Below are 55044 nucleotides of genomic sequence, written 5' to 3'. Positions count from 1 at the left end.
CCAGGACCTGCGCTACAACCTGCGGGTTTCGCTGGACGAGGCCTATGCCGGGGCGCAGAAGACCATCACCGTGCCCGGCTCGGTCGCCTGCGACGCCTGCAACGGCACCGGCGCCGAAGGTGCGGTCGAGCCCGCGACCTGTCCGACCTGTTCGGGCATGGGCAAGGTGCGGGCGACGCAGGGCTTCTTCACCGTCGAGCGCACCTGCCCGACCTGCAACGGCCAGGGCCAGATCGTCAAGAATCCCTGCCAGGAATGCCGCGGCGCCGGCCGGATCGAGAAAGAGCGCACGCTGTCGGTGAACATCCCCGCCGGGGTCGAGACCGGCACCCGCATCCGCCTGGCCGGCGAGGGCGAGGCCGGGATGCGCGGCGGTCCGGCGGGCGATCTTTACATCTTCATCGAGGTCAAGGAGCACCCGATCTTCCTGCGCGACGGCAAGATGCTGGCCTGCCAGGTCCCGGTCAGCATGGCCACCGCGGCCCTGGGCGGCGAGATCGAGGTGCCGACCATCGACGGCGGCCGCTCGCGCGTGAAGGTGCCGGCCGGCACCCAGTCGGGCAAACAGCTGCGCCTGCGCGGCAAGGGCATGCCGCCCCTGCGCCACGGCCCCGGCATGAACGGCGAATCGGGCGACATGCTGATCGAGCTGGTCGTGGAAACCCCGGTCAATCTGACCGCCCGGCAGCGCGAGCTGCTGCGCGAGTTCGAGACCATCAAGGCCGACAACAATCCGCAGACCCAGGGGTTCTTCCAGAAGATCAAGGGTTTCTGGGACGAGATGAAGGGTTGAAGCGGCCAGGGCGCCGCGACCGGCAGCCTTGGCGTTTTGAGTATTTCGAGAACGAAGAAATGGCCGGGTCGGACGCGTGATCGCGCGTTAACCCGGCCTTTACCCCTGTCGTGGCAAGATGCCCGCCATGGACAAGAATCGTGCCTTTCAGGAAGCGCCGCTGCCGCTGTTCACCTCGGCCCATCCCGCCGGCGATGAGGCGCCGGTATCTGCCACGCTCGCGACCGGGAGCCGGTTGCCGAGCTATCTTTCGGACCATCGCGCGCGGTTGCGCGAGCGCTTCATGCAGGGCGGGGCCGAAGCGATGCCGGACTACGAATTGCTGGAACTGCTGCTGTTTCGTGCCATTCCGCGCCAGGACGTGAAGCCGCTGGCCCGGCGGCTGCTGGACCGGTTCGGCGATTTCAACCGGGTGATCTCGGCCCCGCCGGCGCGGCTGTCCGAAGTGGCCGGCGTCGGCCCCGCGGTGGTGCAGGAGTTGAAGATCGTGGCGGCAACGGCGCAGCGCCTCGCCCGCTCGCGCGTCATGCACCGCCCGGTGCTGACCAGTTGGGACGCGCTGCTGGACTATTGCCACACCGCCATGGCGCATCGCGAGATCGAAGAGTTCCGGATCCTGTACCTGGACCGCAAGAACGTATTGATCGCGGATGAGGAACAGGCCCGCGGCACCGTCGATCATGTCCCGGTCTATCCGCGCGAGATCATGCGCCGGGCGCTGGAACTGACCGCCTCGGCGCTGATTCTGGTGCACAACCATCCTTCGGGCGACCCGACCCCTTCGCAGGCGGACATCGCCATGACCGGCCGCATCGTGGCGGCGGCCGAGGTGATGGGAATCGCCGTCCACGACCATCTCATCATCGGAAAATCGCGCGAGCTGAGCTTTCGCGGCGAAGGGCTGCTTTAGCGCAAACAGCCTGCGGCCCCGATATTCCCCCGCAACCAAAATGCGACACTTACGACTTTTTGCCGCGCGCGCACACACTTGCCCCGCTGGACTGACAGGATTTTGATCGCTAGAACCGCCCATGCGAGGGCTGTGCGCTGCACGGCCCGTTCCGTCGTATCGCCCCGGTTTCGGGGCATAAATGGAGATCAAACCCGTGTCCCACGCAGACGAACACGCAGGTGACCACGGCACCCGGAGGGACTTCCTCTATTTCGCGACCGCCGGCGCCGGCGCCGTCGCGGCCGGGGCTGCCGCCTGGACCCTTGTCAACCAGATGAACCCATCGGCGGATGTGCAGGCGCTTGCCTCGATCCAGGTCGATGTCAGCGGCGTCGAGACCGGCACCCAGCTGACGGTGAAATGGCTCGGCAAGCCCGTGTTCATCCGCCGCCGCACCGAGGAAGAGATCCAGATGGGCCGCGAGGTGCCGCTGGGCGACCTGATCGACCAGAGCGCCGAGAACCCGAACAAGCCCAACGAACCGGCCACCGACCAGAACCGCACGCTGGACGAGGCCGGCGAATGGCTGGTGATGATCGGCGTCTGCACCCATCTGGGCTGCGTGCCGATCGGCGACGGCGCGGGCGATTTCGGCGGCTGGTTCTGCCCCTGCCACGGGTCCCATTACGATACGGCGGGCCGCATCCGCAAAGGCCCGGCTCCGCAGAACCTGCATATTCCCGTTGCCGAATTCGTCAACGAAACCACGATCAAGCTGGGCTGAGGAGGCGAGCATGGCCGGAATTCCCCACGACCATTACGAGCCCAAGACGGGTTTCGAGCGCTGGCTGCACCGCCGTCTTCCGGTGGTCGGGCTGGTTTACGACACCATCATGATCCCCACCCCCAAGAACCTGAACTGGTGGTGGATCTGGGGCATCGTGCTGGCCTTCTGCCTGGCGCTGCAGATCGCCACCGGCATCGTGCTGGTGATGCATTACACCCCGCATGTGGACCTGGCCTTCGCCAGCGTCGAGCACATCATGCGCGACGTGAACGGCGGCTACATGCTGCGCTATCTGCATGCGAACGGCGCCTCGCTGTTCTTCTTCGCGGTCTACATCCACATCTTCCGCGGCCTCTACTACGGCAGCTACAAGGCCCCGCGCGAGGTGACCTGGATCGTCGGCATGCTGATCTACCTGTGCATGATGGGCACTGCCTTCATGGGCTACGTGCTGCCCTGGGGCCAGATGTCCTTCTGGGGCGCGACGGTGATCACCGGCCTCTTCGGCGCCATTCCCGGGATCGGCGAGTCGATCCAGACCTGGCTGCTGGGCGGCCCGGCGGTCGACAACGCCACGCTGAACCGCTTCTTCTCGCTGCACTACCTGCTGCCCTTCGTGATCGCGGCGCTGGTGATCGTCCACATCTGGGCCTTCCACACCACCGGCAACAACAACCCCACCGGGGTCGAGGTCCGTCGCGGCTCCAAGGAAGAGGCGCAGAAGGATACCCTGCCCTTCTGGCCCTATTTCGTGATCAAGGACCTGCTGGCGCTGGTCATCGTGCTGGTCGTGTTCTTCGCGGTGGTGGGCTTCATGCCGAACTACCTCGGCCACCCCGACAACTATACCGAGGCGAACCCGCTGGCGACGCCCGCGCATATCGTGCCGGAATGGTATTTCCTGCCCTTCTACGCCATCCTGCGCGCCTTCACGGCGGATGTCTGGGCGGTGCAGCTGGTCAGCTTCCTGACCTTCGGCATCGTTGACGCCAAGTTCTTCGGCGTCATCGCCATGTTTGGCGCGATCCTGGTCATGGCGCTGGTGCCCTGGCTTGATACCTCGCGCGTGCGTTCGGGCCAGTATCGCCCGCAATTCAAGTGGTGGTTCTGGATCCTGGCCGTGGACTTCGTGGTCCTGATGTGGGGGGGCGCCATGCCGGCCGAGGGGATCTATCCCTATATCTCGCTGGCCGGCGCCGCCTATTGGTTCGCCTATTTCCTCATCATCCTGCCGCTTCTGGGCATCATCGAGAAGCCCCTGCCCATGCCGCAGACGATCGAGGACGACTTCAACGCCCATTACGGGCCCGCAACCCATCCTGCCGAGTAAGGAGAGGCATCAATGACCCTGAGAAATGCATCGCTCACGGCCGTTGCGGCCCTGACGGTTGCCTTGGCAGGCGGCGCGGTGGCCCAGGACACCAGCACCGCGCCCGGCACCACCGCCCCGGCCGGATCGAGCTACCAGACCGACACCCCGGCCGCCTCGGCGGCCGAGGCCCCGCAGCCCGCGGCGGAAGCCGCGGCCGAGCCGGCCGCCGAACCCGAAGCCGCTCCGGAACCCGCCGAGCAACCGGCGGCGGAAGCCGGCGCGCAGCCGGCAGCCGACGCTGCGGCTGAACCGGCACAGGCCGAGCAGCCCGCCACGGCGACGGAAGAGGCCAAGCCCGAAGCCGCCGAACAGCCGGCCCAGGAAGCGCCGGCGGCGGCCGAACAGGAAGCGCCTGCCGCCGAGGCTCCGGCAGCGGAAGCGGCGGAAGAGCCTGCCGCCGCAGAGCCGGCTGCAGAAGCCCCTGCCGAGGCGCCCGAAGCCGCCGCCGAAGGCGAGACCCAGCCCGAGGGCACTGCGGCCGAGGCCGCGCCGGTCGAGGACCACGCCGCCGCCGAAGCGCCCGCCGCCAGCCACGAGGCCGCGCATATCGAGGACATCTCGTTCAGCTTCGAGGGCCCCTTCGGCAAGTACGACCAGTTCCAGCTGCAGCGCGGCTTGCAGGTCTATACCGAGGTCTGCGCCGCCTGCCACGGGCTGCGCTACGTGCCGCTGCGCACCCTGGGCGACGAGGGCGGCCCGCAGCTGCCCGAGGACCAGGTCCGTGCCTATGCCGCCAATTTCGACATCACCGATGCGGAAACCGGCGAGGATCGACCGCGCGAGCCGACCGACCATTTCCCGACCGTCCACGGCGACGGCATGGGTCCGGACCTGTCGCTGATGGCCAAGGCGCGGGCGGGTTTCCACGGGCCCTACGGCACCGGCATCTCGCAGCTGTTCAACGGCATCGGCGGCCCGGAATACATCCACGCCATCCTCACCGGCTTCAACGGCGAGGAGAAGGAAGAGGCGGGCAGCACCTTCTATCACAACGCCGCCTTCGCCGGGAACTGGATCAAGATGCCGCCGCCGCTCAGCGACGGCCAGGTCACCTATGAGGACGGCACCGAGGCCACGGTGGACCAGATGTCGCGCGACGTCTCGGCCTTCCTGATGTGGACCGCCGAGCCGAAGATGATGGACCGCAAGCAGGTCGGCTTCGTCTCGGTGATCTTCCTGGTCGTGCTGGCGGCGCTGCTGTATCTGACCAACAAGAAGCTCTGGGCGCCGATCAAGCACCCGCGCCGGCCCGAGTGACCGCATCCGCCGATCCTGAAGCGCGCCCTCCGGGGCGCGTTTCGCATTTCCGGGACCCGCGCACGCTCTGGACAAGCCCGACGGGCCGCGGTCAGATGGGCCGCGCATCCGGGGACAGGCCATGACGATCTTCAATCTCGGCTCGATCAACATCGACCATGTCTATCGGCTGTCCGCCCTGCCCCGGGCCGGCGAGACCCTTCACGCGCAGTCCTATGCCCAGGGGCTGGGCGGCAAGGGCGCCAACCAGTCCGTCGCCGCCGCCCGCGCCGGGGCCCGGGTGCGGCATCTGGGCGCCATGGGCCTGGCCGAGGACTGGGTGCTGGACCGGCTCGCCGCCGCCGGGGTCGAGACCGCGGGCATCGCCCGCCTGCCCGAGGTGGCGACGGGCCATGCCATCATCCTGGTCGACGCCGCGGGCGAGAATTCCATCGTGCTGCACGGCGGCGCGAATCTGGCCCTGCCCGCGGACCTGCCGCGGCGCGCCGGCTTCGCCGCCGGCGACATGCTGCTGATGCAGAACGAGACCAGCCTGCAGGCCGAAACCGCCGCCCGCGCCCGGGCCGCCGGGGTGCGGGTGCTCTATTCCGCCGCGCCCTTCCGGATCGAGGCGCTGGCCGCGGTGCTGCCGCATGTCTCGATCCTGGCGGTGAACGCGATCGAGGCGCGCGAGACCTTCGCCGCCTTCGGCGAGGACCTGCCGGTCGAGGCGCTGCTGATCACCCGCGGCGCCGAGGGCGCCGAGTATCGCGACCTACGGCGCGGACAGGTCTGGCACCAGCCCGCCTTTGCGGTGCGGGCGGTGGACACCACCGGCGCCGGCGACTGCTTTGCCGGCTGGTTCGCCGCCGGCCTGTCGCGGGGCGAGGACCCGCCGACCGCCCTGCGCCACGCCGCCGCCGCCGCGGCGCTGCAGGTGACCCGCCCGGGCGCCGGCGACGCCATGCCCGACCGGGCCGAGGTGCTGGAATTCCTGAAAGCGCAAGGCTGACCGCTTGCCGCCCCGCCCCCGCAACCTTATCTGAAGGCTCATGCGAATCCCATTCCTGAACCGCCCGGCGACCGTCGCCGTCCTGCGCCTGCAAGGCGCCATCGGAATCGCCGGACGCGGCGGGCCCGGCCTTTCCGACACCGCACTCGCGCCCCTGCTGGAACGCGCCTTCAAGCGCCGCAAGCCGGCGGCGGTGGCGCTGGCGGTGAACTCGCCCGGCGGCTCGCCGGTGCAGTCCAGCCTGATCGGCGCCCGCATCCGCCGGCTGGCGCAGGAACATGACGTGCCGGTGCATGCCTTCGTCGAGGACGTGGCCGCCTCGGGCGGCTACTGGCTGGCCAGCGCGGCGGATTACATCTGGGCCGACGACAGTTCGGTGCTGGGCTCGATCGGGGTGATCTCCTCGGGCTTCGGTTTCGCCGAGCTGATCCAGCGCCACGGCATCGAGCGGCGGGTGCATACCGCCGGGCGCTCGAAATCCATGCTGGACCCGTTCCGCCCGGAAACGCCCGAGGACGTCGCCCGGCTGGAGCGCCTGCTGGGCCCGATCCACGACGCCTTCAAGGAACAGGTCCGCGCCCGCCGCGGCAGCCGCCTGCCCGCCGACCGCGACCTTTTCACCGGCGAGATCTGGACCGGCCGCGAGGCGGTCGAACTGGGCCTCGCCGACGGCATCGCCCATCTGGTGCCCAAGATGCGCGAGTTGTACGGCGCCAAGGTGCGCTTCCTGGTCTATGGCCAGCGCGTGCCCCTGCTGCGCCGATTCGGCCTGTCTGCCGAGGACATCCTGGGTGCGGTCGAGGAACGCGCCGCCTTCTCGCGCTTCGGGACGCGCGGATGATCAAAACCGTCATCCTGTGCCTGCTCATCATCATCGCGCTGGCGCTGGCCGCCGGACCCGGCGTGCGGCGCATCATCGCCCGGATCCTGGGGATCAGGCTGAAATGACCGGGCTGGTGACAGGGGGCGGCCGGCGCCTGGGCCGCGACATCGCGCTGTATCTGGCCCGGCGCGGCCACAACCTGGCGATCCATTACAATGCCTCGGCTGAGGGCGCGCAGGCCACTGCCGCCGAGGCCCGCGCGCTCGGCGTGCAGGCCGAGGTGTTCTACGCCGACCTGCTGGACCCCGACCAGGCCGAGGCACTGGTGCCCCGTGCCGCCGAGGCGCTGGGGCCGCTGACCCTGCTGGTCAACAACGCCTCGGTTTTCGAATACGACAATATCCGGACCGCGACGCGGGACAGCTGGGACCGGCACCTGGGCTCGAACCTGCGGGCGCCGCTGATGCTGACCCAGGCCTTTGCCCGCCAGGCCCCCGCCGCCGACCGCAGCGGGCCCGAGCCGGCGGCGCGGGCGCTGATCGTCAACATGGTCGACCAGCGCGTGCTGAAACCCACGCCCGAGTTCCTGACCTATTCGCTGGCCAAGGCCGGGCTGTGGTGGCTGACCCGGACCACGGCGCAGGCCCTGGCCCCCGACATCCGCGTCAATGCCGTCGGCCCCGGCCCCACCGTCCAGGGCATCCGGCAATCCGACAGCCATTTCGCCAACCAGCGCGCCGCCACCATCCTGGGCCGCGGCGCCGGGCCCGAGGATGTCTGCGCCGCCATCGGCTATTTCATCGACGCGCCCTCGGTCACCGGGCAGCTGATCTGCGTCGACGGCGGCCAGCATCTGGGCTGGCGCACCCCCGACGTCCTTGGCGTCGAATAGCCGAAACGCCTGCCGATGCGTCAAGTTGTCCACCTTGCGCAGCACGTTCATCTGACCTTCACGATTCTGGCAAGAAATTCAGGGGATTGCGGAAGAGAGAAAAAATTTCTCATGAAAACAATCGCTTATATAAGTGCCCGAAATTTGTGCAGATCAAGGAATAGTCAACAAACGCTTGCGGAAGCCGCACTGCTCCCAAGCTGATTCACAGAGTTATCCACAGATTCCGTGGACAGGATTCTTCTTGAACTTCCCCGCCGGAACTTGCAGCCGAGACCGAGAATCATTTCGTTAACAGCATGACCGATTCCACCCCAGAAAAGCGGCCGGAAAAGACCGGCCAGGCACTGATCCAGGACTATCTGAAGACGCTCGACGGCTCGCCGGGCGTCTATCGGATGCTGGACCAGCAGGGGGCGGTGCTCTATGTCGGCAAGGCGCGCAACCTGCGGGCGCGGGTGTCCAGCTATGCGCGCGGCACCGGGCATTCGGCGCGCATCGCCCGGATGATCCGCGAAACCTGCTCGATGATGTTCCTGACCACGCGCACGGAAACCGAGGCGTTGCTTCTGGAGCAGAACCTCATCAAGCAGCTGAAGCCGCGCTACAACGTGCTCTTGCGCGACGACAAGTCCTTCCCGAACATCCTGGTCGCCAAGGCGCATCCCTTTGCCCAGATCAAGAAGCATCGCGGCGCCAAGTCGGAAAAGGGCGATTATTACGGCCCCTTCGCCAGCGCCGGGGCGGTGAACCGGACGCTGAACCAGCTGCAGCGAGTGTTCCTGCTGCGCAGTTGCACCGATGCGACCTTTTCCAGCCGCACCCGGCCCTGCCTGCTCTACCAGATCAAGCGCTGCTCGGCGCCCTGCGTCGGCCGCATCGAGCCGGCGGATTACGCCGCGCTGGTGCTGGACGCCGAACGCTTCCTGCAAGGCAAGTCCACCGCCGTGCAGGCGAACCTGGCGCGCGAGATGGCCGAGGCGGCCGAAGCGATGGAATACGAACGCGCCGCCGCGCTCCGCGACCGCATCAAGGCACTGACCGCGGTGCAATCGGTGCAGGCGATCAACCCGCGCGGCGTGCCCGAGGCCGACGTGATCGCGCTGCATATGGAGGGCGGCCAGGCCTGCGTGCAGGTCTTCTTCATCCGCGGCAACCAGAGCTGGGGCAACCGCGATTTCTATCCCCGGCTCAACGGCGTCGAATCCGCCGACGAGGTGATGCAGGCCTTCATCGCGCAATTCTACGACGGCAAGGTGCCGCCGCGCATGGTCCTGCTGTCGCATGGCATCGAGGACCCCGACCTGATGGCCGAGATCCTGACCGAGAAGGCCGGCCGCAAGGTGGTGCTGGGCGTGCCCCAGCGCGGCGAAAAGGCCGAGCTGGTGGACAACGCCCTGCGCAATGCGCGCGAAAGCCTGGCCCGCCGCATGTCCGAAAGCGCGGCCCAGGCGCGGCTCTTGGAGGGGCTGGCCGAGGCCTTCGACCTGCCCGCCGTGCCGCAGCGCATCGAGGTCTATGACAACAGCCATATCCAGGGCACCAATGCCGTCGGCGGCATGGTGGTCGCCGGCCCCGAGGGCTGGATCAAGAGCCAGTATCGCAAGTTCAACATCAAGGGCACCGAGATCACCCCCGGCGACGATTTCGGCATGATGAAAGAGGTGCTGACCCGGCGCTTCTCGCGCCTGCTGAAAGAGGACCCCGACCGCCAGACCGACGCCTGGCCCGACCTCTTGCTGATCGACGGCGGCGCCGGGCAGGTCTCGGCGGTGCATCAGATCATGGCGGACATGGGGGTCGAGGACATCCCCATGGTCGGCGTCGCCAAGGGCCTCGACCGCGACCACGGCAAGGAGGAATTCCACCGCTTCGGCCAGCGCCCCTTTGCCCTGCGCATGAACGATCCGGTGCTGTATTTCGTGCAGCGCCTGCGCGACGAGGCGCATCGCTGGGCCATCGGCACGCATCGCGCCAAGCGCGCCAAGGCGGTGATGGCGAATCCGCTGGACGAGATCGCCGGCGTCGGCGCCAGCCGCAAACGCGCGCTGCTGCAGCATTTCGGCAGCGCCAAGGCGGTCAGCCGCGCCGGCCTCGCCGACCTGGTCGCGGTCGAGGGCATCAGCGAATCGCTGGCGCAGAAGATCGTCGATCACTTCCAGAAGGGTTAGGGCATGAAGGCCGTCTTGGGAATCGACGCCGCCTGGACAGCCCATAACCCCAGCGGCCTGGCCCTGGCCACGCAATATCGAGGCAAGTGGTCCCTTCACTCCGTCTGGCCCAGCTACGCCGATTTCCTGGACGCCCCGATGCACAGCGCCGCCGATCTGCCGGACAGGGCGGCAAAGCTTTGCGGCCGGTTTCCCGATCTTGTCGCGGTGGACATGCCGCTGTCGGACCTGCCCATCACCGGGCGCCGCACAGCGGATCGCGCGGTCAGCCGCGCCTATGGCGGACGGGCTGCTGCCACACATTCACCCTCGGCCTTGCGGCCCGGACCGATTGCCGACCGGATGCGGCAGGAACTCGGCAGCAGGGGCTATGGGCTGCGACATTCGGGCCGGCCCGACGGTCGGCTGGCCGAGGTCTATCCCCACCCCGCACTGATAGAGCTGCTGCAGGCCCCCAGAAGGCTTCCTTACAAGATCCAGCGCGCGGGCAACTACTGGCCCGGCCTTCCGCCTTCGGTCCGGCGGGCGAAGCTGCGCGTCGAATGGGCCCGCATCCTGGACGCTCTGGAGAATCTGCTGCCCGGCACCCGGGATGCCCTGGCAATGCCACCGGCCGATGCCAGCATTGCATTGCTGAAATCCTTCGAGGATCAGTTGGATGCCGTCATCTGCGCGGCTGTCGCGGTCGAGATCGTCGAAGGGCGCGCCACAGCATACGGCGATGCGACGGCTGCGGTATGGATCCCGACGCCGCGCCCCTGCACGGATGCCTCGTCCGTCTCGCTGCAATCGGGGTAGCCCGCGGCTCAGTCCCGGTTGCGCGAAGTCTCGGCCGCGACGGTGAAATGCCGCATCAGCTGCTGCGCCAGGTCGGGGGCGATGCCGCATTTGTCGATGGCCTTGACCATGCAGGCCAGCCACAGGTCGCGCATCTCGGGGCCGATGGCGACATGTTCGTGGATTTCGCGCAGCCGGGAATGGCCGTGGCGCATGACGTAATGCTGCGGGCCGCCGAAGAAGCCGCAGAGAAAGTTGAACTGCTCGACCCGGGAATGCGCGACGCCCGAGCCCTGCAGGTGCAGGTCGTGCAGCGCCCGCGCCTCCTCGTCCTGCTCGATCACGTCGTAGAAGGTCTCGACCAGGGCGCGGACCCCCTCCTCTCCGCCCAGGCGGGTGAAAAGCGAGTCCTTCTTCTGTCCGGCGAAATACATGGGCTGCCCCCTCTTGCGGCGTCGCGCGCCGGTCCAGCCTAGCAGCGGCAGATGATTCGGGAAAAGCAATCTTCTTTATGAGAAATAATATTTCTTTCATAGAAACATGTCGGCGGCGCTTCGACGCGACTGGCCCCTTCCCCCCGCCCCGCCGAGCGCCTAGATTGCGATCATGCGCTGGACCCTGCCCAATCTCCTGACCGTTCTGCGACTTGCGGCCGCGCCGCTGGTGCCGCTGATGTTCTTCTTTCTCAGCCGGCCCTTCGCGGATTTCGCGGCGCTGGCGCTGTTCCTGGTCGCCGCCGTGACCGACTGGTTCGACGGCTACCTGGCCCGCGCCTGGGGCCAGGAAAGCCGCTTCGGCGCCGCCATGGACCCGATCGCCGACAAGGCCATGGTCATCATCGCCGTGGTGGTCATCACCGGCTATTCCGGCATGAACCCCTGGCTGATCCTGCCCTCGACCGTGATCCTGTTCCGCGAGGTCTTCGTCTCGGGCCTGCGCGAATTCCTGGGCGACCAGTCGCGGCTCCTCAAGGTCACCAAGCTGGCGAAATGGAAGACCACGGCGCAGATGGTCGCCATCGCCGTGCTGTTCTTGGGCACCGGGCTGAACTATTACGAGGTCGGCCACCCGCCGCTGGTGGGCGAAACCAGCCTGCCCTGGTCGGACAGCTGGTCGGACCTGGCGACGCAGGCGGGGCTTTTGCTGATCTGGATCGCCGCGGTGCTGACCGCGATCACCGGCTGGGACTATTTCGACAAGGCCCGGCCTTTCCTGAGAGACGGCCATGGCGCTTGACGTGCTCTATTTCGCCTGGCTGCGCGAACGCATCGGCCAGCCCCGCGAACGGATCCAGACCGACGCCGCCACCGTGCGCGACCTGGTCAGGGAACTGGCGGCTCTCGACGAATGGCACGCGGCGGCGCTGTCCGACCTCTCGGCCGTGCGCGTCGCCGTGGACCAGGAGCTGGCCGACCTGGATGCGCCGCTGGCCGGCGCGCGCGAGGTGGCCTTCTTCCCGCCGATGACCGGGGGCTGACATGGCGGCGCGGGTCCAGGCCGAGCCCTTCGACCTTGCCGCCGAGCTTTCCGGCTTCGGCACCGGCGCCGGGGCGGTCGTGACCTTCACCGGGCTGGTCCGGGACGAAGGCGGGCGGCTGCTGGCGCTGGAAATCGAGCATTACCCCGGCATGACCGAAAAGGCGCTGCAGGCTTACGGCACGGCGGCGGCGGAACGCTTCGGCCTGGACGACTGGCTGGTGATCCACCGCCACGGCCGGCTTGCGGCGGGCCAGCCGATCATGATGGTCGCCACCGCCGCCCGCCACCGGCAGGCCGCCTTCCAGGCGGCGGAATACCTGATGGACTGGCTGAAATCCCGCGCCCCGTTCTGGAAGCGCGAGATCGGCCCCGACGGCCCCGGCGCCTGGGTGGATGCCCGCACCGAGGACGAGGACGCGCTGTCGCGCTGGTGACGGCGCAAGTTGCAATCCCGGCCCCGGGCAAGCATATAGTCCGGCAGACGGATCGGATCACCATGCGGAGCGCCCCGAATGACCTATCTCGAGTTCGAAAAACCTCTGGCTGACCTGGAAGGCAAGGCCGAGGAACTGCGCGCCCTGGCCCGCAAGGGCGAAGGCGTCGATCTCGAAAAAGAGGCGGCGGCGCTGGACAGGAAGGCCGACGACATGCTGCGCGACCTCTATCGCCAGCTCGATCCCTGGCGCAAGACCCAGGTCGCCCGCCACCCCGAACGCCCGCATTGCCGCGATTACGTCGAGGCGCTGTTCACCGAATACACCCCGCTGGCCGGCGACCGAGCCTTCGGCGAGGATCACGCCGTCATGGGCGGCCTCGCCCGCTTCCGCGACAAGCCCTGCGTGGTGATCGGCCATGAAAAGGGCAACGACACCAAGACCCGCATCACCCATAATTTCGGCATGGCCCGGCCCGAGGGCTATCGCAAGGCGATCCGGCTGATGGACATGGCCGACCGCTTCCGCCTGCCGGTGATCACCCTGGTCGACACGCCCGGCGCCTATCCCGGCAAGGGCGCCGAGGAACGCGGCCAGTCCGAGGCCATCGCCCGCTCGACCGAGAAATGCCTGCAGATCGGCGTGCCGCTGGTCTCGGTCATCATCGGCGAGGGCGGCTCGGGCGGCGCCGTGGCCTTCGCCACCGCGAACCGCATCGCCATGCTGGAGCATTCGATCTATTCGGTGATCTCGCCCGAAGGCTGTGCCTCGATCCTGTGGAAGGATGCCGAAAAGATGCGCGACGCCGCCACCGCGCTGAAGCTGACCGCGCAGGACCTGAAGAAGCTGGGCGTGATCGACCAGATCATCCCCGAGCCGCTGGGCGGCGCCCAGCGCGCCCCCACAGAAGCCATCGCCGCGGTGGGCGAGGCCATCCTGTCCATGCTGGCCGAACTCGACGGCAAGAAGCCGGCCGAACTGGTCAAGGACCGGCGGCAGAAATTCCTGGCCATGGGGTCCAAGGCGCTGGCCTGACCCCGCCGCCCGCGCGTCGGGAGTATCTGAACGGTGCAACCCGTGCGTCCGGCAGCGGGCGACCGCTTTCTCTGTTGTCCCAATACTCCAAGGATAGCCCTCATCGGCGCGGCCGCTTGAGTATTTGAGGAACGAAGAAGCCGCAGCCTCTCGCCCTTGGGCGCCGTCCTGGGTCTGCTTTCCGTTTTTCAAATACCCGACCGGCCGCGAACCGGGGCGCGGGCGGCGCCAGTTGAACCCGTATCGGTTCAGCCGCGGGCGGCGCGAATCGAGGCTTCGATCATGTCCAGCGCCTCGTCGAAGACCACGTCCGGGATGGTCAGCGGTGCGAGGAAGCGGATCACATTGGCGTGGACGCCGCAAGTCAGCAGGATCAGGCCGCGCTTCAGCGCCTCCTCGCGGACACGGTTGGCGAATTCGGGGTTGGGCTTGTCGCTGCCGGCGGCGTTGAACTCCACTGCGTTCATGAAGCCGGGGCCGCGGATGTCGACGATCTCGGGCACCTCCTCGGCAAGGCCGGCCAGGCGCTGCTTCAGCCGTTGGCCGAGCCGGGTGGCGCGGTCGCAGAGGCCTTCATCCTCGATCACGTCCAGAACCGCGTGGGCCGCGGCGACCGCCAGCGGGTTGCCGGCATAGGTGCCGCCCAGCCCGCCGGGTGCCGGGCTGTCCATCACCTCGGCCCGGCCGGTGACGGCACTGATCGGCAGCCCGCCGCCCAGCCCCTTGGCCATGGTGGTGATGTCGGCCGCGGTGCCGTGGTGCTCCATCGCGAAAAGCTTGCCGGTGCGGGCGAAGCCGGTCTGCACCTCGTCGGCGATCAGCAGGATCGAATATTGGTCGCAGATCTGCCGCAGGCGGGGAATGAAGCCCGCAGGCGCCTCGTAGAAGCCGCCCTCGCCCTGCACCGGCTCGATGATGATCGCGGCGACGCGCGAGGGATCGATATCGGCCTTGAACAGCCGGTCCAGCGCCGCCAGCGCGTCCTCGGCCGTGACGCCATACAGGACGTTGGGGAAGGGCAGGTGCCAGATGTCGTTCATCATCGGCCCGAAGCCGGCCTTGTAGGGCTGGACCTTGCCAGTCAGCGACATGCCCATGAAGGTGCGGCCGTGGAAGCCGCCGGCAAAGGCCACCACCCCGGCGCGGCCGGTATGATGGCGGGCGATCTTGACCGCGTTTTCCACCGCCTCGGCGCCGGTGGTGTAGAAGGCGGTCTTCTTGGGTCCCTTGCCGGGCACCAGCGCATTCAGCCGCTCGGCCAGGGCGACGTAGTTTTCATAGGGCACGACCTGGTGGCAGGTATGGGTGAAGCGGTCGAGCTGGGCCTTGACCGCCTCGATCACCCGCGGGTGGCGGTGGCCGGTATTCACCACGGCGATGCCGGCGGCGAAGTCGATGTAGCGGTTGCCGTCCTTGTCCCAGATCTCTGCATTCTCGGCGCGGTCGGCATAGACCTGGGTCGTCATCCCCACCCCGCGCGAGATGGCGGCGTTCTTGCGGTCGGTCAGGCTGGTCATCGGCCCCTCCTCGATGCGATTCGGGGCCGATGCTATACGCCGCCCGGCACGGCGAACAGGGCCGCTTGCGCGCGTCCCGGCGATGCTTCAGGCTGGATCCATGTTCCCGATCCGCGACCACAATCCCTCCGAGCGCACGCCCTATGTGACCCATGGGCTGATCCTGCTGAACCTGGCCATGTTCCTGCTCACCATGCCCTGGGCGGGCGGGCAGGTCGCGCTGTGGGACCGGCTGGCGCTGTATCCGGTCGCGATCATGCACGGCCAGTGGCTGTGGGGGCTGGTCACGCATATGTTCCTGCATGCCGGCATCATGCATATCGCCGGCAACATGCTGTTCCTGTGGGTCTTCGGCGACAATCTCGAGGATCAGATGGGCCATGCCGGCTTCCTGGTCTTCTACCTCGCCTGCGGGCTGGCGGCGGCGGCGGGGCAGATCGCCGCCGACCCGATGAGCGGCATCCCGATGGTCGGCGCCTCGGGCGCCATCGCCGGGGTGATGGGCGGCTATCTGCTGATGTTCCCGCGCGCCCGGGTCGACGTGATCGCCATCATCATCGTCGTCATCCGCCGCTTCACCATTCCCGCCTGGGTGCTGCTGCTGGCCTGGTTCGGGCTGCAGCTGCTGTCCTCGGCCATCATGGCCGATGACGGCGTGGCCTATGTCGCCCATGCGGCGGGCTTCGTCGCCGGGATCGTGCTGGCCGTGCCGCTGTTCCTGCGCCGCGGCGGCCCCGCCTTCTGGAGCCGCACCCGCGGCCGGCCGCCGCACGCGCCGGTCGATTATGCCCCCAGCCGCATCCCGCAAGTCCGGCGCTAGCAGACTGCCGAAAAGCCCGGGCGACGACACGGGCCGGGCCGGGCCAGCGATCGGAAATCCGCCTCGGGCCGGCCGAACCAGCTTTGCCGGATCCGAACGGATTTCCGCCGCGATGCCATTTCAAAGGCGTTAACCTGTCAGAGCTGCCCGCGGCTCATGTGGCGCTTGCCGGCGAAACCGGGCGCGCGCGCGACCTGAAACCCCGCCGCCGCCAGCGCCCGGCGCACATGGCCCGCGGCGGTATAGGTGGCGAATGTCCCGCCCGGCGCGGTGTGGCGGGCGACCTCGGCCATCAGCGCCTCACCCCAGAGCTCGGGGTTCTTGGCCGGGGAAAATCCGTCCAGGAACCAGGCATCGGCGCGGCCGGCCCAGGCGGGCAGCGCCTGGCGGGCATCGGCATCGACGATCTCGGCCTCGACCAGGCCCACGGTCAGGCGCCGGCCCGGCCAGCCGTCGCGCAGCTGCGCCGCCAGCGGCGCCAGTTCGGGAAAGGCGTCATGGGCGCGGGCCAGTTCGTCCGGGCTCATCGGGAAGGCCTCGAAGCTGGTGAAGCGGATCGGCACCGTCGCGACCTGCGCCAGCGCCAGCAGGTTCAGCCCGGTGCCGAAACCCAGCTCGGCGACATGGAAACCCGGCCGCAGCCGCGCCGGCAGGTCGTTGCCGGCCAGAAAGACATGGCGCGTCTCGTCCAGCCCGCCGTTCAGGCTGAAATAGGGATCGTCGAAGCGGCGCGAGACCGGGATCGCGCCCTCGCGCCAGTCCAGGTCGGCGCTGCTCTGGTCGGGCCGCTGCATCCGCGCTAACTCCTCTGTTGCAGGCAGATGCGGCAAGGGGCGGCGGAATGGCAAGCGAAATCACGGTGGCGGGCGCGGGGGTGTTCGGCCTCGCCTGCGCATGGGAACTGCTGCGGCGCGGCGCCCGCGTGCGGGTGGTCGAGGCGGCGCGGATCGGCGCCGGCGCCTCGGGCGGGCATGTCGGTGCGCTGGCCCCGCATGCGCCGGAAAACTGGAACGCCAAGAAGCAGGTGCAGCTGGACGCGCTGGTCGCGGCGGCGGATTGGTGGGCCGCGGTCGCGCAAGCGGGCGGCGTGGAGCCCGGCTATGCCCGCAGCGGCCGCCTGCAGCCGGTGCCCGAAGGGAGCGAATCGCGCATGGCCGAGCGCATCGCCGCGGCCCGCGCGCATTGGCCCGACTGGGCCGGGATGGCGCTGACCGATGCGCCGCCGGGGCCGCTGGTGCCCGCCTCGCCCTCGGGGCTGTGGCTGCTGGACCGGCTGACCGCGCGGATCAGCCCGCGCCGGGCCTGCGCCGCACTGGCCGCCGCGATCCGCGCCCGCGGCGGCGAGATCGTCGAGGGGCAAGCCGCGCCCGACGCCCCGGCGATCTGGGCGACCGGGGTGGCGGGGCTCGCGCCCTTCGGCGGCAATGGCGTCAAGGGCCAGTCGGCGCTGCTGGCGTTTTCCGCCCCCGAGGCGCCGCAGGTCTTTGCCGACGGGGTCCATATCGTGCCGCATGCCGACGGCACGGTGGCCATCGGCTCGACCTCGGAACGCGACTTCGCCGATACCGGCACCGATGCGCAGCTGGAGGCGCTGATCGACAAGGCCCGCGCGCTGTGCCCGGCGCTGCGCGATGCACCGGTCCTGGACAGCTGGGCCGGCATCCGCCCGCGCGCCCGGTCCCGCGCGCCGCTGGTCGGGCCCTGGCCCGGACGGCCGGGCCATTACGTCGCCAATGGCGGCTTCAAGATCGGCCTCGCCATGGCGCCGGCCTGCGCCACCCTGCTGACCGACCTGATCCTCGACGGGTGCGACCGCATCCCCGAGGGCTTCAGGCCGCCCGATCCTAGGGCTGCGGGCTGACCCCGATCACCAGCGGATGCAGATGGAACAGCGCCGCCCAGACCAGCACGGCCACCGCCAGCCGCGACCAGGTCCAGCGCAGCGCCACGCCCCGGCGCAGGCCGACCGCCAGCCCGAACAGCGCATAGGCCAACAGCAGGCCGAACAGGATCACATGCGCCAGATCCCCGTTCGCGACCAGATGCGCCGAGGCCCACAGCGCAAAGCCCGCCATCAGCCCCGCCATGCCCCCGACCGCCGCCGCCAGCACCGCCACCGGCATGACGAGGTTCACCAGCCAGCGCATCCACGGCCATTGCGGCCACAGCTCGACATGGGGCGCCCGCCCCGCCGCCAGGATCAGCCAGTAAAGCAGCGCCAGCGACAGCAGGCTGTAGCCGACGACATAGCCGCGCCGGCCCAGCGCCGCGACCAAAGGCGCGCGGAACCGCGCCGGGATCACATGCGAGCCCAGGAAGGCCGCCAGCGCCAGGATGAATTCGCCCCATTCCATGCCCGCAACCTAGTCCGGGCCGCGGACAGCGGCAATCCGCGTTGACGCCGCGCCCGGCTGCGGCATGATGGCGCAAAGAGAGGATGCCATGACCCGCCTTCAGACCGCTTTCGACGCCATCGACAAGGCCAATTCCGCCGATCCGCACCGGGACCCCCAGGACCGGCCCGAAGCGCTGCTCTATGGCCAGCGCATGACGGCCGAGCAGGAGGCGCTCTATCCCGACGCCTCGGAGCCCCTGCGCATCGCCTGCCGCGGCCAGCATGTGGAACGCTGGCAGCTGCCCCGCGACGCCTATCCGATGGACCGCCCCGGCTATCTGGCCTGGCGCACCGAACAGGGCCGCCGCCACGCCGCCCGCGTCGGCGGCATCATGCGCGACGCCGGCTATGGCGAGGACGAAGTCGCAGCCGCCGAAAAGATGCTGACCAAGCAGGGGATCAAGCGCGACCCCGAGGTGCAGGCGCTGGAGGACGTAGCCTGCTTCACCTTCATCCGCTGGTACATGGGCCCCTTCGCCGAGGGCCGCGACCCGGACGAGCTGCAACGCATCGTGGACAAGACCGCGCGCAAGATGTCCGCCGAGGCCCGCGCCCGCGCGCTGCAGGAATTCGCCATCCCCGAGCCCTTCGCCGCCGCCTTCCGTGCCTAAGGTCCTGATCGTCGCCCATGGCCAGCCCGGCGACCCCGCCCCGCAGCAGCGGGCGGTCGAGGCCCTGGCCGCCCGCGTGCCCGTCCCCGGCGCCCGGGTCCAAGGCGCCACGCTGGCGATGCCCGGCGCGCTGGACCTCGCCGACGACGGGACGCTGGTCTATCCGCTGTTCATGGCGGCGGGCTGGTTCACCCGCAGCGAACTGCCGCGCCGCCTGGCCCTGGCCGGCGCGCCCGGCGCCCGCATCCTGCCGCCCTTCGGCGCCGACCCGGGCTTGCCGGCGCTTTGCCTGCGCCTGATCGCTGGCAGCGCCGCGATCCAGGGCTGGGCGCTTTCGGATACGCATCTGCTGATCGCCGCCCACGGTTCTGGCCGCTCGCGCGCGCCCTCCGAGGCCGCGCAGCGGATCGCCGCCGCCCTCGCGCCGCAGATGGCCGGCACCCGCTGCGGCTTCATCGAGGAAGCGCCCTTCATCGCCGATGCCGCCCGCGGACTGCCCGCGCAGACGCTCTGCCTGCCGCTGTTCGCGACCGAGGCCGATCATGTCACCGACGACCTGCCCCGCGCGCTCGACGGCGCGGCGTTCGGCGGCCTGACCCTGCCCCCGGTCGGCCTTGCCGCCGAGGTCCCCGCCATGATCGCCAGGGCCGTCCGGCGCGCGCTTTAGTTGGCCGCTGAAAAACTCCGTGGAGTGGAAGACTCTAGTCCGGGCACCGGGTATCCTCTTCGATTCGGACGGAAACATGCCGTTTTCGGGACGACCTTCGCCAATTCCAGATCGATTTCTGCCCCTTTTTAAGCAGCCTCCTGGCCACCGGCCTGATCGATTTCAGCGCCGAGCGGGAAGGATAGCGGCAAGCGCGCAAGCCGGGAAAACGCGATCGGACACACCGACCCGCCGCCCGACCGCTTCTCTCCGCACCGATCCCATCCGGCATTGCCGACACGCCCGCGGTGACCGCCCCCCGAGATTGATCGACCGGAAAGGTTGCCCATCACAAGGGTCCCGAGAACTTCTGGACCATGCGAAAGAACGGAAAGCGACAAGGCTCTCCCCAAGATCTCACGAACCGCCGTCACGCTTCGACAGCGAAGGCGGGGCACATCGCCAGATGCGCAATCCTCACCAGCGCCGCGTCGCGCTCGACCAAGACTGTCAAAAGTCGGTTAGGCGGCCAGTGACTCGGAAGATTGTTCTTCTGGAATCGAATTGACGCGAGAAATTTCTACTCAACGTTGCCTGGCGCGAGAATCGACGGAAATGGTTCTCATTGGATTCGCGAATTCCAGATTTTGTCACAGCCTCCTCCCTTCCGTGACCTTGACCAAGGCGGCGCGGCGGCGATGCGCTTCTCCAGCACGATCTCGTCGGGCAGGACCACCGCCTCAGCCGCGATCCCGATTTCGGGCCTGGCTTCTGGGGCCAGGCCACTGCGGCAGCGGCTCGCCTGCGCCGGGTCAGCCCGAAAGCCTTCCTTCCGCCCGTGCCTTCAGCATCATCCGTTCGGCGAAGTGTTCCACCCCGCACCCCAAGGTCCGGCCTTTCCGTTCCCCAGCCCCCCGCGACTGCGCCAACCGGCGCGGGGGCAAGGAAGCCGCGCTTACATCGCCGCCAGCTGCCCCAGGGCGGCGCGGATGCGGGCCAGGTCGTCGTCCAGCGCCGCCAGCTTGCCGCGGGTCTCTTCGATCACCTCGGGCTCGGCATTCTCGACGAAACGCGGGTTCGCCAGTCGGCCGCGCAGGCCCGCCGCGTCCTTCTCGGCCTTGGCCGCCGCCTTTTCCAGCCGCGCGGTTTCGGCGGCCACGTCGATCATCTCGCCCACCGGCAGGGCGAAACTGGCCCCCAGCGCCGCGACCGAGATCATGCCCGGCCCCATCGCGCCCTCACGCGGCGGGTTGACCCGCGCCAGCCGCTCGACCAGCGGCCCGTTCGCCGCCAGCGCCGCCCGCGCGGCCGCATCGGCCTCGGTCACAATCAGGTCGGGACGCGCGCCGGCCGGCACGCCGATCTGGGCCCGGGCCGAGCGGATGTTCTCGATCAGCGCGATCACCCAGTTCATCTGCCGGTCGGCCTCGGCGTCGATCAGGTCGGACCCGCAGTCCGGCCAGTCGCCATGGACCAGCATCTTCGCGCGGTCGCCGGTCAGCGCCCAAAGCTCCTCGGTCACGAAGGGCATGATCGGGTGCAGCAGCGTATAGCACTGGTCCAGGACCCAGCCCATGGTGGCCTGGGTCTCGTCGCGATATTCGCCGTCGAACAGCGGTTTCGAGAATTCCACATACCAGTCGCAGACCTTGCCCCAGACGAAGGCGTAAAGCCCGGTCGCGGCGTCGTTGAAGCGAAAGCCCGCCAGCGCCTCGTCGGTGGCCTGGCAGATGCGGGCGACCTCGCCGATGATCCAGCGGTTCACCACATGCGCGGGCGCCGGACGGGCGCCGCCGCCGCGCACCCCGTTCATCTCGGCGAAGCGGCTGGCGTTCCAGATCTTGGTGACGAAGTTGCGGTTCGCCTCGACATGCTTCGGTCCCAGCTTGGGGTCGCGGCCCATCGCCGCCATGCTGGTCAGGGTAAAGCGCAGCGCGTCGGCGCCGTATTGGTCGATCAGCACCAAGGGGTCGATGACGTTGCCTTTCGACTTCGACATCTTGGCGCCCTTTTCGTCGCGCACCAGCCCGTGGACATAGACGGTGCGGAACGGCACCTGCCCGACCACGGCCAGCTGCATCATCATCATCCGGGCCACCCAGAAGAAGATGATGTCGAAGCCCGTGACCAGCACCGAGGTCGGGAAATAGCGCGCCAGCTCCGGCGTCTTTTCCGGCCAGCCCAGCGTGCCGATCGGCCACAGCCCCGAGGAGAACCAGGTGTCCAGCACGTCCGGGTCGCGCCAGACCGGATAGACCAGCCTGGTCGGGTCCTGCGTCAGGTTGTAATCGGCCAGCCCCTGGGCAAAGGCGTCCACGGCGGCCTCGCGGTCGGCGACCTCGATCACCCGGGCGATCTCCAGCGGCTGCGGCAGAGCGGCGATGGCATCGCGGAACCTCTGCGCCACTTCGGCGAAACTTGCGGCGCAACGATGGATTTCATCGCGATGGACCAGGCCCTCTTCCAGCAGGGCGAAGATCTCGACCTCGTCCAGCGCGCCGTCGTGGTCGTCCTCGACCTGGCCTTCCAGCGACAGGTCGAGCCCGTACCAGACCGGGATCTGGTGGCCCCACCACAGCTGGCGGCTGATGGTCCAGGGCTCGATGTTCTCGAGCCAGTGGAAATAGACCTTCTCATGCTGCTCGGGCAGGATCTGCGTGGCGCCGCTGCGCACCGCCTCCAGCGCCGGGCCGACGATCTTCGGCGTATCGACGAACCACTGGTCGGTCAGCATCGGCTCGATCACCACGCCCGACCGGTCGCCGAAGGGCTGCATGATCGGCTTCGCATCGACCAGGGGCCGGCGCTCCAGATGCTCGGCGCCGGTTTCCTTGTCGATTTCCTTGTGCAGATAGGTGACGGCCAGCCCCTCGTCGGTGATCGCCGCGATCACGCGCTTGCGGGCGTCGTAGCGGTCCAGGCCGCGCAATTCCTCGGGGACCAGGTTCACGTTCGAGACGTCGCCCACATCCTCGCCCCGCGCCGCCCGCGTGGCGATCTCGGCGCTTTCCCCGTAGCTCAGCCCGTCGGCGCGCATGGCGCCCTTGCCGTCCATCAGCGCATACAGCGGAATGTCGTTGCGCATCGCCACGGCATAGTCGTTGAAGTCATGCGCGCCGGTGATCTTGACCGCGCCCGAGCCGAAATCCGGGTCCGGGTATTCGTCGGTGATGATCGGGATCAGCCGGCGATGTTCCTTCGGCCCGACCGGGATCTCCACCAGCTTGCCGACGATGGGCGCATAGCGGGCGTCGTCCGGGTGGACCGCCACCGCGCCGTCGCCCAGCATGGTCTCGGGGCGGGTGGTGGCGATGCTGATATAGTCCCGCGTCTCGCGCAGGGTGACGTTGCCGTCGGCATCGCGCTCGATGTATTCATAGGTTTCGCCGCCGGCCAGCGGGTATTTGAAATGCCACATATGGCCGGGCACCTCGCGGTTCTCGACCTCGAGGTCGGAGATCGCGGTCTCGAAATGCGGGTCCCAGTTCACCAGCCGCTTGCCGCGATAGATCAGCCCCTTGTCGAACATCTCGACAAAGACCTTGATGACGGCATCGTGGAAATTGCCCTCTTCGCCCGCGGGGGCGCCGGGAGCGCCGGACATGGTGAAGGCGTTGCGCGACCAGTCGCAGCTGGCGCCCAGGCGTTTCAGCTGGTTGACGATGGTGTCGCCGGATTCCTGCTTCCAGGCCCAGACCTTCTGCAGGAAGGCCTCGCGCCCGATCTCGCGCCGGCCGGGCTCCTGGCGCTCGGCCATCCGGCGCTCCACCACCATCTGCGTGGCGATGCCGGCATGGTCCTGGCCGGGCTGCCACAGCGTGTCGAAGCCGCGCATCCGGTGCCAGCGCACCAGGATGTCCTGCAGCGTGTTGTTCAGCGCGTGGCCGATATGCAGGCTGCCCGTGACGTTCGGCGGCGGGATCACGACCGAGAAGGTTTCCGCGCGCGAGGCATTCGCCCCCGCCGCGAAGGCATCGCTTGCCGCCCATTCCGCCGCGATCCGCGCCTCGGCGGAAGCGGCGTCGAAGTTCTTGTCCATGGCCATGTCGTCACCCCTTGAATTGCCCAAGGGGATAGCGAAACCACGGCCAAAGGCCAAGAGGCGCTAGAGAAACCGCGCCGCAATCCCGTCCTTGAACGGGAACCAGCCGTAATAGGGCCGCGCGCCCGCGATCACGCGCTGGATCGAGGGCCGCGCCGCCAGCCGCTCGAAATATCCGGTCAGCTGCGGATGATCCGCGAAGGGATGCACGGCGCCGGCATAGAACAGCGCCGGAAACGCCGCGCAATCGGCCAGGCCGAAGCCGCCCGCGATCCAGTCGCGCCCGTCCAGCCGCCGATCCAGCGCGGCATAGGCGAGGTCCAGCTTGGCCCGCGCAAAGGGCGCCACCCGCTCCTCGGCGCCTTCGGCCATGAAGATGCGGGCATCGACGATCTGCTGCATCATCTGCATGACCTGGAAATCCAGGAACCGGTCCCATTGCCGCGCCGGCAGCGAGGCATCGGGCTCCGGGTCCAGCAGGCTTTGCGGCCCGGGATGGTGCCGGTCCAGCCATTCGATCATCAAAGAGCTTTGCGACAGGGTGAAATCGCCCTGGCGCAGCGCCGGCATCCGGCCCATCGGCTCGACCGATCGCATCAGCGCCCGGTCGGCCTCCTCGCCCAGATTCACCTCGCGGAAGGTAAAATCCGTGCCCAGCTCGTACAGCGCGATCAGCACCTTCTGGGTATAGGATGACAGCGGATGGCCATAAAGCGTCAGCATCACGCGGCCTCCTCGAAATGCGCCAGCTGCGCGTCATGGGCGCGCCGGAACGCCGGACGGGCGGTCATGCGACGCATATAGTCCAGCAGCACCGGATGGCCGGCCAGCTCGCCCAGGCTATCGACGATGCGCAGCACCTCGGCCAGCATGATGTCGGCGATGGTGAAGCGGCCGGCGGCGACGAAGTCGCGGCGCTCCAGCACCGGCGCCAGCTGCTCCAGCCGCGCGACCAGCCGCGGCAGGGCCAGTTCGGCCGCGTGCTCGTCGCGGTCGAACATGCGGGCCAGCGCCAGCGCCATCACCGGCGGCTCCAGCGTGTTCAGCGCCGCGACCAGCCATTGCTGGGTCTCGGCCCGGCCCTGCGGGTCGGCGGGCAGCAGCGCCTCGTGCCGCTCGCCCAGATACAGCAGGATGGCGCCGCTTTCGAACAGCGACAGTTCGCCGTCCTGCAGGATCGGCACCTGGCCAAAGGGCTGGCGGGCGAAATGCTGCGCGGTCTTTTCGCGCACGCTGGTCGTCTCGATGCGATAGGGCTGGCCGGCCTCTTCGCAGGCCCAGCGGATGCGCAGGTCGCGGACATAGCCGCGGGCGAAACCGGGCACCCAGTCATAGGTCGTGATCACATACATGGCTCACTCGCTCCGGGCGAATTCCGCGTCGATCGCCACGGGAATCGGCGCGGTGAAGAAGGCGTTCATGCCATAGGCCTGCGGGTCGATCTGCGTCTCGGCATGGACGCCGATCAGGTTGCGGATCACCGGATTGCCATGCTCGTCCCCGGTATAGCCCTTGCCGGCGCCGACCAGCTCGACCGCGAAGCTGGCCGGATGCGTGCGGCCCATCAGCGTCAACTGGCCCGATACCGTGCCCTTGGTGTCGCTTTCGGGGGCAAAGCTGTCCGACACGAAACGCGCCACCGGATTGGCGGCGGTGTTCAGGTATTCGGCGCCCTTCAGCACCTCGGCAAAGCCCTCGACCGGGGTCGAGATCGAGCCGACCTGCACCTCAGCCGTCAGCCGCATCGCCGCCGGATCGTCGGGGTTCCAGGTCAACGCGCCCGAAACCTCGTCGAAGCGAAAGACGCTGTAGGAAAAGCCCATATGCGGCACGCGGGCGATGACCGCGCTGTGATAGGGGTCGAGCTTGTAGGTCCCGGCCTCGGCGGCGTGATAGTCCTTTTGCCCCTGCGGGATGTCCTGGGGCTGCACCTCTTGCGCCGCCACCGGGGCGGCGCAAAGGGCGCAAAGCAGCGCGACACGGATCATGGCGTGGCCTCGCGCGGGCCGACGACGGCGAAATGCGCGCCCTGCGGGTCGCGCGCAACGGCGATGACGGCGCCGCCCGGCACCTCATGCGGGCCGCTGACGATCTCACCGCCGGCATCGCGGATGCGCTGCATGGCCGCCTCGACGCCGTTGGTGCCGAAATAGGGCAGCCAGCAGGGCACGGGCGCATTGCCCAGACCCATCATCCCGCCGATGTCGGTGCCGTTCCAGCGGAACAGCTGGTATTTGCCCATCTCGCCCATGTCCATGGCATCGCCCGCCGTCCAGCCGAACAATTCGGCATAGAAGTCGAAGCCCGCCGCCGGATCGGTGGACATCAGCTCGATCCAGTTGCCGTGGCCTTCCTTCTTCTGGTCGAAGGCGCCGGTTTCGGGCGCGGGCTGCGGGTCCATCGGCAGCGGTTGCAGGATGCCGAAGACCGCGCCCTGCGGATCGGCCGCCACGGCGAAGCGGCCGGTGCCGGGGATGTCGGCCGGGGGCTTCATCACGGTGCCGCCCAGCAGCGCGATCTTTTCCGCCGCCGCGTCGCAATCGTCCACGTCGAGATAGATCAGCCAGTTCGGCGGGATGCCGTCGGCGCCGGGCGGGATCTCCATCAGCCCGGCCACCATGTCGCCGCCGTGGCTGGCCAGAAGATAGGTGAAATCCGGCATGCCGGAATCGGCGACCGACCAGCCGAAGACCTTGCCATAGAAGTCGCTTGCGGCAGGAAGCCCGCCGCGCGCGGCGTCGAGCTCGAACCAGCAGGGTTTGCCGTGATGCATCGCCGCCCCCTTAGGCCTTGTCGTCGAAGATGGGCTCGAAGCCGCCCCAGATCATCCGCATGCCGTCGAAGGGCATCTCGGGCGGGCTCTGCATCTCGGGGTCGGACATCATCCGCTCGAAGCCCGAGTCGGCCGTGGCCTTGTCGGGCCATTCGATCCAGGAAAACACGATGGTCTCGTCCTCCTTGGCCTGGGTCGCCATGTAGAAGTCGGTGACCTTGCCATGGGGCACGTCGGCGCCCCAGGTCTCGACCATGCGCAGCGCGCCATAGCGCTTGAACATCGGCCAAGCCGAAGTCGCCATGTCGACGTATTTCTGCTTGTTCGCGGTCGGGACCGCCAAAAGGAAGCCGGAGTAATAGGTCATCTTTTCCTCCTCTGATGGCGCGAAAAGCGCCGGTGAGTCGAAGGCTGGCACTTGCAGTAGTAAAAAGCAACTGTTAATATCAAAATATGACCAAGACCGGCAAAACCCTGCGCTATGACGAAGGCTGTCTCGGCGCCCATGCGCTGAACCTGGTGGGCGACCGCTGGGCGCTGTTGGTGGTGCGCGAGCTGATGTTCGCGCCCAAGCGTTTCCAGATGATCCGCGCCGGGCTGCCGGGCGTGACCGCCAGCGTGCTGACGCAGCGGCTGGGCCAGCTGGTGCAGGCCGGCGTGGTCAGCCATGACGAGGTGCTGGGGCTTTATGCGCTGACCGAACAGGGCCGCGCGCTGCATCCGGTGCTGCGCGAGCTGTGTCGCTGGGCGCTGCTGATGCCGGGGCACGACCCGCGCAAGTTCATCAGCATCTCGGCGCTGATGATCTCGATTTCCGCGACGGTGGATGCGGGGCGGGCGGCGGGATCGAACCTGCACGCGGGCTTCCTGTCGGGGAAAGAGGGGTTCGAGGTGATCCTGTCGCCCAAGGGCGCGCCGCTGGTCACGGCGATGCGCGCGCCGCAGGGCGATTTCCTGCTGGAGGGCAGCGGCAATGCGCTGGCCGCCGCGATCTATGGCCCGGGGCCGGTGACGATCGCCAGCGCCGGGCTGATCGGGCTGCACGGCGACAAGGCCGCCGCGCAAGCCTTTACGGATCTGTTCAGCCTGAAGCCCTAGATCAGGCCCAAGAGCGATTCGCCCGAGGACAGCGCGCAGGTGCCGGGCGATTCCTCGATCTGCAGCACCTCGACCGTGCCGTCGTTCACCAGCATGGCATAGCGTTTCGAGCGGCCGTTGACCCAGCCGTCGGCCTCGATCGCCATGCCCAGCGCGCGGGTGAAGCTGCCGTCGGCATCGGCAAGGACCTCGATGCCCGCGCCGGTCGCGCCGGTGTCCTTGGCCCATTGTCCGGCGACGAAGGGGTCGTTGACGGTGATGCAGTAGATCCCCGAGACCCCCTTGGCACGGAACTGGTCGGCGTTCTTCACGAAGCTGGGCATATGGGCGTTGGTGCAGGTCGGCGTATAGGCGCCCGGCACGGCAAAGACCGCCACGCGGCCCGTGGACAGCACGGCGGCATCCACCGGCTCGGGGCCGTTCGCGCCCAGTTTCGTCAGCTGGCCGCCGGGAAGCTTGTCGCCTTTTGCGATGGACATGCGCTGTTCCTCCGTCAATTGCATCGTTCCAGCCGCGACTATAGGCTGCGCGCGCCAATCAAACCAGCGAGGGCGAAGAATGAACATCGTGATCCTGGGCGCCGGTCAGGCGGCGGCCGCGCTGGCGGCAAAGCTGCGGGCGCTGGGGCATGCCGGACCGGTGACGGTGATCGGCGACGAGCCCGCGCCGCCCTATCAGCGCCCGCCCCTGTCCAAGGCCTATCTGCTGGGCGAGATGGGGCTGGACCGGCTGACGCTGCGCGGGACGGATTGGTGGGCCGAGCAGGACATCGCCCTTCGGCTGGGCGAGCGCGCGGTGGCCATCGACCGGGCGCGGCGCGTGGTGGCGACGGATCGCGGCGAATATCCCTATGACGCGCTGGCGCTGACGCTGGGTGCCGCGCCCCGCCGGCTGCCCGCGGCGATGGGCGGCGCCCTGCCCGGCGTGCATGTGGTGCGCAATCTGGCCGATATCGCCGGGCTGCAACCGGCGCTGGTGGCGGGTCGCCGGCTGGTCGTGATCGGCGGCGGCTATATCGGGCTGGAAGCGGCCGCCGTGGCCCGCAAGCTGGGGCTTGACGTCACGCTGGTCGAGGCCGCGCCGCGCATCCTGGGCCGGGTGGCGGCGCCCGAGACCGCCGGGATGATCCGCGACCTGCATCGCGGCCATGGCGTCGAGATCATCGAGGGCGTGGGCATCGCCCGCATCGCCGGCGACGCGGTGGTCGAGGGGGTGGAACTGGCCGATGGCCGGCTGCTGCCCGCCGATCTGGTGATCTGCGGCATCGGCGTCGCGCCCGAAACCGCGCTGGCCGAGGCCGCCGGGCTGGACATCGACAACGGCATCGCCGTCGATGCGCGGGGCCGGACCTCGGACCCGGCGATCTGGGCGGCGGGGGATTGCGCCAGCTTTCCTGCGCCGGGGGGACGGCTGCGGCTGGAAAGCGTCGGCAATGCCATCGACATGGCCGAGGCGGTGGCGGCGAACATGCTGGGCCTCGGGGCGGATTATATCCCGAAACCCTGGTTCTGGTCGGACCAGTTCGACGCGAAACTGCAGATCGCGGGGCTGAATTTGGGTTATGACCGTGTGGTCACGCGGCCCGGCTCGGTCTGGTATTACCGCGACGGCCGGCTGATCGCGGTCGATGCGCTGAACGACGCCCGCGCCTATATGATCGGCAAGCGGCTGATCGAGGCCGGCAAGTCGCCCGACCCCGAGACCGTCGCCGCCGCCACCGACCTGAAGGCGCTGCTGTGAGGATCGTCGGCGGCAGCCTGCGCGGGCTGAAGCTGGCCGAGGTCGGGGCGGGCGACCCGGCGGCGCATCTGCGCCCGACGACCGACCGGGTGCGCGAGTCGATCTTCAACCTGCTGGTCAACGGCACGCATGGCAACCCGATCCCCGGCGCGCGGGTGCTGGACCTGTTCGCCGGCACCGGGGCGCTGGGGCTTGAGGCGCTGTCTCGCGGCGCCGCCCGCGTGGCCTTCGTCGATGACGGCGTGGTGGCGCGGGGCCTTCTGCGCAGCAATATCGAAAAGGCGCGCGCCATGGGCGTCACCGATGTCTGGCGCCGCGACGCGACGAAGCTGGGCGAGAACCGGGGCCCGGGCTACGGGCTGGTGTTCCTCGACCCACCCTATGGGTCGGGGCTGGGGGAAAGGGCGCTCGAATCGGCGCGGGCGGGCGGCTGGATCGCCCCGGGCGCCATGGTGGTGTGGGAGGAATCGGCGCCCCCGCCCCCGGTCGCGGGGCTGGAACGCATCGACCAGCGCAAATATGGCGATACCATCGTCACATTGTTGCGCGCGGAACACGGCTAGGTGGCGCGATCCAGCTTGGTGGACAGGTGGATCAGGCTTTCGCTGGACTTGACGCCGGTCAGACCGCCGATCTGGTCCAGCACATCGTCCAGCTGGCTGGTCGAAATGGCGGCCAGTTGCAGCAAAAGGTCCACCCGGCCGCTGGTGGTATGGATGCGCTCGACCTCGGGCAGGCTGCGCAGCCGGCCCAGGATCGCGGCCTGGGCGCGCGGCTCGATGGTCAAGAGGCAGGTGGCGCGGATGCGATGCTCGCGCGCGGAATCGCCCAGGCGCAGCGTGTAGCCGGCGATCGCGCCCGAGGTTTCCAGCCGCTCCAGCCGCGCCTGCACCGTGGACCGCGCCACCTTTAGCCGGCGCGCGAGCACCGCGACCGACATCCGCGCATCCTGCGCCAGATGGGTCAGAATTCCCCGGTCGAGCTCGTCCACCTGTCACCTGTCATAATGACGACACTTTCGGCAGATTACCCATGGGCGGGGACATTTCCACCCTTTTCATTGCTTCAATCGGAACCCATAGGGCGCAGACTTGTTTCCACCCCTCACGCGCACAGGAAGGACATGCCGATGGGACTGACCGAGGGCCGTGGCCCCAAGACCGTCTGGGACAATCCCGCCGAGATCATCCGCGCGCTGGCGCCCGAAAATCCGGTGATGGTCTTTGCCCCCTCGGTCCTGCGCGCCACCGCCCGGCGCTTCGTCGAGGGCTTCCCGGGTCTGGTCACCTATGCGGTGAAGTCGAACCCCGACGAGGCGGTGGTCCGCACCCTGCACGCCGCCGGGATCAAGGGCTTCGACGTCGCCTCGCCCTTCGAGATCGACCTGATCGCGCGGCTGGCGCCGGATGCGGCGCGGCATTACCACAACCCCGTCCGCTCGCAGGCCGAGATCGCCCATGCCGTCGCCTCCGGCATCACCTCCTGGTCGGTGGACAGCCGATCCGAGCTGGACAAGCTTTTTGCCCAGGTGCCCGCCGAGGGCTGCGAGATCTCGCCGCGATTCAAGCTGCCGGTGCTGGGCGCGGCCTATGACTTCGGCTCGAAGTTCGGCGCCTCGCCGGAGCTGGCGGCGGAGTTGCTGCGCGCGGTGGCGGATCGCGGCTATGTGCCCTCGCTGACCTTCCACCCCGGCACGCAATGCACCGACCCGCATGCCTGGGAAAGCTATATCACCACCGCGCGCGAGATCTGCGACATGGCGGGCGTGCGCGCCCGGCGGCTGAACGTCGGCGGCGGCTTCCCCTCGCATCGCGTGACCGGGGTCGAGCCGGATCTGGCCGCGATCTTTGCCCTGATCCGCCGCGTCACCGACGAGGCTTTCGGCGACGCGGCCCCCGCGCTGGTCTGCGAGCCGGGGCGCGGGCTTTGCGCCGACGCGTTTTCGCTGATCACCCGGGTCAAGGCGGTGCGCGACGGCCAGAACGTGTTCCTGAACGACGGCGTCTATGGCGGGCTGTTCGAACTGCCCATCGTCGGCAACCTCGACCGGCTGCAGGTGCTGGCGCCAGACGGCACCGCGCGCGAGGGCGAAACGCAACCGCGCATCATCTTCGGCCCGACCTGCGATTCGGTGGACCGGCTGCCGGGCGAGCTGCCGCTGCCGGGCGATATCCGGGAAGGCGACTATGTCATCTTCCACGGCGCCGGCGCCTATTCCACCGTCACCAACACCCGTTTCAACGGCTTCGGGCTGATGGCACACATGACCGTGAACGCGCTGGAATAGCATTAACGCTGTGTTCGCGGTTCCATGCTAGCGTCGCCCCATGGAATCGTCTCGTCCGCCCCTGTGTCATATCGTCCTGATGGACGGCACCTTCGCCTCGCTGACCCAGGGGCGGCGATCCTCGATCGCGCGCATCCACGCCATGCTCTCGGGCATGATCGGGCCGCTGCCAGCGCCGGTGCGGCTGCATTACGCGCCCGGCCAGCAATGGGACGCCTGGCGCACCCTGCCCGAGCTGACCATGGGCGCCACGCTGGAACGGCATATCTGCGAGGCCTATGCCTGGCTGGCCCGGGAATGGCGGCCGGGCGATCCGCTGTTCTTCTTCGGCTATTCGCGGGGCGCCTTCGCCGCGCGCTCGCTCGCCGGGATGATCGGGCGGGTCGGGCTGCTGACCCATGCCCATGCCACGCCGCAGAACATCCAGCAGGCCTGGCAGCTTTACCGCAACGGCGCCGATCTGGGGGTCGAGCAGCTGGATCCGGCGCTGTGCCATCCCTTCGTGCCGATCCGCATGATCGGGGTTTTCGACACCGTCATGGCGCTGGGAATCCGGCTGCCGCTCTTGTGGATGCTGACCGAGCCGCGCTTTCGCTTCCATGACGAGCATCTGGGCATCCATGTCGAACATGGCGTGCAGGCGCTGGCCCTGGACGAGACCCGGGCCGCATTCCAGCCGCTGATCTGGGACAGCGAATCGCGGCCGGGCCGGATCGAGCAGATGTGGTTCCGGGGCTGCCACCCCGACATCGGCGGCCAGCTGTCCGGACTGGAATATGCCCGGCCGCTGGCGAATATCCCGCTGGTCTGGATGATGTCGCGGGCCGAAACCTTCGGCCTGCCGCTGCCCGAGGGCTGGACCGAGCATTTCCCCTGCGACCCGACGGCGCCTTCGGTCGGGTCCTGGCGCAGCTGGGGCAAGGCGTTCCTGGCGCGGGCGCCGCGCCTTGCCGGCGGCGATCCGTCCGAGGCGCTGCATCCCTCGGTGCCCCGTCCCTACCCCGGACCCGCGCTGCTGACCGGCGCGCTGGCCGAGGCGGCGCCGGAACGGCCGCACCGCCGCCGCCGCCGCTTCGCCCGCCGAACCGCGGCACCGGTGCCGGAACAATCCGAATTGGCGTCCCCCGGGTCGCCCCAACCTGACGGCTAATCCCGGCAATGCCGGCATTTCCAAGGTTCGGCGAGGTGCATTTCGGTTTTTCGCAAACTTCGCCGATCCTGCCCCAGGAATCCGGGATGAGGCGAGGCCGCGCAAGGACGTCTGGCGCACCCGCGTGAGGCCGCTCTGCCAGCAGCGGTGGGGCCATAACGCTTGCATCTGTGCTCCGTCCGCCTCTGGTCCGACACAGCTGACCGGCAAATGGACAAGGCGCCCCGGAGCGCGCCCGCATCGTCGTTTCATCCAACGCGCCACCACGGTCGCAGGAGAAGCCCGAACGGACACCCCGATCGCCGCGACCCGTCGGCAAGCCGCGGCAACCGTCGGCAAGAGCGACCGGTTGTCTCTGGGCCGCGAGCGGGTGCATTTCGTCGGCATGTCGCCTGTCCGAGACAGGAGGGCAGCAGGCAGGATGTCGGACAAAGTCGCAGACAATGCCCCCCGCGAACCGGCCGGGGTCTTGCCTTGCTGGAAGGTGCCCTGCGAGGGCCGCTCTGTCGCTGCGACCTGCGGAGCCCTTGTCAGGCCTTCACGCCACGCGCGAGAATTCGCCCTTCGGATGGATGCCCAGGCCTGCGCAGACCTTCAGCACCAGGTCGGGCTTGTTCAGCGTGTAGAAATGCAGCCGGTCCACGCCGCCCGCGACCAGTTGCTCGCACAGCTTGACGCAGATCTCCTGCGCCAGATCGGCCTCGCCCTGCGGGCCGGCGGCGGCAAAGGCCGCCTCGGCCCATTGCGGGACCGATGTGCCGCAGCGCTCGGCGAAGCGGCGGGTGCCGGCCCAGCTCTGGATCGGCAGGATGCCGGGGATGATCGGCGCCGCGACCCCGGCCGCCGCGCAGGCGTCGCGGAAGCGGAAGAAGGTGTCGGCGTCGAAGAAGAACTGCGTCATCGCCGAGGTGGCCCCGGCATCGACCTTGCGCTTCAGCCAGGCCACGTCGGCGGCGGTGTCGGCGCTTTCGGGGTGCGGCTCGGGATAGGCGCCGCAACGGATGGTCATGTCGCCGCGCGCGGCGATGGCCTCGATCAGCTCGACCGAGCTGGCGAAACCCTTGGGATGGGCGGTGAAACGCTCGTGCCCCTGGGGCGCGTCGCCGCGCAGGGCGACGATCTCGTGCACGCCGGCGGCCGCGTAATCGGCGACGATCTGCAGGGTTTCCTCGCACGTGGCGTCCACGCAGGTCAGGTGCGCGGCGACGTTCAGCCCGTAATGGCCGGCCAGCGCCGTCACCGCGTCGTGGGTCAGCTGGCGGGTGGTGCCGCCGGCGCCATAGGTGACCGACACGAAATCGGGACCCAGCGGCGCCAGGGCGCGGGCGGTCTCCCACAGCCGGAACGACTGTTCCAGGGTCTTGGGTGGGAAGAACTCGAAGCTGATCGCAGGCGTCGTCATGGCATCATCCTTTTGTCGCAAGACTTGTGACATGGCCCGCGACGTGAGACAAATTCATAATCCTCAAGATCGTGATGAGAGCCGTTCAAGATGCATCTGGAACTTCGCCACCTGCGCAGCCTGCGCGCCATCCACGAACAGGGCGGGCTCGCGCGCGCGGCCGAGGTGCTGAACCTGACGCAATCGGCGCTGTCGCACCAGATCAAGGCGCTGGAAGAGCAGGCCGGGGTCGAGCTGTTCCTGCGCAAGACCAAGCCCTTGCGCCTGTCGGGTGCCGGGATGCGGCTGTTGCGCACCGCCGAGCAGGTGCTGCCGATGATCGACGCCGCCGAGGCCGAATTCCGCGCCGTCGAGCTGGGCCGCGCCGGCCGGCTGCATGTGGCGATGGAATGCCACCATTGCTACGACTGGCTGCTGCCGGTGCTGGACCAGTTCCGCCGCGCCTGGCCCGAGGTCGACCTGGACATCCGCTCCAGCCTGTCGCTGAAGGCGCTGCCGGCGCTGCAACGCGGGCAGGTGGACATGGTGATCTCTTCCGACCCGGAAGAGATTGCCGGCGTCACCTTCCAGCCGCTGTTCGACTATGCCCCGACGATGGCGGTCGCGGCCGGCCATCCGCTGGCCGCCAAGGGTTTCGCCGAGGCGGAGGACCTGGCCGGCGAAACGCTGATCACCTATCCGATGGACCGGGCGCGGCTAGACGTATTCTCGCAATTCCTGGACCCGGCCGGGGTAGAGCCGGCGCATGTGCGGCAGGTCGAGCAGACGGCCATCGCGCTGATGCTGATCGCCTCGGGGCGGGGGGTGGCGGTGATGCCGGACTGGGTGCTGCGCGGCCAGGCCGCGAATCCGGAACTGGCACTGCTGCCGCTGGGCCGGCAGGGCATGTTGCGCCGGCTTTACGCCGCGCTGCGCAGCGAGGACCTGCAACAGCCCTTCATGTCCCATGTGCTGCGCCTGGCCCGGACCGAGCCGCTGCGGATGATGCGGGGGCCGCAGGGATGAGCGGTCCTCCTCGGGATCACCTTCTACGGGTGCACTCTTTACGCGGATCCCGAGGATTTCTGCTCTGGCATATGATCAATTAAACCAAAGCGTGCATTTCAGTCAATGAGAACAACCTGAAAATAAACGTAAACTTTTGCCTGCCATACGAGACATTCAAGAGGCGCCGCGCGGTGCCCGTCGCGCCGGGTTTGACAAAACCCGGCAATAGCCGGATGAAATCCGTATCCTTTTCCCGTTAGGACTGCCATGCCCAGCCCTGCCGTCACCCCGAAGCTCAGCGCGACCGTCCAGGACGGCCAGCTGCGGCTGGAAGGCGAGCTGACCGTCTGGACGCTGGGCCGGCTGCCGGACGGGGCCGCGGCGGCGACGCGGCTGGAGCTGTCGGGCCTGACCCGGCTCGACACCGCCGGCGCCTGGTATCTGTCGAATCGGGCCGGATCCGGCGCCAGGCTGGACGGGCTGACCGAGGCGCAGGCCCGGTTGCTGGACAGCGTGACCAAGGCCCGGCCGCAGCCCGACCCCGAGCCCGCCGCCGCCGCCGGCTGGCGCCGCCTGTTCGAGGCGACGGGACGCTGGGTGGTCTCGGCGCTGGTCTTTCTGCGCGAACTGGCGGAATATCTGGGCCGCTTCCTGGCGGCGCTGGCGCGCGGCATCCGCCATCCCGGCGATTTCCGCCTGACCTCGCTGGTCTATCACTGCCAGGAAACCGGGCTGCGCGCCGTGCCCATCGTGGCGCTGATGTCCTTCCTGATCGGCGTGGTGCTGGCCTTTCAGGGCGCGGCGCAACTGCGCCAGTTCGGGGCCGAGATCTTCGTCATCGACCTGATCGCCATTTCCATCCTGCGGGAACTGGGCATCCTGTTGACGGCGATCATCGTCGCCGGCCGCACCGCCTCGGCGCTGACGGCGTCCATCGGCTCGATGAAGATGAACGAGGAAATCGACGCCATGCGGACGCTGGGCCTGGATCCCGACATGGTGCTGGTGCTGCCGCGGGTGCTGGCGCTGATCATCACCCTGCCGATCCTGGGGCTGATCGCCAATGTCGCCGGGCTGGTCGGCGGGGCGCTGATGTCCTGGGTGGAACTGGGCATCTCGCCCTCGATGTTCCGCTATCGGCTGATCGCGGAAACCAGCGTCGACCATGTCATCGTCGGCCTGTCCAAAGCGCCGGTCTTTGCCGTCATCATCGGCATCATCGGCTGCCATGCCGGGATGAAGGTCGGCAAGGATGCGGAATCGCTGGGCGCCGAGACCTCGACCGCCGTGGTCAACGCCATTTTCGCGGTGATCGTCGCCGATGCGCTGTTCTCGATCTTCTTCTCGGAGGTCGGGTTGTGAGCGAGAACCTGATCGAGGTCCGGGGCCTGCGCACGCAATTCGGCAGCCATGTCGTCCATGACGGGCTGGACCTAGACCTGCGGCGGGGCGAGATCCTGGGCGTGGTCGGCGGCTCGGGCACCGGGAAATCGGTGCTTCTGCGCACCATCGTCGGGCTGAACCCGCCCGCCGCCGGCACGGTGCGGGTGTTCGGCCAGGACGTGACCGCGCTGCACGGCGCCGCGCGCGAGGCGCTGGAGCGGCGCTGGGGCGTGATGTTCCAGGGCGGGGCGCTGTTTTCCTCGCTGACCGTGCGCGAGAATGTCGAGGTGCCGCTGCGGGCGGTGCCGGGGCTTTCGCCCGAGACGCGGGCCGGGCTGGCGGAACTGAAGGTCTCGATGGCCGGGCTGCCCTGGAACGCGAACGACAAATACCCCTCGGACCTGTCGGGGGGCATGAGAAAGCGCGCGGGGTTGGCGCGGGCGCTGGCGCTGGACCCCGAGATCGTCTTTCTGGACGAACCGACCGCGGGGCTGGACCCCATCGGCGCCGACGCCTTCGACCGGCTGATCGTGGAATTGCGCGATGCGATGGACCTGTCGGTGTTTCTGGTTACGCATGACCTGGATACGCTGCACGCCTGTTGCGACCGCGTCGCGGTCCTGGCCGAAAAGCGGGTGCTGGTCACCGGCACCATGGCCGAAATGCTGAAGGTGGATCACCCTTGGGTGCATGAATATTTCCACGGGCCCCGCGCCCGCGCCGCCATCGCCACCGGCCGGAGCAAGGAGTAGCCCATGGAGACCAAGGCCAATTACGTCCTGATCGGCGCCTTCACCATCGCGGGCTTCCTGGGGCTGCTTCTGTTCCTGATGTGGTTCGCCAAGATCCAGATCAACCGGCAATTCGCCTATTACGACATCTATTTCCCCGAGGTCTCGGGCCTGGCCATCTCGTCCGAGGTGGCCTTTGCCGGGCTTGCGGTCGGCAAGGTCGTGGACATGCAGCTGGCCAGCGGCGCGAACGGCGCCGTGCGGGTGCGGGTCGAACTTGCCGAGGACACGCCGGTCAAGACCGATTCCCGCGCCTCGATCGAGATCCAGGGCGTCACCGGCGTCTCGAATGTCGCGATCACCGCCGGCACGCCCGACGCGCCGCTGCTGCGCGAGGCCCAGCCCGACGGCATCCCGGTCATTGCCGCCAACCGCTCGGCCCTGCAGACGCTGTCGGACCAGGGGCCCGAGATGATCTCGCGGCTGAACACCGTGGCCGAGCAGATGACCCAGCTGCTGGGCAAAGAGAACCAGAGCCGGGTGCGCAACATCCTCGACAATGTCGAACGCTCCAGCGCGAATCTGGACAAGGCGCTGGCGGATGTGACCAAGGCCACCGATTCCATCGCCTCGGCGGCCGGGGACATCTCGGCCTTCGGCGAAAGGCTGGACGGGCTCAGCGCCGCGGCCCAGACCACGCTCGGGAATGCAGACACCGCGCTGGCCAAGTTCGACGAAACCGCCGGCAAGGCCGATGCGGCGCTGGATTCGGGCACGGCGACGCTGGACGAGCTGCGCGACTATGTTTCGGGCGACCTGCGCGGGCTGACGCAGCGGCTGGACCAGACCGCCACGGCCCTGCAGGCCGACCTGGCCCGGCTGGCCGAGCGCACCGACAAGAGCCTGGACGGCCTGGATGCGGCGCTGGAGATGGGGCAACGGACGCTGGCCTCGGCCGAGCGCGCCTTCGACAGCGCCGACCGGGTGATGAACAGCAATGTCGAGCCGGTGGTCACCGACCTGCGCGCCACGCTGGCCAAGGCGAACGAGGCCATCGACCGCGTGGTGGACGACCTGCCCCAGATCACCGCGCGGCTGCGCGATGCTGCGGACAGCGCCGATGCCGCCTTTGCCAGCCTGCGCGGAATGCTGGACAGCGCCCGCGCCCCGGTGCAGGCTTTCACCCGCGAGGGGCTGCCGCAAATCACCCGCATGGCCAGTGATCTGCGCGGGCTGGTGGGCAATGTGAACGAGCTGGTCTCGGCCCTGCGGCGCAACCCCTCGCAGATCTTCTCGGGGCCGAAGACCCCCGAGTTCCGCCGCTGAGGAGACGCCATGCGCCTGACCGCCGCCCTGCTGATGCTGACCCTGATCCTGCCCGGCTGCACCGCGCTAAAGGCGCTGGAGGGCGAGCCGGACCGCGACGTGTTCGAGCTGCGCCCGCCCTCGGACCGGCCGCAGAGCTGCGGGCGCGGCCGGCTGGCCGAACTGGTGATCGAGCCGCCCAAGGCGCGCGGCACGCTGGACACCGACCGCATCATGATCCGGCCGAACGCGCTTCAGACGCAATACCTGCCCGATGCGCGCTGGGGCGACACCGTGCCCACGACGCTGCAAACGCTGCTGGTGCGCGGCTTCGGCGTCTATGACGTGTTCACCCATGTCGGCCGGGCGCCCTTGGGCACGGCGGGCGATTACGCGCTGATTTCCGAGGTGCAGGACTTCAACGCCGAGGTTTCGGGCAAGGGCGCCATCATCAAGCTGACCGTAGATGCGCAGATGGTGCGCGAAATGGACGCCACCGTCGTCGCCCGCGGCCATTTCGCCACCACGGCCCAGGCGCCGACGACCAAGACCGCCGACCTGATCCCCGCCTTCGACGCGGCGGGGCAGCAGCTGGTGGCGCAGATGACCGGCTGGGGTCTGAAGGCCGTGGGGGTGAACGCGGCGCGCTGCCGCTGAACGCCGGGAGGGCGGAGGATGAGCGGGACCATCAGGCTGATTTCACCCATCGACGGCCGGGTCTATGCCGAGCGCCCGGTTCTGCCCGCCGCCGAGGCAGAGGCGGCCGTCGCCCGCGCCCATGCCGCGCAAGGCGCCTGGGCCGCCCTGCCCCTTTCCGACCGCATCGCCCGCGTCACGGCCGGCATCGCCGCGCTGGAGGCCATGCGGGACGAGATCACCCATGAGCTTGCCTGGCAGATGGGCCGCCCGGTGCGCTATGGCGGCGAGCTGGGCGGCGTGAACGAACGCAGCGCCTATATGGCCAGGATCGCCGCCGAGGCGCTGGCTCCGACCGAGATCGAGGACAGCGACCGCTTCCGCCGCGAGATCCGGCGCGAGGCGCTGGGGGTGGTTCTGGTCGTCGCGCCCTGGAACTATCCCTATTTGACTGCGATCAACACCATCGTGCCGGCGCTGATCGCCGGCAACGCGGTGGTGCTGAAACACGCCAGCCAGACCTTGCTGGCCGGCGAGCGGCTGGCGCTGGCGCTGCACCGGGGCGGCGTGCCGCAGGACGTGTTCCAGAACCTGGTGCTGGACCACGCCGCCACCGAGGCGCTGATCGCCGCGCGCCGCTTCGGCTTCGTGAACTTCACCGGCTCGGTCGCGGGCGGGCGCGCCATCGAACGGGCGGCGGCGGGCACCTTTACCCCCGTCGGGCTGGAGCTCGGCGGCAAGGACCCCGGCTATGTCTGCGCCGATGCCGATCTGGACGCGGCTGTGGACGGGCTGATGGACGGCGCCATGTTCAACGCGGGGCAATGCTGCTGCGGGATCGAGCGGATCTATGTCGATGCGCGCCTTTACGACGCGTTCGTCGCCAAGGCGGTGGATTGGGTCATGCGGCAGAAGCTGGGCGATCCGACCGACCCGGAAACGACCATGGGACCGATGGCGCATCGCCGTTTCGCGCAGCTGGTGCGCGATCAGGTCGCCGAGGCACGGGCGGCGGGCGCGACGGCGCTGATCGACCCCGCCGATTTCCCGGCCGATGACGGCGGGGCCTATCTGGCGCCGGAGGTCCTGGTCGGGGTCGACCACGACATGCGGGTGATGCGCGAGGAAAGCTTCGGCCCGGTCGTCGGCATCATGCCGGTCGCGGGCGACGACGCGGCGGTGCGGCTGATGAACGATTGCGCCTATGGGCTGACGGCCTCGATCTGGACCTCCGACCCGGAACGGGCGGCCGAAATCGGCGCGCGGTTGGAAACCGGCACCGTCTACATGAACCGCTGCGACTACCTGGACCCGGCGCTGTGCTGGACCGGCTGCAAGGACACCGGCCGCGGCGCCGCGCTGTCGAACCTGGGCTATCTGGCCGTGACCCGGCCGAAATCCTATCATCTGAAGAAGGTGCAGAAATGAGCCTGCGCGCGAACTGGTCCTATCCCACCGCCATCCGCTTCGGCGCCGGCCGCATCGCCGAACTGGCCGAGCATTGCAAGGCTGTGGGGCTGTCGCGCACGCTGCTGGTCACCGACCGAGCGCTGGCCGGGCTGCCGATCACCGCCCGGGCGCTGGACATTCTCGACGCCGCCGGGCTGGGCCGCGCGATGTTTTCCGAGGTCGATCCCAACCCGGACGAGCACAACATGCAGGCCGGCATCGCCGCCTACAAGGCGGGCGGGCACGACGGGGTGATCGGCTTCGGCGGCGGCTCGGCGCTGGACCTGGCCAAGATGATCGCGCTGATGGCCGGGCAGACGGTTTCGGTCTGGGATCTGGAGGACGTGGGCGACTGGTGGACGCGCGCCGACGCCTCGGCCATCGCGCCCATCGTCGCGGTGCCGACCACGGCGGGCACCGGCTCGGAGGTCGGGCGCGCGGGCGTACTGACCAATTCGCGGACGCACCGGAAGAAGATCATCTTCCACCCGAAGCTGATGCCCGCGGTCACGATCTGCGACCCGGAACTGACCGTGGGCATGCCCCGGGCGATCACCGCCGGCACCGGCATGGACGCCTTTGCCCATTGCCTGGAGGCGTATTGCTCGCCGCATTACCACCCGATGAGCCAGGGCATCGCGCTGGAGGGGATGCGGCTGGTCGACACCTACCTGCCCCGCGCCCATGCCGTGCCCGACGACATCGAGGCGCGGGCGCAGATGATGAGCGCCGCCGCCATGGGCGCGGTCGCCTTCCAGAAGGGGCTGGGCGCGATCCATGCGCTGAGCCATCCCATCGGCGCGGTCTATGGCACCCATCACGGCACCACCAATGCGGTGGTCATGCCGATGGTGCTGGACTTCAACCGCCCCGCGGTCGAGGCGCTGCTGGGCCGCGCGGCGGATTACCTGGGCATCGGCGGCGGCTTCGACGGCTTTCGCGCCCGGGTGATGCAGCTGCGCGCCGAACTGGGCATCCCGAAAGATCTGACCGCCTTGGGCGTCGGGCGCGACCGGCTGGACGAATTGACTCAGATGGCGCTGGAGGACCCCTCATGCGGCGGCAACCCCGTCGCGATGACGCCCCAGAACACGCGCGCGCTGTTGGAACGCTGCCTCTCGGCCTAGCAGGCTGCCGCAAACTGTTCCAAGAACATGCCGGAAAGGAATCGCGCTTGCCCTGCCTGCCGACCTTGGACCGTCTGAAGCCGCAGCTTCCGGAACTCTGACCGGCCGGAAACGGGGCATTTTCCAGCGTTTCAAGGCGAATTGTCCGCTCTTCAGTCCATCGCGCGTCGTAACGGTGACTTTTTCGGCCGGCTGCTAGGCGTGACCGGCGCTTGGCGACAGCACCAGCGGGTCGATGCCCAAGGACTTCAGCGCCGCGCGCCATTTGCCGGCATTGTCGGCGCCGAAGATGATCTCGTCGCCGCGGTCCGAGGTCAGCCAGCCGTTCTGCAGGATCTCGGAATCCAGCTGCCCCGGCCCCCAGCCCGCATAGCCCAGCGCCAGCATCGCCGGCTGCGGACCGCGGCCGTGGGCGAAATCCTCGAGGATGTCGCGGGTGGTGGACATGGCCAGGTCCTCGGCAATCCGCATCCGGGTCTCGTCCACCTGGATGCCCTGCGGCACGCGATGCAGCACGAAGCCGCGCCCGGGCTCGACCGGACCGCCGAACCGGACGGGGATGTCCAGCGCGTTCTCGCCCGCGTCGATGCCCAGCTGCGACAGCAGGTCGGCGAAGCCCACCTCGGGCAGCGGCCGGTTCACGACCAGGCCCATCGCGCCCTCTTCGGAATGGGCGCAGATCAGGATCACCGATTGCTCGAAGCGCGGGTCGCGCATGCCGGGCATGGCGATCAGCATCTTGCCGGTCAGGTTGCTGGACTCGTCCATTGTCTGCTCCGTTCTTTTCATGAAGATCGGCCCTGCGAACTGATTTCGCAAGGGATTGGCGCTAATGTGACTTCACCCCGGCGCCCCGGGGCAGGTAAACAGGCGGCATGAGGACGCTTCTGCTGCTGTTGATGAGTGCCGCGCCGGCGCTGGCCCAGGACCTGCCGCCCGGGCTGGTCTCGGCCGAGCTGATGCCCGGCTGGATCACCCCCGAAGGCCATCGCATGACCGCCCTGAGGCTGGAACTGGAGCCGGGCTGGAAGACCTATTGGCGCAGCCCCGGAGACGCCGGCGTGCCGCCGCGATTCGACTGGCGCGAATCCGAGAACCTGGGCCAGGCCCGGCTGCTCTGGCCCCGCCCCGAGGTCATCGATTCGGGCGGAGAGCGGACGCTGGGCTATCACGACCGGCTGGTCCTGCCGATCGAGATCGTTCCGGCCGCCCCCGGCGCCCCGGTCGAGCCGCGCGCGGTGGTGGATTTCGGGCTTTGCCTCGACATCTGCGTGCCGGCCGAGGTGACGCTGACGGCCCCGCCGCCGGGACCCTCCCCCGACCCGCAGATCGAGGCGGCGCTGGCGCGCCAGCCGCAGCCCTCGGCCCGGCAGCCCGATTGCCGGATCACGCCGATCGCGGACGGGATGCAGGTCACCGCCACCCTGCCCGAGGCCGAAAGCGACCGGGGCGAAGAGGTAGCGATGGAGCTGGAGGACGGCGAGATCTGGGTCTCGGCCCCCGAGACCGGGCGCGAAGGCGGGCGCATGACCGCGCAAGCGGATTTCGTCGCGGCCTCGGGCAAGCCCTTCCCGCTGGACCCCGGCGCGCTGCGGGTAACGCTGATCGGCCCCGGCGATGCGGTCGAATTCACCGGCTGCCGCGAGGACTAGCAGCTGCTGGAAAAGTCCCCGCGACGAGCCGGACTGGACCAGAAAGCAGAAAATTCGCCTTGGATCGGCGGGAAATGCTTGGGTTTCCCACCGATTTTCGTCCCGGCAACTTCTCGGGATGTTTTTCAGCAGCCTGTTGGATTCGACATCGACCTGGGGCCATCCAGCCCGATGAACAAGCGGCTCCGGTTTCTGAGGCTTGGCGCCCGCCAACCGCGCGCAACGCTCGAACGGACAAGACCGTGCGGGGCACCGACCCCCTCAGTTCACGACGCCATCATCGGATCTAACAGGCTGCCGAAAAAGTCCATGCAACATGAGACCCTGGGCCAGGAGCCGGGAATTCTGCTCAATTCGGCCGGAAACATCCCAGTTTCGGGACCATCCGGTTCCGGGATGATTTCCGGGTCGGCACCTTATCAAGAGCCTTTTTCAGCAGCCTGCTAGGGGTCCAGCCTGTCAATCGGCATTCAAACGGGCCCCCTGATCGGCGTCCAAAAGTGACCCCTTTGGCGCGCGGGTGAGCAGGCCCGTGGCGGCGTAGCTTTCCAGCTGGCGCAGCCGACGCGGGCCTGCGTTTTGGAGGGTGTTCAGGCTCGGGTTTTGATGCGCCAGCTGTCGTTGCCGGTCTCGACGATGTCGCAGTGGTGGGTGAGCCGGTCGAGCAGCGCGGTGGTCATCTTTGCGTCTCCGAAGACGGTCGGCCACTCCCCGAATGCGAGGTTGGTGGTGACGATGACGGAAGTCTGCTCATAGAGCTTGCTGATCAGATGGAACAGCAGCTGGCCGCCGGACTGCGCGAATGGCAGGTATCCGAGTTCATCGAGGATGACGAAGTCGAGCCGCATCAGATGTTCTGCAAGCCGGCCTGCCCGTCCGGCACGGGCCTCGGCCTCCAGCCTGTTCACCAGATCGACGACATTGAAGAACCTGCCCCGGGCACCATTGCGGATGACCGCGCGCGCTATGGCCACAGAGATATGGGTCTTGCCGGTCCCGGTGCCGCCAACCAGCACGACATTGCGCTGTTGGCTGAGGAACTCCCCGCTGGCCAGATCTCGCACCAGGGTCTCGTTGATTGGGGTGTCATCGAAGGTGAACTCCTCGATCTCCCGGGCATAGGGCAGCTTGGCGGTGGTGATCTGGTATTTGACCGACCGCGCTTTCTTCTCGTTGATCTCGGCGGCCAGAAGATCTCCAACGATCTGGCGGGGTTCGTGCTGGCGGCGCACAGCCACCGCCATGAGTTCGTCATAAGCGGCGCGCATCCCGTAGAGCTTCAACTCGCCCATTGCAGCCATGATGTCAGCACGATCCATCAGCAGGCCCTCCGCAGCAGATCATAACGGGCGCAGTCCGCCACAGGCTCATGGGTCAACTGCAAGGCCGGAGAGGTCAGCAGAAGCGGTGGTGGTTCCGGATCTCGCCTGCGGGATAGAATATTGAGGATTACATCGGCAGAATGGACGCCTTGCGAGAGAGCTTCGGCACATGCCTTTTGAACCACAGGCATCCCTTCCGTCAGCACAGCGCCGAGGACCTTCACCATCTGGCGGTCGCCATCTGAGGAGCCCTGCAGCTTGCGGCGGATCTGTTCAAGAGCTCCGGGAAGAACCCAGTCCTTGAACGGTGCGCCGTTACGCAGCGCCCCGGGTTTGCGAAGCAGAACAGGCACATAATGCCAGGGATTGTAAACCGTTCGGTCCCGGCCGAAGTGACGCGGGTGGTCTCCGACCAGTCGGCCCTCCTGCCGGATCTCGATCCGCTCAGCATAGGCCCTGATCTCGACCTGCCGCCCGACAGCCGTTGCCGCGACGGAGTATTTGTTGTTGTCGAAGCGCACGAGACAGGTCTTTGACACCGCCGCAGGCAGTGAATGGAATCCGTCGAAGCGCCCGGCATAGGGGACAAGGTGCGGGCGCTCTTCCTGGAAGACCTGCCAGACGGTTTTGTCCGTCAGCTCCGGATGCTTGCTGGTTCTGGCCGAGGCGATGCACTTGTCCAGCAGCCAGGCATTCAGTTCCTCGTAGCTCTTGACCCTGACGCGGGGCGCGAAAAACCGCTGACGGACAGTGCCGACCTGGCTCTCCACCTGGCCTTTCTCCCAACCCGCAGCAGGGGTGCAGGCAACGGGTTCGACCAGATAATGGCTGGCCATCTGCAGGAACCGACGATTGTAGAGGCGTTCCTTGCCGGTGAAGATGGTCTCCACCGCCGTCTTCATGTTGTCGTAGATCCCGCGGGTGCAGGTGCCCTTGAAGAAGGCGAAAGCCCTGTCGTGGGCATCGAACACCATCTCCTGCGTCTCGCGCGGATAGGCCCGCACAAAGAACATCCGGCTGTGGCACAGGCGAACATGGGCCACTTTGATGGTGGTGGTCGCCCCATCGATCACCACAACCTCGTGGCTCCAGTCGAACTGATAGGCTTCACCGGGCGCAAAGCTCAGGGGCACGAAGGCGGCAGAAGCGCCTGAACTCTGAGTGCGTGCCCAGTTCGAGGCGTAGCGGCGCACCGCGTCATACCCACCTTCATAACCGAGACCGCTCAGTTCTTCGTAGATCTGTATCAGAGACTGACGTTCCCGGCTGGACCGCGCGGCGTTGACCTCCAGCAGCCGGTTGAGTTCCCCCAGCCAGGCACCCAGCTTCGGGCGCGGCTGCACCGTCCGGGTATAGGTGAACTCGGTAATCCCGGTGCGGATCACCTTCCGCACCACCTTCTTCGACAGCTTCAGGTCACGGCAGATCGTCTTGATCCCCTTGCCCTCGGTGAAATGTAGCCGCCTGATTTTTGCGATTGTCTCCACGATCAGCATCCCGTGCTCGGCCTCCGATAATCATCGAAGGCACAATGGACCCAACCCCCGGTCGGTGGGGTCCATTTTGGACGCCGATCACCCCAGAAGCGGGGTCCTTATTGCAAGCCGTTCAACATCCAGCCGCGCCGAGAGCGACAGCAGGTCGGCCCAGGCCTCGCGCTTGGCGGCCGGCGTGCGCAGCAGGTAGGAGGGATGCGTCATCGGCAGCGCGGGCAGGCCGAAGGCCTCGGTCCAGTGGCCGCGCAGCTTCAGGATGCCCTGCCGGTTCAGCGCCGCCATGCAGGGCGTGTTGCCCATCAGCACCAGCAATTCCGGCTGCGCCAGTTCGACATGACGGCGCAGGAAGGGCAGCATGACCGCGATCTCGGCCGGCTCGGGGCGGCGGTTGCCGGGCGGGCGCCAGGTCAGGACATTGGTGATGTAAAGCGCCTTTTCCGCATCCACCGCCTCGCGCGACAGGCCGATGGCGGCGAACATCCGATCCAGCAACTGGCCGGCGCGGCCGACGAAGGGACGGCCCTGGCGGTCCTCTTCCTCGCCCGGGGCCTCGCCGATCACCATCACCCGGGCCGCGGAATTGCCGTCGGCAAAGCAGAAATTGCGGGCGCCCTTCTTCAACTCGATGCCGTCGAAAGCCTCCTGCGCGGCGGCAAGCTGGGACAGCGAGGACGCCCCGGCGGCCATGGCCTCGGCGCGGGCGACCATGTCCTCGGCCTCGTCGCGGGGCGGCGGCGGCGCGGCGGCGGCCGGCACGGCGGCCGTGCGCTCGGACAGGTCGTAGCGGTCCAGCGGCGCGTCGAGGCAAGGCTCGTCCGCGCCGAGTTCGGCCTGCCATTGCAAGAGCGCCAGCGCCGTCTCGGCGTCCAGCGCGAATCCCCTGTAGGTCGGATCTGCGGTCATGCCCGCAAGCTAGGCCGCCGGGCCGGCGCAGGCAACGCGGAACTGTCGCCGCGCCGGCCCGGCGCCATGCTATTGCGATTGCGTCAGCGGCGTGGTGCCGCCGCCCATGCCGATCAGCCGCTGGATCAGCGGCTTGGCCTTCGGCCCGATGCGGTCGCAGGCCGATGGATCGTCCAGCAGCTTGAAGGCCGGCCCGTAATAGGTCTTGTCATAGGCCGAGGCGTCCAGCCCCAGCCGCGCCGCCAGCCGGTCCCCGGTGCCGGTGATCAGCGTCCATTCCCCGTCCGAGACCGGATAGCCCGGACAGTTCGAGGTGATCACGTTGACATTGGCCAGTTCGGCGATCAGCGTCTTGGCCTCGGCGTCGGTCAGGCCCGAGACATCCGGCAACTGGACGGTGATGCCGCCGTCCGCAAGCACCGCCCGCGCCATCATCAGCGTGGCCCCCGCCGCGACCGCTATGGTTTTCATGGGCTGCCCCCTTTGTTTCGGCTTTGGTGGTCGCGGCCCATCCCGCCCGATCCGCCCCCGGGGCGCAAGCCAATTCGCCGTGAACTTGACGCAGGGAATGCGCAAGGCTACGCGATTGCCGACAGCCAGAACATGAAGGATGCCTGCGATGACGACCTATTCCCTGCTGATCCTGCCCGGCGACGGCATCGGCCCCGAGGTCATGGCCGAGGTCCGCAAGGTCATCGGCTGGTTCGAGAACAACCGCGGCCTCTCCTTCGACGTCAGCGAGGACCTGGTCGGCGGCGCCGCCTATGACAAGCACGGCAAGCCCCTGGCCGACGAGACCATGGCCAAGGCGCAAGCGGTGGACGCGGTGCTGCTGGGCGCGGTGGGCGGCCCGAAATACGACGAGCTCGACTTCTCGCTGAAGCCCGAGCGCGGCCTTCTGCGCCTGCGCAAGGAGATGGACCTGTTCGCCAACCTGCGCCCGGCGCAATGTTTCGACGCGCTGGCGGATTTCAGCTCGCTCAAGCGCGAGGTGGTCGCCGGGCTCGACATCCTGATCGTGCGCGAGCTGACCTCGGGCGTCTATTTCGGCGAGCCGCGCGGCATTTCCGCCGACGACACCCCCGGCAACGAAGGCGGCCGCGTCGGCGTGAACACCCAGCGCTATACCTCGGGCGAGATTCGCCGGGTCGCGCGCTCGGCCTTCGAGCTGGCGCGCAAGCGCGGCAACCGGGTCTGCTCGATGGAAAAGGCCAATGTGATGGAATCGGGCATCCTCTGGCGCGAAGAGGTGCAATGGGTCCACGACAACGAATATCCGGATGTCGCGCTGTCGCATATGTATGCCGACAACGGCGCCATGCAGCTGGTGCGCAACCCGCGCCAGTTCGACGTGATCTTGACCGACAACCTGTTCGGCGACGTGCTGTCGGATGCGGCGGCGATGCTGACCGGTTCGCTGGGGATGCTGCCCTCGGCCTCGCTGGGCGCGCCGATGGCGAACGGCCGGCCCAAGGCCCTGTATGAGCCGGTGCACGGCTCGGCCCCCGACATCACCGGCCAGGGCAAGGCGAACCCGATCGCCTGCATCCTGAGCTTTGCCATGTGCCTGCGCTATTCCTTCGACCTGGGCGTCGAAGCCGACATGCTGGAAAAAGCCGTCGAGCAGGTGCTGGCCGATGGCCTGCGCACCGCCGACCTGATGGGCCCCGAGGGCGGCACGCCGGTTTCGACCTCGGAAATGGGCGACCGCATCCTCGCCGCGCTTTCGGCGCAATAAGGTTCGTCTGCGGCGGCCAGGGCCCGGCGCGCAACCATGAGAGTTGCCGTCGGGCGCTCTCGGCCGCAGCACCGTCTGTCCCGCCAGCCACGCGGTTGGGCGACCGGAAGCGGGTGTCTCGGGGCGAGCTTCAGCCTTCAGCGAAGTGCCATGGGGTCGGCAACCCCTATGGATCTGCGAAGAGATGGGAGCGCCTGTGATAAGGACTGGGTCGAGGGATTTGGCGTGCAATTTCTCCCTTGCATTCCGCCGTCCCGCGGGCTACCTGCCCCTCACGGTCGGAGCGTAGCGCAGCCTGGTAGCGCACCTGCTTCGGGAGCAGGGGGTCGGAGGTTCGAATCCTCTCGCTCCGACCAATTTCCCGTTGATCAGAGGGATGATCCCTACTTCGCTCATTTCCCTGATCTGGCGACGCAGTTGCGCAATACGGCTCAAGGACGACGCTCAGGTCAACTGACCGCGATTGCCCAATCCAATCATTTTCAGAACCGGTCCACCGAAATGCGCTATGCTTCGACACCAGAGGTGAAGGCCACGTGGATCGAGGCTTGGAAAGCAAGCGCACAAAGTCTCGTAGAAAAAATGGACGCGGAGTGATGGCTGGACCCCGTTTCGACGATTCCCTCTCTGTCCTCGTCGCTACACTCGCTGACCTTGTCGATGGCGCTTTTGTCGAAGCAGGAACGGCGCTTCGCGATGCCTCTGGGCATCTGACGTTCATTGCAGGGCGAGAACCCGAAAATGATGCGGAGCGCCAAAAGCTGGGGTCCGCACTGATCGAGGCACTGGGAAGCTATGCTAGAACGGATCGATCGATCAGTTTTCGGGGCGACAGCGGAAGCGAGCGCTTACTGGCCGCGCCGGAGTGGCTTCCAATCAAAGTCGGCAATCATTTTTGCCAGGTCATCGATCGGCGAGTTGTGGGCGCGGGGTGGCTGGACGAACCGGCCCCAGTGCTGCCAATCCTCCCCGGATTGTTTTCGCAACCCTTAAAGGAGGCGTGGGCCGCTCAACGGCACTAGCGATTGGAGCAGCGGACCTGGCTCGCCGCAACCGGAATGTGCTTGTGGTCGATCTTGACTTGGAAGCGCCGGGGCTAGGTGATCTCTTGCTGGAGTCGGACCGCATGCCGGATTTCGGTACGATTGATTTTCTCGTCGAGAATGGCCTCGGCGGCATTGAGGATCAAAAGACCTGTTTCGGTTCATTGGCACAAGCGGGTTGACCCAAGGCGGCGGCGGGCGCGTTGACGTCCTTCCAGCGCTCGGCCGAAGATCCAACGATCAGCCGGAAAATATCCTGCCGAAGCTTTCTCGGGCGATGATCGAAGATGTAGTAGATGGCCGATCTATTTCGGTTGCGGCTCAGATCTCGAGGATGCTCTCCCGCATTACAGCGAGTGAGCAATATGATGTTGTCTTCATCGATAGTCGTGCGTGCCTTTCTGAGCTGGCAGCGCCTGCGGTGTTGGGGCTGGGAGCAACAGTACTCTTGTTTGGAACAGCGCAGAAGCAGACGATTGAAGGGTATCGCGCCCTATTCGCATCGCTCCAGCTGCTTGCACAACGCGATACCGCAGCCGGTCGAGACACGGATTGGCGGATGCTGCTCAAGCCAGTCTACGCTAAGGCGAGCCTTGGCGCGAGCGTGTCGGAGCGACTTGTCGATGATATGTACGAACTGTATTCGGCTCATATCTACGATGCTGAAACCGACGGCGCTCAAGAAACCGAATTGCTCCGCTTTGCGCGCTCGGACGAGTCTGCTCCGCACTGGCCGCTCATTGTGCCGTTCAGTCCAAACTTCGTAGATTTCGACCCAAGCCGCGATGCCGATCAGCTCACACAGAAATTTTACGAACAGGCTTATCGTGAATTCCTGTCCGGTCTCGACGCTGTGATAAGTTCTTCCGCCTCTACCAGCGAGCCGAACGCGTGAACAGTATCCAGCCAGATTTCGCAGCTCTCCGTGACGCGATCGCCGCGTTCGATCCGTCCCCGCGGGTCGAACCCAATGCAACGATCTCGGTCGAAGAGGCCTTCCTGCCCGCAGGCCATCGCGGGGTCCGCCAGGCATCAAGGAGTCGGCTCGAAGAGCTCTATGAAGACTATCCATGGATCAGGCCTGCGCTCGAAGCGCTTCGACGTCAGTTTGTTCCGATGGAGCGCGAGCAGTTGTTCGAATTGTGGGCGTCTGAGCTTGTCGTCGTTAAGATCCGGCAAGATGCGGCGGAGGGGCTCCGCACGCCAGTTAAGTTTCTTGCAGGAGATGAGTAAGCGGTCGCAGGCCAGCACGGTCAGTTTGGCTTTACGGCCTGAGGTTCCACGGCAGCAGGTCGTCGATGCGGCTTTGCGGGTGGCCGTTGGCAATCGCGGTCAAGGTGGCCCTCAGATATGCGAAGGGCTCGACACCGTTGATTTTGCAGGTTTCGATGAGGGAGGCGATGCGGCCCCATGCGATACCGCCTTCGTCGTGACCGGCGAAGAGCGCATTCTTGCGATTGAGGGCGATGGGGCGGATCAGGTTTTCAACTCTGTTTGAGTCGATCTCGACGCGGCCGTCGGTCAGGAAGGTCTGCAACCCATCCCATTGATTATGGATGTAGGTCAGCTTTTCGCCCAGCCGGGATTTGGCGGAGATTTTCCGACGCTGCGCCTGAAGCCATTCGCCGAAGGTTGCCACCAGCGGCACAGTGCGAGCCTGACGGGCGGACATGCGCTGGCCGGGCGATATGCCGCGGATGTCGGTCTCGACGGCATAGATCTCAGCGATCTGGCGCAGGCCCTCGGCGGCAATCTCCGAGCCATCGCGGTCGAAGACCTCCTTCAGCTTGCGCCTGGCATGCGCCCAGCAATGGGCCACCCGAATGGGGGCGCCGCCCTTGCGCGAGGGTTTGGTCAGCCGGTTGTAGCCGGTGTAGCCATCGACTTGCAGGATGCCGTCGAAGCCGGTGAGGAAGGTTTCGGCATTCTCGCCCGCACGGCCGGGAGCATAGAAGTAGACCACACCGGGCGGGTCTTCGCTGCCCCAGGGGCGGTCATCGCGGGCGAGCGCTCAGAGATATCCGGTCTTGGTCGTCCCGCGCCCAGGGTCCAGCACCGGGGCGGTGGTTTCGTCCATGAACAGCTTGCCGGATCGTTTCAGATGCTCGGCCAGCCGGTCCACCACCGGCTTCAGGTGGAAGGCGGCCTTGCCGACCCAATCGGCCAGCACGGCGCGGTGCAGATCAAGGCCGGCCCGCGCGAGGATCTGGCTCTGGCGATATAATGGAAGGTGATCCGCATATTTGCTGACCAGCACATGGGCGAGCGTGGCCTCGCGCGCAGCCGCGCGACAGGCCCCCTGCCCGCCCACATCAAAAAGCCCGCCCCTTTTCCGGAGCGGGCCTGTCCGCCGCGATATCCCGCCGATCTCTCGGACCGGGATCACCCGGCGCTGTCTCGACCGGGCGGGACCACAGCCCCGCCCCGCATCGTCACTTGATGATCTTCGACACCACGCCGGCGCCGACCGTGCGGCCGCCTTCGCGGATCGCGAAGCGCAGCTTCTCTTCCATCGCGATCGGCGCGATCAGCTCGACCTCGAACTTCAGGTTGTCGCCCGGCATCACCATCTCGGTGCCTTCCGGAAGCTTCACCGTCCCGGTCACGTCCGTCGTGCGGAAGTAGAACTGCGGCCGGTAGTTCGCGAAGAACGGCGTGTGGCGGCCGCCCTCTTCCTTGGTCAGGATATAGGCCTCGGCCTCGAACTGCGTGTGCGGCTTCACCGAACCCGGCTTGCACAGCACCTGGCCGCGCTCGACGCCGTCGCGGTCGATGCCGCGCAGCAGCGCGCCGATGTTGTCGCCGGCTTCCCCGCGGTCCAGGAGCTTGCGGAACATCTCGACGCCGGTGCAGGTGGTCTTGCGGGTGTCGCGGATGCCCACGATCTCAAGCTCGTCGCCCACGTTCACCGCACCGCGCTCGACGCGGCCGGTCACCACGGTGCCGCGGCCCGAGATCGAGAACACGTCCTCGATCGGCATCAGGAACGGCTGGTCCACGGCGCGCTCGGGCGTCGGGATGTATTCGTCCACGGCGGCGATCAGCGCGCGGATCGAATCCTCGCCGATCTCCTTGTCGCGGCCTTCCAGCGCGGCCAGGGCCGAGCCCTTGATGATCGGAATGTCGTCGCCGGGGTAGTCGTAGGACGACAGCAGCTCGCGCACTTCCATCTCGACCAGTTCCAGCAGTTCCGGATCGTCCACCTGGTCGACCTTGTTCAGGTAGACGACCATGTAGGGGATGCCGACCTGGCGGCCCAGCAGGATGTGCTCGCGCGTCTGCGGCATCGGGCCGTCGGCGGCGTTCACCACCAGGATGGCGCCGTCCATCTGCGCCGCGCCGGTGATCATGTTCTTCACGTAGTCGGCGTGGCCGGGGCAGTCGACGTGCGCGTAGTGCCGGTTCTCCGATTCGTATTCCACATGCGCGGTCGAGATCGTGATCCCGCGGGCACGTTCTTCGGGCGCGCCGTCGATCTGGTCGTAGGCCTTGAATTCCCCGAAGTATTTCGTGATCGCAGCCGTCAGCGTCGTCTTGCCGTGGTCAACGTGCCCGATCGTCCCGATGTTGACGTGCGGTTTCGTCCGTTCAAACTTTGCCTTTGCCATCAGCAGGGCTCCTTTGATTCTTGGTGTCTAGCATGGAGCGGCGGGGCCGAAGCCCCGCCTGCCCGGTCAGGCGTATTTCTTTTGGATCTCGTCCGAGATGTTCTGCGGCACGGCCTCGTAATGGTCGAACTGCATCGTGAACACCGCCCGGCCCGAGGACATCGAGCGCAGGTTGTTGATATAGCCGAACATGTTGGCCAGCGGCACCATCGCATCGATGACGTTGGCGTTGCCGCGGGTATCCTGGCCGCGCACCATGCCGCGACGGCTGGTCAGGTCGCCGATGATCGAACCGGTGTATTCTTCCGGCGTCACGACTTCCACGCGCATGATCGGCTCGAGCAGCTTGGCGCCGGCTTTCTTCAGACCTTCGCGCATGGCGGCACGCGCGGCGATCTCGAAGGCCAGGACCGAGGAGTCGACGTCGTGGAAGGCACCGTCGATCAGCGCCACCTTGAAGTCGATCACCGGGAAGCCGGCCAGCGGGCCCGAGTCCATGACGGACTTGATGCCCTTTTCGACGCCCGGAATGTATTCCTTGGGCACCGCACCGCCCACGATCTTCGATTCGAACGAGTAGCCCTCGCCCGGCTCGGTCGGGGTGATGACCAGCTTGACGCGCGCGAACTGGCCGGTACCGCCGGTCTGTTTCTTGTGCGTGTAGTCGATCTCGGCTTCGCGCGAGATGGTCTCGCGATAGGCCACCTGCGGCGCGCCGATGTTCGCCTCGACCTTGAACTCGCGCTTCATGCGATCCACGAGGATGTCGAGGTGAAGTTCGCCCATGCCCTTCATGATGGTCTGGCCCGACTCGATGTCGGTCTCGACGCGGAAGGACGGGTCTTCGGCGGACAGGCGCTGCAGGGCGAGGCCCATCTTCTCCTGGTCGGCCTTCGACTTCGGCTCGACGGCGATCTCGATCACCGGCTCGGGGAAGGTCATGGTTTCCAGGACCACCGGCTTGGCCGGATCGCACAGGGTGTCGCCCGTGGTGGTGTCCTTCAGACCGGCCAGCGCGATGATGTCGCCGGCAAAGGCTTCGTCGATCTCTTCGCGGTTGATGGCGTGCATCACCATCATCCGGCCGACGCGCTCGCGCTTGCCCTTGGTCGAGTTCATCATCTGGTCACCCTTCTTCAGCGCGCCCGAATAGATGCGCGTGAAGGTCAGCGAGCCAACGAAGGGGTCGTTCATGATCTTGAACGCCAGTCCCGAGAACGGATCCGCGTCCGAGGCGTGGCGGGCGATGTTGCGCTCTTCCGTTTCATCGCCTGGGGCGAAGCCCATGTAGGCGGGAACGTCGGTCGGCGCCGGCAGGAAGTCCACGACGGCGTTCAGCAGCGGCTGCACGCCCTTGTTCTTGAACGCCGAGCCGGCCATGACCGGGAAGAAGGACAGCGACAGCGTGCCCTTGCGGATCAGTTTGCGCAGGGTCGCCTCGTCGGGCTCGTTGCCTTCAAGATAGGCTTCCATCGCGTCG

General features: G+C 67.7%; 55 protein-coding genes, 1 tRNA gene and 2 pseudogenes (2 of these 58 cut by a window edge). 37 read left to right on the top strand and 21 right to left on the bottom strand.

The genetic code is table 11. From position 1 onward, the window contains the following. The 10 genes and pseudogenes from dnaJ to JCM7685_RS03285 form a co-directional block, all read left to right on the top strand. Nucleotides 1-793: the 3' portion of a molecular chaperone DnaJ gene (gene dnaJ / locus JCM7685_RS03330; protein WP_074968216.1), read on the top strand. The gene continues 371 nt to the left of window position 1, outside the view; 793 of the gene's 1164 nt are visible here — the last part of the coding sequence; its start codon lies beyond the left edge, outside the window; the stop codon is at nt 791-793. Nucleotides 794-920: 127 nt separating this feature from the next. After that, a complete protein-coding gene (gene radC / locus JCM7685_RS03325; protein WP_074968169.1) occupies nt 921-1703 on the top strand; it encodes a RadC family protein in 783 nt (260 codons plus the stop codon). Nucleotides 1704-1899: 196 nt separating this feature from the next. Then, the gene (gene petA, locus JCM7685_RS03320; RefSeq protein ID WP_170848929.1) at nt 1900-2469 is read left to right on the top strand and encodes a ubiquinol-cytochrome c reductase iron-sulfur subunit; all 570 of its coding nucleotides are present in this window, start codon (nt 1900-1902) and stop codon (nt 2467-2469) included. A 10-nt stretch (nt 2470-2479) separates the two neighbouring features. Then, a complete protein-coding gene (gene petB / locus JCM7685_RS03315; RefSeq protein WP_074968164.1) occupies nt 2480-3802 on the top strand; it encodes a cytochrome b in 1323 nt (440 codons plus the stop codon). A 546-nt stretch (nt 3803-4348) separates the two neighbouring features. Beyond that, nucleotides 4349-5101 (top strand): annotated as a pseudogene (locus JCM7685_RS03310) (cytochrome c1); the annotation flags it as partial. Between the two features lie 121 nt (nt 5102-5222). Continuing rightward, nucleotides 5223-6092 carry a ribokinase gene (locus tag JCM7685_RS03305; protein WP_074968160.1) on the top strand — a complete coding sequence of 290 codons (870 nt, stop codon included), beginning with the start codon at nt 5223-5225 and terminating at the stop codon, nt 6090-6092. 40 nt (nt 6093-6132) lie between these two features. Then, a complete protein-coding gene (locus JCM7685_RS03300; RefSeq protein WP_074968158.1) occupies nt 6133-6933 on the top strand; it encodes a S49 family peptidase in 801 nt (266 codons plus the stop codon). Nucleotides 6934-7036: 103 nt separating this feature from the next. Next, entirely contained in the window at nt 7037-7807 is a 771-nt protein-coding gene (locus JCM7685_RS03295; protein WP_074968156.1) for an SDR family oxidoreductase, read from the top strand. A gap of 299 nt (nt 7808-8106) precedes the next feature. Beyond that, nucleotides 8107-9978, top strand: coding sequence for an excinuclease ABC subunit UvrC (gene uvrC / locus JCM7685_RS03290; protein WP_074968155.1), 1872 nt, complete (start codon nt 8107-8109; stop codon nt 9976-9978). A gap of 3 nt (nt 9979-9981) precedes the next feature. Continuing rightward, nucleotides 9982-10776 carry a DUF429 domain-containing protein gene (locus tag JCM7685_RS03285; RefSeq protein WP_074968153.1) on the top strand — a complete coding sequence of 265 codons (795 nt, stop codon included), beginning with the start codon at nt 9982-9984 and terminating at the stop codon, nt 10774-10776. A gap of 8 nt (nt 10777-10784) precedes the next feature. Here JCM7685_RS03285 and JCM7685_RS03280 read toward each other — a convergent pair whose 3' ends face one another. Beyond that, nucleotides 10785-11189 (bottom strand): group II truncated hemoglobin, encoded by a 405-nt coding sequence (locus JCM7685_RS03280; RefSeq protein ID WP_074968151.1) that lies wholly within the window; start codon nt 11187-11189, stop codon nt 10785-10787. A gap of 172 nt (nt 11190-11361) precedes the next feature. On the opposite strand from JCM7685_RS03280, the gene pgsA reads away from it, so the two are divergent. The 4 genes from pgsA (at nt 11362) to JCM7685_RS03260 (ending at nt 13703) form a co-directional block, all read left to right on the top strand. Continuing rightward, the gene (gene pgsA / locus JCM7685_RS03275) at nt 11362-11991 is read left to right on the top strand and encodes a CDP-diacylglycerol--glycerol-3-phosphate 3-phosphatidyltransferase (RefSeq protein WP_074968149.1); all 630 of its coding nucleotides are present in this window, start codon (nt 11362-11364) and stop codon (nt 11989-11991) included. Further along, the gene (gene moaD / locus JCM7685_RS03270; protein ID WP_074968147.1) at nt 11981-12232 is read left to right on the top strand and encodes a molybdopterin converting factor subunit 1; all 252 of its coding nucleotides are present in this window, start codon (nt 11981-11983) and stop codon (nt 12230-12232) included. The genes pgsA and moaD overlap by 11 nt, the downstream gene beginning before the upstream one ends. Nucleotide 12233: 1 nt before the next feature. Further along, nucleotides 12234-12668 (top strand): molybdenum cofactor biosynthesis protein MoaE, encoded by a 435-nt coding sequence (locus JCM7685_RS03265; protein ID WP_074968146.1) that lies wholly within the window; start codon nt 12234-12236, stop codon nt 12666-12668. Between the two features lie 78 nt (nt 12669-12746). Then, entirely contained in the window at nt 12747-13703 is a 957-nt protein-coding gene (locus JCM7685_RS03260; protein ID WP_074968144.1) for an acetyl-CoA carboxylase carboxyltransferase subunit alpha, read from the top strand. A gap of 248 nt (nt 13704-13951) precedes the next feature. Here JCM7685_RS03260 and JCM7685_RS03255 read toward each other — a convergent pair whose 3' ends face one another. Then, the gene (locus tag JCM7685_RS03255) at nt 13952-15220 is read right to left on the bottom strand and encodes a 4-aminobutyrate--2-oxoglutarate transaminase (protein WP_074968142.1); all 1269 of its coding nucleotides are present in this window, start codon (nt 15218-15220) and stop codon (nt 13952-13954) included. Between the two features lie 100 nt (nt 15221-15320). Here JCM7685_RS03255 and JCM7685_RS03250 point away from each other — a divergent pair, with 100 nt between their 5' ends. After that, on the top strand, nt 15321-16040 hold the full coding sequence (locus JCM7685_RS03250; RefSeq protein WP_074968139.1) for a rhomboid family intramembrane serine protease: 720 nt from the start codon (nt 15321-15323) through the stop codon (nt 16038-16040). A gap of 137 nt (nt 16041-16177) precedes the next feature. Here JCM7685_RS03250 and mnmD read toward each other — a convergent pair whose 3' ends face one another. Continuing rightward, a complete protein-coding gene (mnmD, locus tag JCM7685_RS03245; protein WP_074968137.1) occupies nt 16178-16834 on the bottom strand; it encodes a tRNA (5-methylaminomethyl-2-thiouridine)(34)-methyltransferase MnmD in 657 nt (218 codons plus the stop codon). Between the two features lie 47 nt (nt 16835-16881). Between mnmD and JCM7685_RS03240 the strand changes: the two genes are divergently transcribed. Beyond that, nucleotides 16882-17901, top strand: a complete 1020-nt coding sequence (locus tag JCM7685_RS03240) for an NAD(P)/FAD-dependent oxidoreductase (protein ID WP_074968135.1) — start codon at nt 16882-16884, stop codon at nt 17899-17901. Here JCM7685_RS03240 and JCM7685_RS03235 read toward each other — a convergent pair. Next, nucleotides 17885-18394, bottom strand: a complete 510-nt coding sequence (locus JCM7685_RS03235; protein WP_074968133.1) for an NnrU family protein — start codon at nt 18392-18394, stop codon at nt 17885-17887. The genes JCM7685_RS03240 and JCM7685_RS03235 overlap by 17 nt on opposite strands. Before the next feature lie 88 nt (nt 18395-18482). On the opposite strand from JCM7685_RS03235, the gene JCM7685_RS03230 reads away from it, so the two are divergent. After that, nucleotides 18483-19046 (top strand): DUF4202 domain-containing protein, encoded by a 564-nt coding sequence (locus JCM7685_RS03230; protein WP_074968131.1) that lies wholly within the window; start codon nt 18483-18485, stop codon nt 19044-19046. After that, nucleotides 19039-19713, top strand: coding sequence for a sirohydrochlorin chelatase (locus JCM7685_RS03225; protein ID WP_074968129.1), 675 nt, complete (start codon nt 19039-19041; stop codon nt 19711-19713). Before JCM7685_RS03230 ends, JCM7685_RS03225 begins: the two co-directional genes overlap by 8 nt. 934 nt (nt 19714-20647) lie before the next feature. Here JCM7685_RS03225 and JCM7685_RS03220 read toward each other — a convergent pair. The 6 genes from JCM7685_RS03220 to JCM7685_RS03195 are packed head-to-tail and all read right to left on the bottom strand — an operon-like array spanning nt 20648 to nt 26874. Then, complete coding sequence (locus JCM7685_RS03220) at nt 20648-23737, bottom strand: valine--tRNA ligase (protein ID WP_074968127.1); 3090 nt, start codon at nt 23735-23737, stop codon at nt 20648-20650. Nucleotides 23738-23797: 60 nt separating this feature from the next. Continuing rightward, nucleotides 23798-24457, bottom strand: coding sequence for a glutathione S-transferase family protein (locus JCM7685_RS03215; RefSeq protein WP_100526024.1), 660 nt, complete (start codon nt 24455-24457; stop codon nt 23798-23800). Then, the gene (locus tag JCM7685_RS03210; protein ID WP_074968123.1) at nt 24457-25086 is read right to left on the bottom strand and encodes a glutathione S-transferase family protein; all 630 of its coding nucleotides are present in this window, start codon (nt 25084-25086) and stop codon (nt 24457-24459) included. Before JCM7685_RS03210 ends, JCM7685_RS03215 begins: the two co-directional genes overlap by 1 nt. 3 nt (nt 25087-25089) lie before the next feature. Beyond that, nucleotides 25090-25722, bottom strand: a complete 633-nt coding sequence (locus JCM7685_RS03205) for a YceI family protein (protein WP_074968121.1) — start codon at nt 25720-25722, stop codon at nt 25090-25092. Then, the gene (locus tag JCM7685_RS03200) at nt 25719-26507 is read right to left on the bottom strand and encodes a VOC family protein (RefSeq protein WP_074968119.1); all 789 of its coding nucleotides are present in this window, start codon (nt 26505-26507) and stop codon (nt 25719-25721) included. Before JCM7685_RS03200 ends, JCM7685_RS03205 begins: the two co-directional genes overlap by 4 nt. A 10-nt stretch (nt 26508-26517) precedes the next feature. After that, nucleotides 26518-26874 carry a DUF1428 domain-containing protein gene (locus JCM7685_RS03195; protein ID WP_074968117.1) on the bottom strand — a complete coding sequence of 119 codons (357 nt, stop codon included), beginning with the start codon at nt 26872-26874 and terminating at the stop codon, nt 26518-26520. Between the two features lie 86 nt (nt 26875-26960). On the opposite strand from JCM7685_RS03195, the gene JCM7685_RS03190 reads away from it, so the two are divergent. Beyond that, complete coding sequence (locus JCM7685_RS03190; RefSeq protein ID WP_074968114.1) at nt 26961-27605, top strand: winged helix-turn-helix transcriptional regulator; 645 nt, start codon at nt 26961-26963, stop codon at nt 27603-27605. On the opposite strand, the gene JCM7685_RS03185 is transcribed toward JCM7685_RS03190, so the two are convergent. Beyond that, nucleotides 27602-28084: a peroxiredoxin gene (locus JCM7685_RS03185; RefSeq protein WP_074968112.1), complete on the bottom strand. Its 483-nt coding sequence runs from the start codon at nt 28082-28084 to the stop codon at nt 27602-27604. The genes JCM7685_RS03190 and JCM7685_RS03185 overlap by 4 nt on opposite strands. 79 nt (nt 28085-28163) lie before the next feature. On the opposite strand from JCM7685_RS03185, the gene JCM7685_RS03180 reads away from it, so the two are divergent. Both JCM7685_RS03180 and rsmD read left to right on the top strand, forming a co-directional pair. After that, entirely contained in the window at nt 28164-29345 is a 1182-nt protein-coding gene (locus tag JCM7685_RS03180) for an NAD(P)/FAD-dependent oxidoreductase (RefSeq protein WP_074968110.1), read from the top strand. Beyond that, nucleotides 29342-29908: a 16S rRNA (guanine(966)-N(2))-methyltransferase RsmD gene (gene rsmD / locus JCM7685_RS03175; RefSeq protein WP_074968108.1), complete on the top strand. Its 567-nt coding sequence runs from the start codon at nt 29342-29344 to the stop codon at nt 29906-29908. The genes JCM7685_RS03180 and rsmD overlap by 4 nt, the downstream gene beginning before the upstream one ends. Here the strand turns inward: rsmD and JCM7685_RS03170 are convergent. After that, nucleotides 29905-30336: an Lrp/AsnC family transcriptional regulator gene (locus JCM7685_RS03170; RefSeq protein WP_074968106.1), complete on the bottom strand. Its 432-nt coding sequence runs from the start codon at nt 30334-30336 to the stop codon at nt 29905-29907. The genes rsmD and JCM7685_RS03170 overlap by 4 nt on opposite strands. Nucleotides 30337-30474: 138 nt before the next feature. On the opposite strand from JCM7685_RS03170, the gene JCM7685_RS03165 reads away from it, so the two are divergent. After that, nucleotides 30475-31632, top strand: a complete 1158-nt coding sequence (locus JCM7685_RS03165; protein WP_074968103.1) for a type III PLP-dependent enzyme — start codon at nt 30475-30477, stop codon at nt 31630-31632. A gap of 40 nt (nt 31633-31672) precedes the next feature. After that, a complete protein-coding gene (locus JCM7685_RS03160; protein WP_083412748.1) occupies nt 31673-32782 on the top strand; it encodes a DUF2235 domain-containing protein in 1110 nt (369 codons plus the stop codon). Nucleotides 32783-33320: 538 nt separating this feature from the next. Here the strand turns inward: JCM7685_RS03160 and metF are convergent. Beyond that, nucleotides 33321-34184 carry a methylenetetrahydrofolate reductase [NAD(P)H] gene (gene metF, locus JCM7685_RS03155; RefSeq protein WP_074968099.1) on the bottom strand — a complete coding sequence of 288 codons (864 nt, stop codon included), beginning with the start codon at nt 34182-34184 and terminating at the stop codon, nt 33321-33323. A 90-nt stretch (nt 34185-34274) separates the two neighbouring features. Between metF and JCM7685_RS03150 the strand changes: the two genes are divergently transcribed. From JCM7685_RS03150 to JCM7685_RS03120, 7 genes are all read left to right on the top strand, one after another. Beyond that, the gene (locus tag JCM7685_RS03150) at nt 34275-35189 is read left to right on the top strand and encodes a LysR family transcriptional regulator (RefSeq protein ID WP_074968097.1); all 915 of its coding nucleotides are present in this window, start codon (nt 34275-34277) and stop codon (nt 35187-35189) included. 249 nt (nt 35190-35438) lie between these two features. After that, nucleotides 35439-36533, top strand: a complete 1095-nt coding sequence (locus JCM7685_RS03145; protein ID WP_074968096.1) for an ABC transporter permease — start codon at nt 35439-35441, stop codon at nt 36531-36533. Further along, the gene (locus JCM7685_RS03140; RefSeq protein WP_074968094.1) at nt 36530-37306 is read left to right on the top strand and encodes an ABC transporter ATP-binding protein; all 777 of its coding nucleotides are present in this window, start codon (nt 36530-36532) and stop codon (nt 37304-37306) included. Before JCM7685_RS03145 ends, JCM7685_RS03140 begins: the two co-directional genes overlap by 4 nt. A 3-nt stretch (nt 37307-37309) precedes the next feature. Next, nucleotides 37310-38611: an MlaD family protein gene (locus JCM7685_RS03135; protein WP_074968092.1), complete on the top strand. Its 1302-nt coding sequence runs from the start codon at nt 37310-37312 to the stop codon at nt 38609-38611. A gap of 9 nt (nt 38612-38620) precedes the next feature. Further along, nucleotides 38621-39247: an ABC-type transport auxiliary lipoprotein family protein gene (locus JCM7685_RS03130; protein WP_074968090.1), complete on the top strand. Its 627-nt coding sequence runs from the start codon at nt 38621-38623 to the stop codon at nt 39245-39247. A gap of 18 nt (nt 39248-39265) precedes the next feature. Beyond that, nucleotides 39266-40654, top strand: coding sequence for an aldehyde dehydrogenase family protein (locus tag JCM7685_RS03125; protein ID WP_074968088.1), 1389 nt, complete (start codon nt 39266-39268; stop codon nt 40652-40654). Then, complete coding sequence (locus JCM7685_RS03120; protein WP_074968086.1) at nt 40651-41802, top strand: iron-containing alcohol dehydrogenase; 1152 nt, start codon at nt 40651-40653, stop codon at nt 41800-41802. The genes JCM7685_RS03125 and JCM7685_RS03120 overlap by 4 nt, the downstream gene beginning before the upstream one ends. 195 nt (nt 41803-41997) lie before the next feature. On the opposite strand, the gene JCM7685_RS03115 is transcribed toward JCM7685_RS03120, so the two are convergent. Next, the gene (locus JCM7685_RS03115; RefSeq protein WP_074968084.1) at nt 41998-42570 is read right to left on the bottom strand and encodes a YqgE/AlgH family protein; all 573 of its coding nucleotides are present in this window, start codon (nt 42568-42570) and stop codon (nt 41998-42000) included. Nucleotides 42571-42677: 107 nt separating this feature from the next. On the opposite strand from JCM7685_RS03115, the gene JCM7685_RS03110 reads away from it, so the two are divergent. Beyond that, a complete protein-coding gene (locus tag JCM7685_RS03110) occupies nt 42678-43454 on the top strand; it encodes a protein-disulfide reductase DsbD domain-containing protein (RefSeq protein WP_074968082.1) in 777 nt (258 codons plus the stop codon). A gap of 590 nt (nt 43455-44044) precedes the next feature. Here JCM7685_RS03110 and istB read toward each other — a convergent pair. The 4 genes from istB to JCM7685_RS03090 form a co-directional block, all read right to left on the bottom strand. Then, a complete protein-coding gene (gene istB, locus JCM7685_RS03105; protein ID WP_028030902.1) occupies nt 44045-44773 on the bottom strand; it encodes an IS21-like element helper ATPase IstB in 729 nt (242 codons plus the stop codon). Continuing rightward, nucleotides 44773-46272, bottom strand: a complete 1500-nt coding sequence (istA, locus tag JCM7685_RS03100) for an IS21 family transposase (RefSeq protein ID WP_090271472.1) — start codon at nt 46270-46272, stop codon at nt 44773-44775. Before istA ends, istB begins: the two co-directional genes overlap by 1 nt. Before the next feature lie 78 nt (nt 46273-46350). Next, nucleotides 46351-47175 carry a uracil-DNA glycosylase gene (locus tag JCM7685_RS03095; RefSeq protein ID WP_074971207.1) on the bottom strand — a complete coding sequence of 275 codons (825 nt, stop codon included), beginning with the start codon at nt 47173-47175 and terminating at the stop codon, nt 46351-46353. A gap of 69 nt (nt 47176-47244) precedes the next feature. Beyond that, complete coding sequence (locus tag JCM7685_RS03090) at nt 47245-47646, bottom strand: hypothetical protein (RefSeq protein WP_074971205.1); 402 nt, start codon at nt 47644-47646, stop codon at nt 47245-47247. 148 nt (nt 47647-47794) lie between these two features. Between JCM7685_RS03090 and leuB the strand changes: the two genes are divergently transcribed. The 6 genes from leuB to JCM7685_RS03060 all read left to right on the top strand — a co-directional run bounded on the left by leuB (nt 47795) and on the right by JCM7685_RS03060 (nt 51189). Beyond that, nucleotides 47795-48913 carry a 3-isopropylmalate dehydrogenase gene (gene leuB, locus JCM7685_RS03085; protein WP_074971203.1) on the top strand — a complete coding sequence of 373 codons (1119 nt, stop codon included), beginning with the start codon at nt 47795-47797 and terminating at the stop codon, nt 48911-48913. 279 nt (nt 48914-49192) lie between these two features. Further along, a tRNA-Pro gene (locus tag JCM7685_RS03080) sits at nt 49193-49269 on the top strand. Nucleotides 49270-49509: 240 nt separating this feature from the next. After that, nucleotides 49510-49935 (top strand): hypothetical protein, encoded by a 426-nt coding sequence (locus JCM7685_RS19800; protein WP_170849000.1) that lies wholly within the window; start codon nt 49510-49512, stop codon nt 49933-49935. Then, the gene (locus JCM7685_RS20685; protein ID WP_074971199.1) at nt 49845-50138 is read left to right on the top strand and encodes a KGGVGR-motif variant AAA ATPase; all 294 of its coding nucleotides are present in this window, start codon (nt 49845-49847) and stop codon (nt 50136-50138) included. Before JCM7685_RS19800 ends, JCM7685_RS20685 begins: the two co-directional genes overlap by 91 nt. After that, on the top strand, nt 50135-50851 hold the full coding sequence (locus JCM7685_RS03065) for a hypothetical protein (RefSeq protein ID WP_139218159.1): 717 nt from the start codon (nt 50135-50137) through the stop codon (nt 50849-50851). Before JCM7685_RS20685 ends, JCM7685_RS03065 begins: the two co-directional genes overlap by 4 nt. Beyond that, a complete protein-coding gene (locus tag JCM7685_RS03060; RefSeq protein ID WP_100526021.1) occupies nt 50848-51189 on the top strand; it encodes a hypothetical protein in 342 nt (113 codons plus the stop codon). The genes JCM7685_RS03065 and JCM7685_RS03060 overlap by 4 nt, the downstream gene beginning before the upstream one ends. Nucleotides 51190-51220: 31 nt before the next feature. Here the strand turns inward: JCM7685_RS03060 and tnpC are convergent. The 3 genes and pseudogenes from tnpC to fusA all read right to left on the bottom strand — a co-directional run. Then, a pseudogene (gene tnpC / locus JCM7685_RS03055) lies at nt 51221-52231 on the bottom strand (IS66 family transposase); the annotation flags it as partial. Between the two features lie 157 nt (nt 52232-52388). After that, nucleotides 52389-53564: an elongation factor Tu gene (gene tuf, locus JCM7685_RS03050; RefSeq protein ID WP_074966919.1), complete on the bottom strand. Its 1176-nt coding sequence runs from the start codon at nt 53562-53564 to the stop codon at nt 52389-52391. 66 nt (nt 53565-53630) lie between these two features. Beyond that, nucleotides 53631-55044, bottom strand: the 3' portion of a protein-coding gene (gene fusA, locus JCM7685_RS03045) for an elongation factor G (protein ID WP_074970830.1). It continues 710 nt past the right edge of the window; only the last 1414 of its 2124 coding nucleotides appear in the window; its start codon lies off the right edge, out of view; the stop codon is at nt 53631-53633.

Origin of the sequence: Paracoccus aminovorans (assembly GCF_900005615.1) — a bacterium.
Lineage (GTDB): Bacteria > Pseudomonadota > Alphaproteobacteria > Rhodobacterales > Rhodobacteraceae > Paracoccus > Paracoccus aminovorans.
The sequence above is the reverse complement of the archived record's forward strand: the minus strand, read 5'-3'. Positions and strand labels throughout refer to the sequence as shown.

What these genes read in the sequence shown, in the direction of transcription:
- radC (WP_074968169.1), top strand. Translation starts at nt 921, where the DNA reads ATGGACAAGAATCGTGCCTTTCAGGAAGCGCCGCTGCCGCTGTTCACC.
- petB (WP_074968164.1), top strand. Translation starts at nt 2,480, where the DNA reads ATGGCCGGAATTCCCCACGACCATTACGAGCCCAAGACGGGTTTCGAG.
- JCM7685_RS03305 (WP_074968160.1), top strand. Translation starts at nt 5,223, where the DNA reads ATGACGATCTTCAATCTCGGCTCGATCAACATCGACCATGTCTATCGG.
- JCM7685_RS03300 (WP_074968158.1), top strand. Translation starts at nt 6,133, where the DNA reads ATGCGAATCCCATTCCTGAACCGCCCGGCGACCGTCGCCGTCCTGCGC.
- JCM7685_RS03295 (WP_074968156.1), top strand. Translation starts at nt 7,037, where the DNA reads ATGACCGGGCTGGTGACAGGGGGCGGCCGGCGCCTGGGCCGCGACATC.
- uvrC (WP_074968155.1), top strand. Translation starts at nt 8,107, where the DNA reads ATGACCGATTCCACCCCAGAAAAGCGGCCGGAAAAGACCGGCCAGGCA.
- JCM7685_RS03285 (WP_074968153.1), top strand. Translation starts at nt 9,982, where the DNA reads ATGAAGGCCGTCTTGGGAATCGACGCCGCCTGGACAGCCCATAACCCC.
- JCM7685_RS03280 (WP_074968151.1), bottom strand. Translation starts at nt 11,189, where the DNA reads ATGTATTTCGCCGGACAGAAGAAGGACTCGCTTTTCACCCGCCTGGGC.
- pgsA (WP_074968149.1), top strand. Translation starts at nt 11,362, where the DNA reads ATGCGCTGGACCCTGCCCAATCTCCTGACCGTTCTGCGACTTGCGGCC.
- moaD (WP_074968147.1), top strand. Translation starts at nt 11,981, where the DNA reads ATGGCGCTTGACGTGCTCTATTTCGCCTGGCTGCGCGAACGCATCGGC.
- JCM7685_RS03265 (WP_074968146.1), top strand. Translation starts at nt 12,234, where the DNA reads ATGGCGGCGCGGGTCCAGGCCGAGCCCTTCGACCTTGCCGCCGAGCTT.
- JCM7685_RS03260 (WP_074968144.1), top strand. Translation starts at nt 12,747, where the DNA reads ATGACCTATCTCGAGTTCGAAAAACCTCTGGCTGACCTGGAAGGCAAG.
- JCM7685_RS03255 (WP_074968142.1), bottom strand. Translation starts at nt 15,220, where the DNA reads ATGACCAGCCTGACCGACCGCAAGAACGCCGCCATCTCGCGCGGGGTG.
- JCM7685_RS03250 (WP_074968139.1), top strand. Translation starts at nt 15,321, where the DNA reads ATGTTCCCGATCCGCGACCACAATCCCTCCGAGCGCACGCCCTATGTG.
- mnmD (WP_074968137.1), bottom strand. Translation starts at nt 16,834, where the DNA reads ATGCAGCGGCCCGACCAGAGCAGCGCCGACCTGGACTGGCGCGAGGGC.
- JCM7685_RS03240 (WP_074968135.1), top strand. Translation starts at nt 16,882, where the DNA reads ATGGCAAGCGAAATCACGGTGGCGGGCGCGGGGGTGTTCGGCCTCGCC.
- JCM7685_RS03235 (WP_074968133.1), bottom strand. Translation starts at nt 18,394, where the DNA reads ATGGAATGGGGCGAATTCATCCTGGCGCTGGCGGCCTTCCTGGGCTCG.
- JCM7685_RS03230 (WP_074968131.1), top strand. Translation starts at nt 18,483, where the DNA reads ATGACCCGCCTTCAGACCGCTTTCGACGCCATCGACAAGGCCAATTCC.
- JCM7685_RS03220 (WP_074968127.1), bottom strand. Translation starts at nt 23,737, where the DNA reads ATGGCCATGGACAAGAACTTCGACGCCGCTTCCGCCGAGGCGCGGATC.
- JCM7685_RS03215 (WP_100526024.1), bottom strand. Translation starts at nt 24,457, where the DNA reads ATGCTGACGCTTTATGGCCATCCGCTGTCATCCTATACCCAGAAGGTG.
- JCM7685_RS03210 (WP_074968123.1), bottom strand. Translation starts at nt 25,086, where the DNA reads ATGTATGTGATCACGACCTATGACTGGGTGCCCGGTTTCGCCCGCGGC.
- JCM7685_RS03205 (WP_074968121.1), bottom strand. Translation starts at nt 25,722, where the DNA reads ATGATCCGTGTCGCGCTGCTTTGCGCCCTTTGCGCCGCCCCGGTGGCG.
- JCM7685_RS03200 (WP_074968119.1), bottom strand. Translation starts at nt 26,507, where the DNA reads ATGCATCACGGCAAACCCTGCTGGTTCGAGCTCGACGCCGCGCGCGGC.
- JCM7685_RS03195 (WP_074968117.1), bottom strand. Translation starts at nt 26,874, where the DNA reads ATGACCTATTACTCCGGCTTCCTTTTGGCGGTCCCGACCGCGAACAAG.
- JCM7685_RS03190 (WP_074968114.1), top strand. Translation starts at nt 26,961, where the DNA reads ATGACCAAGACCGGCAAAACCCTGCGCTATGACGAAGGCTGTCTCGGC.
- JCM7685_RS03185 (WP_074968112.1), bottom strand. Translation starts at nt 28,084, where the DNA reads ATGTCCATCGCAAAAGGCGACAAGCTTCCCGGCGGCCAGCTGACGAAA.
- JCM7685_RS03180 (WP_074968110.1), top strand. Translation starts at nt 28,164, where the DNA reads ATGAACATCGTGATCCTGGGCGCCGGTCAGGCGGCGGCCGCGCTGGCG.
- JCM7685_RS03165 (WP_074968103.1), top strand. Translation starts at nt 30,475, where the DNA reads ATGGGACTGACCGAGGGCCGTGGCCCCAAGACCGTCTGGGACAATCCC.
- JCM7685_RS03160 (WP_083412748.1), top strand. Translation starts at nt 31,673, where the DNA reads ATGGAATCGTCTCGTCCGCCCCTGTGTCATATCGTCCTGATGGACGGC.
- metF (WP_074968099.1), bottom strand. Translation starts at nt 34,184, where the DNA reads ATGACGACGCCTGCGATCAGCTTCGAGTTCTTCCCACCCAAGACCCTG.
- JCM7685_RS03150 (WP_074968097.1), top strand. Translation starts at nt 34,275, where the DNA reads ATGCATCTGGAACTTCGCCACCTGCGCAGCCTGCGCGCCATCCACGAA.
- JCM7685_RS03145 (WP_074968096.1), top strand. Translation starts at nt 35,439, where the DNA reads ATGCCCAGCCCTGCCGTCACCCCGAAGCTCAGCGCGACCGTCCAGGAC.
- JCM7685_RS03135 (WP_074968092.1), top strand. Translation starts at nt 37,310, where the DNA reads ATGGAGACCAAGGCCAATTACGTCCTGATCGGCGCCTTCACCATCGCG.
- JCM7685_RS03130 (WP_074968090.1), top strand. Translation starts at nt 38,621, where the DNA reads ATGCGCCTGACCGCCGCCCTGCTGATGCTGACCCTGATCCTGCCCGGC.
- JCM7685_RS03125 (WP_074968088.1), top strand. Translation starts at nt 39,266, where the DNA reads ATGAGCGGGACCATCAGGCTGATTTCACCCATCGACGGCCGGGTCTAT.
- JCM7685_RS03120 (WP_074968086.1), top strand. Translation starts at nt 40,651, where the DNA reads ATGAGCCTGCGCGCGAACTGGTCCTATCCCACCGCCATCCGCTTCGGC.
- JCM7685_RS03115 (WP_074968084.1), bottom strand. Translation starts at nt 42,570, where the DNA reads ATGGACGAGTCCAGCAACCTGACCGGCAAGATGCTGATCGCCATGCCC.
- JCM7685_RS03110 (WP_074968082.1), top strand. Translation starts at nt 42,678, where the DNA reads ATGAGGACGCTTCTGCTGCTGTTGATGAGTGCCGCGCCGGCGCTGGCC.
- istB (WP_028030902.1), bottom strand. Translation starts at nt 44,773, where the DNA reads ATGGATCGTGCTGACATCATGGCTGCAATGGGCGAGTTGAAGCTCTAC.
- istA (WP_090271472.1), bottom strand. Translation starts at nt 46,272, where the DNA reads ATGCTGATCGTGGAGACAATCGCAAAAATCAGGCGGCTACATTTCACC.
- JCM7685_RS03095 (WP_074971207.1), bottom strand. Translation starts at nt 47,175, where the DNA reads ATGACCGCAGATCCGACCTACAGGGGATTCGCGCTGGACGCCGAGACG.
- JCM7685_RS03090 (WP_074971205.1), bottom strand. Translation starts at nt 47,646, where the DNA reads ATGAAAACCATAGCGGTCGCGGCGGGGGCCACGCTGATGATGGCGCGG.
- leuB (WP_074971203.1), top strand. Translation starts at nt 47,795, where the DNA reads ATGACGACCTATTCCCTGCTGATCCTGCCCGGCGACGGCATCGGCCCC.
- JCM7685_RS19800 (WP_170849000.1), top strand. Translation starts at nt 49,510, where the DNA reads ATGGCTGGACCCCGTTTCGACGATTCCCTCTCTGTCCTCGTCGCTACA.
- tuf (WP_074966919.1), bottom strand. Translation starts at nt 53,564, where the DNA reads ATGGCAAAGGCAAAGTTTGAACGGACGAAACCGCACGTCAACATCGGG.